A 57,671-nucleotide genomic window follows, 5' to 3' on the forward strand; every position below is an offset into this window, starting at 1 on the left:
TTTTACGCATATGTGGCTCATTCACTATGCAATATTCAAGCAATTTTGTATAGGTTGTTAATGTTGTTTCGGAATGCCTGAAAGTTGATGGTATTGTTTGTCCAGGAATTGATCGCAAAAGAAGCCGTAACCGGAAAACCCTAAAGGTTTTCCGGTTACGGCTTCTTAATATTTAAGTAGACAATAGTTAGGCTCTATATCCCTTATCATACTTTTGTGCAAAATCGTCATCAGACAAAACCAAATATCGGATTCCTTCGATAATTCCAAGTAAAGCTGGGATGTATGTCCAGAAGAAAACTAAATACAGAATCCCCTGAATCCATTTGCCAAAATAAAACTTGTGGACTCCGAATGTTCCCAGAAGAATAGCAAGTAAGCCCGCAACTACTTTACTTTTTGTATAAACAGGATCTCGTGCTAAGTCTCCACCACCGCTTGCCGAGGAGCTTGCCGCACCACCGCCACCTCCAGCATTCATAAACACCATAGGTTGTTGGGCTTTACTTGTATCTTCCAGTTTGTCCATTTTTCTTAGATTTTCTACAAATAGTTCATCTACACATTTTTTACAGGTGTTTTTCCCTTTTAACTCGGTATTACAATTTTCACAAATAAATTTACCGCAAGATACACAAGTACCGACAGAAAGGGCTTCTTTATGAACGTAACAATTAGTCAATATCTTCATCTCCTAAAATTAATTAATTTAACTTATTTTTTGGTATAAAAATAAACATAATATACTGTTTTTAAAAAATTTAGTAATTCAAATTACTTATATTATAACCTCGTAAATAGTTAATGTATATTACTATTTTTAAAATATTACCATATTGATAACTTTTATTAATTTGTACAACTCTGTTGGAATCTGTTTGAGAACCTCTTCAGATATTAGAGTGCTGCTCTTAAGAATAATAATGGCATGTTATTATTCTTAAAAGTGAATCCCAATTATTTGTCGTCAAAAGGATACGATGTAAAGTGTAAAAGCTCATCATGAAATACCCAATCTGATTAAAAGCTGAAGATGTCACAACCGCTAGAAAAAATCTGATATTTTCTACTAAACGCAAAACGTGATTTTTATTGACTAATGTGCACAAGTTGAAATCGAGCAAAGCAGACTATTGCAGTGATATCAAAACCAGACATTAGGCTAGGCGAAAGGTTATATTTCGGATCTTTACGAAAATGGCGTCACCACCGGATATCCAGACAAGACTTTCCGCCCTAGCGGATCAACGACGAGAGCAGAGTATTCTGTATTCCTGGCACGCGCGATGAATGAAGATTTTCGTTAAGCAGATTCCAAAGAAAATAGTAAAAAGCTCATTCCAGAAATGGAATGGGCTTTCTTTCGGTTTGTGGAGGCAATACGTATTTGGTTCTTCTAAAAAGTTAGTTCCATATATAACGATGTGCTTATTTTGAAGAAAAATTCCTTCAACATTTAATAAATAATCAGAATATTTTGATAAAATCTATTGATTTATTCTGAAAAAGTGTTAACTTTATATTTAATAACACTATTCGAATCAGTGGTTCGATTATAGAACCAAGGAGATGAGGACAAATGAGTTCGAAAACCGTTGATAAGGCATTAAGTATATTGGATGCCTTCACAGTTGAAACGCCAACATGGGGGCTAAGAGAGTTATCCCGTCAGATAGACATGAACCACACTATCGTTCACCGTATTCTGACGACCTTTGAGGATAAAGGCTACTTGTACTGCAACCCGGAAACAAAAAAATATGAGTTGGGCATTAAATTCATCGAGTTGAATAATGTGGTGGAAGAGCATCTGAATATATCGAGTATCATTCAGCCGATCATGAAGGAAATTGCCTTGAAGACCGGCGAAAGTGTTGTTCTGACTATCCTGAATGAAGAGGAAGGGGTGTTTGTCAAAATTGTTGAAAGTGAACAAAAAGTGCGCTTTGCGGAATCGGTGGGGAAAAGAAGCTCTTTGTATATCGGGGCTTCTCATAAAGTGATATTGGCGTACCTTCCTCTTGAAATTCAACATAGCATTGTAGATGAAGGGGTTGCCCATAGCGCAAAACACATCAAATCCAAAGAAACGTTTCTTCGGCACTTGGAACGAGTGAGAGAACAAGGCTGGTGCTATAGCGAAGGAGAAACTTTCGACGATGTGGCTGCCTGCTCAGTCCCGCTGTTTGACAACAAGTATCAAATATTAGGGTCGTTAAGCATCGCGGGACCTAAATATCGCTTATCTCAGGAACAAAGCGAAGAAAAGCTGCCAATCCTGCAGGAGCATGTGAAAAAACTGAACGCCATCTTAGGCAAAGTGAACTTTCCGTCCAGAAGAAACTTCCTGACTAAAAAATTCATTTAAAGGCGAGGTGACTGCAAGTGGATAAAATTTTGGAAATTGACAATTTGGTAACTGCTTATCAAGGAAAAGAAGGATTTGTAAAAGCTGTAGATGGCGTTTCCTTTGACTTGAACAGGGGGGATACGATTTGCATCGTAGGAGAATCCGGGAGCGGCAAAAGTGTCACAGCCATGAGCATCATGCGCCTCGTCGAATTTGAAAACGGAAAAATCCGTGAAGGAACGATTAAGTTCAACGGCGAAGATCTGGCAAAGAAAAGCAATGAGGAGATGCGGAAAATTCGCGGCTCGAGGATTTCGATGATCTTTCAGGAGCCGCTCACGGCATTAAATCCGGTTTTCACCGTAGGCAAACAAATCACTGAAGCAATTCTGTTCCACTATCCGATCGGCAAAAAAGAGGCCTGGAGACGAGCGGAAGAAATGGTCCGGCTGGTCGGGCTTTCAGACCCGAAAGCCCGCTTAAAGCAATACCCTCATGAACTGTCCGGCGGGATGAGGCAAAGGATTATGATTGCCATCGCGCTGGCATCCGAACCGGAACTCCTGATTGCTGACGAACCGACAACGGCACTCGATGTCACGATCGAAGCACAGATTTTGGAGCTGTTGCGCTCATTGCGCAGGGAGCGCAATATGTCGATCATGCTGATCACGCACGATATCGGTGTCGCAGCTGAGATGGCAGACCGCATCATCATTATGTACGCCGGTAAAATTATGGAAATATCGGATACTCAGGACCTTTTTGACAAACCTCTGCACCCATACTCAAAAGGTTTGCTCGATTCAGTGCCTCGAATGGACGGCGAGCGGGGTGTTCCGCTGAATTCGATTGAAGGGTCGATTCCACGTCTGAATGAAGTACCGGACGGCTGCCGCTTTTCTCCCCGCTGTCCATTTGCTACCGAGAAATGCCATGAAGAAATGCCGCCTTTGGAATTCAGGGGAACCCGGCAAGTCGCTTGCTGGCATGTTGACCAGCTGCTTGAAAACGACTCATTGAGCAACGACAGAAAAGGGGGTGAATTTATTGAACCCGGAATCAAAGAGCCATCCTACTGAACAAGCAGAACCTTTAGTGAAGATCGAAAACTTGAAGAAATATTTTCCGATTAAAGGAGGTGGTTATTTTACCGGTTCCAAGAAAATAGTCAAAGCGGTTGATAATGTAACGTTTGAAATTTACAGAGGCGAAACCTTAGGTCTTGTTGGAGAATCAGGATGTGGAAAATCGACCCTGGGCCGGAATATCCTTAGGCTGCAAGAACCAACAGATGGCCGGGTGTTCTTTAAAGAAGAAAACATTTTAGCGTATAAAGGCCATGAAATGCGAAAACTTCGCAAACAGATGCAAATCATTTATCAGGATCCCTTTAGTTCACTAAACCCGCGATTTACAGTGGGCGAAATCATAGGTGAAATGTATGACATTCATGGAATTGCGAAAGGAGCTGAGAAAGAAAAGAAGATTAAAGAAATGATTGAACTGGTTGGTTTGGATCCAAGCCGTTACCACAATTACCCTCATGAATTTTCTGGAGGTCAGCGCCAACGAATCGGCATCGCCCGGGCACTGGCGTTGAATCCTGAATTCGTCGTAGCGGACGAACCCGTATCCGCTTTGGATGTATCGGTACAATCGCAAATTCTCAATTTGCTGATGAAACTCAAAGAAGAATTAGGATTGACCATGCTATTTATCGCACATGGCTTAAATGTAGTTCGCCATATATCGGATCGGGTCGGAGTCATGTATCTCGGGAAAATCGTAGAGCTTTCCGAAACGGATAATATCTTCGACAACCCTGCACATCCGTATACGGCTGCATTGCTTTCTACAGTACCAGAAGCCGATCCCCGCCTTAAGAAAGAACGAATTGTTTTAAAAGGAGAAGTTCCTTCTCCTGCAAACCCACCCTCAGGATGCCATTTCAGAACAAGATGTCCACTCGCCACGGAACGTTGTGCAATTGAAGAGCCGCCGTTACTGGAAGTTCGTGATAAACATTTTGCCGCATGCCACTACCCACTTGAAAAAGGCCAAACACTCAAACAAGCAATTTCATCCAAAGAACAAAGCCAAGAGTCTGTAACGATATAGTCCAGCTTTATTTAACTATGGTTTCACAAAAAAACATAGAAAACAAAAGGAGTGTAAGTATGACACAGCGAATCGAAAAACAGGGAAACAAGAAAAATTATGACGGCTACAAATCTTTTCAGTATTTAGAAGCAGGCACCGATTATAAAGAGTACAAGCTTTCTAAGGAAAACGATCGTGTGGCGCCTTATGACTACCCGGTTTCAGCGGCTGAAGAAGAACAAGTGCAAACCATTATGGAAGAAGATTATATGGTTTCCATGCATGAACACACATTTATCATGCCGGATAATTTACAGGAGTTCTATGAATTTAGGCGTCAAGGCCGTGATTGGACAGCGTTTGAAGCATTAAGCCAATCTGGATTGGATGTAATATTTGAAAACTTTATGGATGGAACAGCAATGGTCACTTCGCAGGCCGGTTGGAAATGGTCAGATGTAATCCACGATATCGGAATTCGGTTCAGTGATATCGCGCACCAGGACATGGTCATTAAAGCGGAACGCATGGCAGATTTATATCGTGCCAAAAAAGAAAAGAAAATCGCGTTTGTCGGAGCATTGGAATCTTCCACGATGATCGAAAATGAACTTGACCGCCTTGATGTTTTGTATGGCTTTGGCATACGCACCATGGGAATCGTCTACTCTGAAGCCAATTCCTTGGGAGCGGGTTTAAGGGAGCCGAATGACGGTGGACTCACAGTTTTTGGAAAACAAGCAGTTCAACGAATGAACAAGTTGGGAATTACCATCGATGTTTCCCACGCGGGCGACCAAACGTCTTTGGACACCATTGAAACGAGTGAAAAACCTGTCACCATCAATCATGCTGGCGCACGTGGGCTATGGGATACGAAACGCATGAAGCCTGATGATGTAATCGTGGCGTGTGCGGCAAAAGGCGGCGTCATCGCAATTGAAGCGGCTCCGCATTCGACGATTACCCACAATCATCCAAAGCACAACATTGAATCCTTTATGGAGCATTTCGAATATACGGCAAATCTGGTCGGGATTGATCACGTGGCATTTGGGCCGGATACACTTTTTGGTGATCATGTGGGAACGCACGAGCTGCTGTCCGGAAAGCTTTCCATTAAAAGTGCACAAATGGATGGAATGCAAAGAGTGGAATATGTGGAAGGATTGGAAAATCCGGCTGAATGTTTCCCGAATATTATCCGCTGGTTAGTGAAAAAGGGATACAGCAGAGAAGATATCCGAAAAGTAGCTGGAGGCAATATTTTCAGAGTGCTGGAAGAAACGTGGGCAAAATAATTTAAGGGGGAATTTGAAGATGAAAAACAATAAATGGATTGTTTTATTCACCTTATTGATGTCCATTGTGCTTCTTGCTGCCTGTTCATATGGGGGCGGTGACGAGACTTCGACTCAAAGTGCAGAAGGCGAAGGTGAACAAGCGGCAGAAGGCGAACCACAATCAGGCGGCAGCGTTTCAATCCCGATTGTAGCCGATCCCACATTTAATCCGTGGCATCCTAATGCATATGCGGAATCGAATGTTGTAAACAGAGTCCTTTTTTCCGGGTTGACCCAAACCGGTGAAGATTTAGAGCCGATTCCTGATTTGGCGACCGAATGGGAAACATCGGAAGACGAACTGGAATGGACCTTCCATCTGAGAGACGATGTTCTTTGGCATGACGGGGAACAGTTCACAGCCGAAGATGTAGCTTTCACATTCAATGAAATTGTATTGAATGAAGCCTTAGGTGCAAATAACACTTCTTATTTCCAGATGCTGCAGGAGGTTCAAGTAGTGGATGATTACACGGTCAAGTTCATTATGGATAGCCCCGTGGCTGCGTTACCCGCCTATTTGAGCTTTAATACAGAAATTATTCCCCAGCACATTTTTGAAGGGCAAGACCCGTGGGATTTAACTTCGTTCAACAAAGAAAATCCGGTCGGTACGGGAGCGTTTAAATTGAAGAGCTATACTTCCGGACAAAGTGTTGTGTTAGAGCGAAATGACGACTTTTATGGCGATATCGCGCTTTTGGATGAAGTGGAATACAAAGTATTGGCCGATGCCAATACACACGTCGCACAGCTGCTTAGCGGAGAATTATCCATCTTTGCTTTGGATGACCTATCAGCGATTGATCGAATTGAAAGTGCAGAAAACGTAACGGTGGAAGCCCGTGAAACTCCTCGATTCTTCTGGATCATTGCAAACCAGGAAGTGGAGAAGTATCAGGATGTACGGGTGAGGCAGGCGATTCTTCACTCAATAGATCGCCAAAATATTATTGACACGGTTCTGAAAGGATATGGAACCATTGCAGATGCAGGAATCGCTCCTGCATTAGCCGATTATTATACGGATGATGTAACCCGATACGAATATGATCCTGAACGTGCGAAAGAACTTCTTGCAGAAGCAGGTTGGGAAGATACGGACGGCGACGGGATTGTTGATAAAGACGGAGAACCTTTTACAATCGATTTTGAAATTGGAATTCAAGGCGATTTAGAAGCAGTGTCGCAAATGGTTCAGCAATACTTGCTATCGACAGGGTTCGACGTCAACTTGAATGCAATGGAATGGAATTCCATGATCCAGGATGTGGTCGTAAACCGCGATTATGAAATGAGCTTAAACTGGTGGAGATATCCTGCGGATCCGGATCTATCTGCCTACATGCACTCAAATAGTGTAGCTGGAAATAACATACCGGCTTATCAAAATCCTGAATTGGATGCTTTATTAGAGGCGGGTGCACAAACAAGCGATATTGAAGAACGAAAAGAAATTTATATTGAAGCACAACAATTCATGTCAGAAGAGCTTCCGTATATCTTCCTGTGGTATCCACAAGAAGCACAAGTGCGTGTCAATAGCTTGCAAGGTGTTCCAGATCTGGCCTTTGGCGACGCTCTTCACCATATTCATAAGTGGTACATCGAAGAATAAATAAAAAATGGAAGTGTGCTCTTGAGTGCACTTCCATTCCTACTATCTAGAGGGAGGAGGACATGAAATGTTAAGGTTTTTAGTTAATCGATTAGGGCAGAGTATGATTTTATTGCTGATTGTCACCATCATTACTTTTTTTCTGATCAATCTCGCTCCTGGCGGGCCATCCAGTACCATGCGGATGGATGCAACTGCGGAAGAGCGCCAAGCCATGGTTGAAAACTTAGGATTGGATCAACCGGTGTTGGTTCGTTATGTCGACTGGATCACAAATGCTGTACAAGGTGACCTGGGAGTTTCTTTTAATACGAGCGAACCCGTTACTCAGCGTATTTTAGAACGGCTTCCCTATACGATTGAACTGACCGTCTTCACCATCATCATTTCTGTCTTGCTTGGAATATTCTTAGGGGTACTATCCGCGATCAAGCGTGGAAAAGCCCAAGACCATGTCATCAATTTTTTCAGTGTAATCGGTTTATCAGTACCGGCATTTTGGCTGGGCCTTATGCTGATTTTGCTGTTTTCGATAAATTTGGGATGGCTTCCTTCTTCTGGAGTAGGTTCCAGAGGGGGAGAATTTAATCTATGGGGATATGTATCCCATTTAATCTTGCCTGTCCTGATCTTAACGACAACCGTGCTGCCAAATATCGTCCGCTTCACGCGTTCGTCGATGCTTGAAGTCATCTCTCAAAACTATATTCGCACTGCTCGGGCAAAAGGGGCAAAAGAATCTATCGTTTTATACGTCCATGCCCTTCGGAATTCGTTGATTCCCATCATTACCATCATTGGTATGCTGATTCCGAGGCTATTGAGCGGAGCAGTAATTACTGAAGCCATTTTCGGCTGGACCGGAATCGGCACATTGATCATCGAAGCAGCAAGAGGCCGGGATTATCCGCTGGTAATGGGCGTTACGGTGGTTATTACAGTGGTAGTTGTTGTTTGTAATTTGCTTGTCGATATCCTATATTCTCGAGTGGATCCTAGGGTTAAAAATGTTTGAACAGGGGGTGAGAAGTGATGGTATCAGCAAAACCGACATTGACGGGAGAAATTGATGCAAAGCCGAGCCAAGGGAAAACAAGTGTATTGAAAGCTTTGCGCAACAACAAAGTCGCGTATGTTTCATTTTGGTTTTTGGTGTTGATTCATATAGCCGTATTTCTGGGGCCGGTAGTTTGGAGAGTAAATCCTGAAGAATTGCAGGCAGCGGGGTCATTGGCAGGATGGTCACTCCAACATCCTTTCGGAACTGATGATTTAAGCCGTGATGTGTTTGCCCGGATGCTTCATGGCGGCAGGGTTACATTGATCGTCGGCTTGGCTGCTATGCTGTTTTCTTTATTGATCGGAACAGTTGTCGGAGCGTGTGCGGGATTTTTCGGAAAAGTGGTTGAATCGATCCTGATGAGAATCACCGAAGCCATGATGGCTATTCCAACTTTCTTCTTTATCCTTGTTGCACTGACCGTGCTTGGCACAAGCCCAACTATGGTTATTGTGGTCATCGCTTTAGCCGGTTGGATGGAAATTGCGCGTGTTGTATACGGTGAAACGTTGAAATGGAAAGAATACGAGTTTGTCGAAGCCGCCAATGCTTCCGGGGCTACGCCATTTCGTATTTTAACCAAGTATATTATTCCTCAAATTGTTCCTTCCATCATTGTGGCCGGGACATTGACCATTGCTGCAGCTATTTTGACGGAAAGTGCCATTAGTTATCTAGGGTTAGGAATTCAGGCGCCGACTGCGACATGGGGGAATATGCTGCAGAATTCTCAGCAATATATATGGACTGCGCCGGTTCTTGGAATCTTGCCGGGAGTTGCCATTACGATTGTCGTTCTTGCTTATAATTTCTTGGGAGACGGACTAAGAGATGCTTTAGACCCTAAATTCGTCAAAAAATAATCTAAGAATGGAGAGATGCAATTTGTTCGCAACGATTAATGACAATGAACTCTATTATGAAGTCCATGGCAATCCACAAGGAGAGACAATCTTCTTTATTCATGGAGCGCCTGGATTAGGCGATTGCCGCGGCGATATTAAGGCTTTTTCAGCTTTAGGGGATGAGTATCGCCTGGTCTTTATGGACATGCGGGGTTCAGGCCGCTCGCAAGGAAACCCGCCGTTCACACATGAGCAATGGACTGCCGATATTGAAGAAATGCGAAAAAAACTGGTGGATGGTCCGATAAAAATTCTGGGCGGATCCTATGGCGGCTTTCTGACTTTGGAATATGTCTTAAGATATCCTGATAATGTCACCCATGTGCTTCTAAGGGACACTGGTTCGAACAACGGCTTTGATCATTTATCGATCGATCGTGCATTAGACAGCAACTTGCCAGGCATTGAAGAAGACGGCATCCGCCGTTTGTTCGCTGGCAAAACAGAATCCAATGAAGAACTGAAGGAAATGTTCACCGCAATCCAACCGCTGTATACTGTAGAGTTTGACGAAGAGGCGGTAAAGAAGCGGCTTGACTCCATCTATTACCGCTATGAAACACATAACTATGCCTTCCGCTATAATAAGCCGAACTTTAACTTAGACAATGATCTCTATAAAATTTCGGTACCTACACTTGTGACTGTGGGGAGACATGACTGGATCACTCCGGTCGAATGCTCCGAACTGATAGCAGAGAAAGTCCCGAATTCGCAACTGGTCATTTTTGAAAACAGCGGACATTCCCCGCAGCATGAAGAAAACGAAGATTATTTGGTGCTTGTTCGAGAGTTCCTGAACAAGGTTTCTTCGCCGATTGGAAAATAGAAAAGCAATAATTGGCATTAAGTGAAGAAACTGCGCCACTAGGCAAAACAACTTAGTGTGGGGAATCTCGGCAGTATCCTAAATGCGAAAAACCAGCAAAGTCAGTATTTTTACTGACATTGCTGGTTTTATTTTTTCTTACATAGTATTTATTATTAGGTATAAAGTATAATAATATAGGTAATATAAAACATCTTAGCAATAGTAGGATAAATTGAGGGAGACATGAGAATGAGAAGAGGCATGAAGATTTCAGCTGCACTATTGAGTGTGGTTTTATTAGGCAATACTTTGAATACTAGTGTATATGCTGAAGGCGAAGAACCGATTGTCACGCAAGCAAAAGAGACGGACCAAGTCATCGTCACATTTAAAGAAAGTGTGAAAAGTGAACAGAAGGATTTGGATGCTGTGACTGTAAACACTGTAGATACTGATGAAATCGCGACATTAAAAGTTCCGGAAGGGGAAACGGTTGATGCTTTTATTGAGGAATTAGAAGCAAGACAAGACATTGAAAGTGTAGAGCCTGATCACTTGGTTCAGCTGACCTACACACCGAACGATCCTTATTTCAATTACTACCAATACCATCACACGAATATAGAGACAGAAAGAGCCTGGGATAAAACCATGGGGTCTTCTGATGTTGTTGTGGCGGTTTTAGATCAAGGGTTCGATATCAATCATCAAGATTTAGCAAATCAGATTGTTTCGCCACACTTTACTTCAGACGCAGGATTTAGTGTCGATGATCATGGAACTCATGTTGCTGGTATCATTGGTAGTTCAATTGATAACTATGCATTTGGTGCTGGAGTAGCTCCTAAAACAAGCATTATGCCGATTGATGTTTTTGAAGGAGAGACGGCATATACGTCCGATGTAATTGAAGGCATTTACCAGGCTGTATGGTCCGGCGCTGATATTATCAATATGAGTCTTGGCAGCTACACTTACAATACGTCCTATAATAATGCGATTCAATACGCTTACCAAAGTGGCTTGGTTATCGTGGCTTCTGCAGGAAATGATTCAAGTTCCCAAACACGTTATCCAGCTGCCTATGACAACGTTATTTCGGTGGGTTCAACAGATTCTTCAAACTATCAGTCGTATTTTTCAAACTATGGATATGATATCGATATTGTTGCACCCGGCAGTTCCATCTATTCGACCCTTCCGTACAATTCAGGCGGTTGGATGAGTGGCACCTCTATGGCTGCGCCAGTGGTATCAGGTGTTGCGGCATTGGTTTTAGCAAATGAACCAGATCTGACGAATGATGAGGTCGTGACTCGGTTACTGACCACCACAAAAGATTTGGGCGCTTATGGCAAAGATTATTACTATGGAAACGGATTGGTTAACGCTAGACAGGCATTGAAGATTGTAGATATTCCTTCACCTGCAGTTGATGAAATCCAGGATAATTCAACCCGCATTTCGGGTTATCTTTCATTTGAAATAGAAAATGGAACAGTTATTGTTCGCGATCAAGCTGGTACTATAATTTCTTCGCAGGAAGGATATTCTAGTTATTCTTACTTTGAAATGGAGATTCCTAAGCAAATCGCCGGAACTAGATTGTACGTGTCTGTCATGGATGCGAATGGAAATGAAAGTGAAGCTACAGAACGAGTAGTAGTGGATGCCACGTCTCCAGATAAACCAATAGTTCAAAAAGTGACAGATCAATCGACATCCATTACAGGAACAGCAGAAGCGAATACAGAATTAACCATCTTAGCCAATGATGCCACCATCACTACCATACAGGTGAACGGCAATGGTCATTTCGAAAGCTCAATTGAACGGTTGGCTGCGGGTACGGAACTGGTGCTTTATGTTATGGATGATGCAGGGAACATCAGTGAATCCACATATACTACAGTGACAGACGCCACACCCCCGGCAAAACCAGTAGTCGACAAAGTAGTTGCAGGCGCTGTTAAAGTAACGGGAACGGCAGAGGCCGGATCAACTGTAAAAGTTACATCAAAAGGTGTTTTATTAGGCGAAGCTGTAGCGGCAAGCAACGGAGCATACTCTATTGCGGTTGCTAAGCAACAAGCAGGCACGGCTTTATCGGTAACTGCAACAGACTCGGCTGGAAACGTCAGCTCAGCAAAGGAAACCGGGGTCGTAGACGGCACACCTCCAGCCCTTTCATTCGATAACAAGGTGACACATCACTCCACACGCATCATCGGAACAGCGGAAGCGGCGTCTAAAGTGAGTGTGAAAAACGGCTCGACTACTATCGGCAGGGCAACAGCCGATTCCAATGGCAGCTACGAAGTGAACATCGAGAAACAAAAAATCGGAACGAAACTGTCCATTACCGCAATGGATGCTGATGGCAACAGCAGTGCGGCCATTAGCGTCACAGTCGTCGACGGCAACTTCCCTGACTTGAAAGTGGTTCATTGGGCATTGGATGAAATCATGTACTTAGGGGATGACCAAATTATTGGCGGCTACCCGAATGGCGGTTTCCAACCCGATAAAGATACGACACGTGCAGAGGCAGCGAAGATGTTGGCGTTGGCATTGGATTTGCCGATTGAAGACGTTTCTTCTGGCTACAAAGACGTTCCAGCCAAGCATTGGGGAAAAAATTACATTGCGGCTGTATCAAAAGCCGGTCTGTTCACGGGCAATCCAGACGGCACCTTTGCGCCAAATGATGTTTTGAAGCGTTCTGAGATGGCCAAAGTGATTAGCATCGCTTACGAATTGAAATCGAGTAAGGCGAATCATTTTAGTGATGTAAAATCGGGGCATTGGGCGAAGGGCTATATTTCGGATCTCTACGAGAATGGCATCACGACAGGATATCCGGATAAGACTTTCCATCCTGGTGAACCTACAACTCGTGCGGAGTATTCGGTGTTCTTAGCGAGAGCGATGAATCCTGAGTTTCGTTAATAGTTTAAATGTTAATAGCAAAATCCCATTCCGTACTGCTGGAATGGGATTTTTGATATATTTATTTTTCGTTAATGCTTTATCGAAGAAATCATCCTTCTCCTGAATGTTTACAATGCGATATGAACAAGTAGAATTAATTTAACAAGACTATGAATTATGATGGTTATTCTTATTAGGTTTAGGAACATAAAATAACAAAACATTATAGTGTTATGTTTGCATGGAAAAGAAACAGGAGCGTTAGCGGGTAAGTACAATTGATCCATTAACAGGTATTGAAAAATAAGTGAGATAATCTATGTATGGATGGAAGAGGAGAAGGTTTTGAGTGCTCCTCTTTTCCATATATAATAGGAGTTGGCTATATAAGTTGAACTAATGATCTTTCAAAGCGGATATTTTGCAAAAATAACTGCGTCTGCCGTAAGAATGTTAGTAAAGAAATAGAAGCTTGTATTTTGCTTAATATACATCAGCGTTGGCGCGTCCATGGGATAGGCGAAGCATGAAGACGGAGGCTTTCCCGGCTTCTTGCGGGAGCCATGCCCTAAGCGGTTAAAGAACGATGATTGTTAAATATAACCGAAATGTTTGGAAAGGATCAGGTGATTTGATGGATAGCATTATTTTTGATTTGGATGGAACGCTTTGGGATTCTACGGCTGTCGTCGGAGAGGCGTGGAATAGTGTATTAAAGGCGGAGAAAGTTCAGGTCGAATTATCGCAAGAAGATGTGAAAGGGGTCATGGGGCTCCAGCAAAAAGAAATCGGGCAAAAACTGCTCCCGGACTTGTCTGGAGAAGAACAGCAAGCCTTATTAAAGCAATTCTCAAAAGTCGAATGCCAGTACTTAAGCACCCGGGGCGGTCAACTATTTGACGGAGTGGAAGAAGTATTAAAAGAATTGAGTAAGAAATACAAATTGTACATCGTCAGCAATTGCCAGGAAGGCTACATCGAAAGCTTTTATGCCTACCATGAATTGGATAAGCATTTCCTCGATTTCGAAAACCCCGGAAGAACCGGACTGACCAAAGGCGAAAACATAAAACTGATCATGGAGAGAAATAAGTTGGTCAGCCCTGTATATATCGGAGATACGGAAGGCGACCACCAAGCCGCAAAATTTGCAGGGGTTCCTTTTGTTTATGCAGCGTATGGCTTCGGGGAAGTTAGTGGGTTTGATCATTCGATAGATAAGTTTGAGGATCTTTTGGGGATGTTTTGATCAAAAGAAGTATTTATTGATAGTAGTAAGGTAGCTTTTTTTGAATTTATTGCTACCAGTAAATAGATCTGTCGCATAAAAGACCAATTTGTGCAAAATAAGCACTGTGTTAAACATGAGTCCGGTATTTTACCGGTTTCGTGTTTTTTATTTTCATTCCATTAATATTCTAACTATTTTGAATGTATTTAGGTATACTAACAATTATAAGTTTTTCTCAATAAAGGGAAAGAGCTAGAATTCTATTCCTTTAGCGATTGTGGTCCTCATTGTGATGACAATGGCAACAGCTCACCAACAAAAAGAAAAGGCGGTTTTGGAATGAATACGATAAAACGAATTCAAGCGTTGCGGGAAAGGATGGAAAATCAAAAAATTGAGGTTTCCATTGTCATGAATTTTGAGAATCAATATTATTTCAGCGGATTAAAAGCACTTACTTATTCCCGGCCGATTGTCCTGGTGGTTGACCAACAGGAAACAGCGTTGATTATTCCGTCTTTGGAAGAAGATCACAGCAAAGAAAAAGCCCATGTCGACCGGCTGTATGTCTATCATGAAACGAAACTGCGTGCAGGGGAAGGGCGCTCGCATCTTGAGCACTTGGCTCGGATCATGCGCAAGTATCCAACTGGAACAAAGGTTGGGGTTGAGTTTTCATCATTTCCTGTTAAACTCGAGCGGCTGGTGGAAGAGCAAGATTTTCAGTGGGTCAACTTGGATCAGCCCATTGCCGAAATGCGCTACATAAAGGATCAGGAAGAAATTGATTTGATTACCGAATCCGGCCGTTTGGTCAGTTTGGCAGTGGAAAGTTCCATCGGAAACGTCAAAGCAGGAATGACAGAAATGGAATTTGATCAATTTGGCACCAATGCGTTGTTTACAGAGGTAGCGAGAAAACACCCCAATGCGACATTGGATTATTTCGCGATGTCTCCTTCAGGTCTGTCGCGTACCAATATGCCACATGTCTTTTCCAATACCCGCGTATTGGAGGAGCAAGACATCCTGATTCACAGCCGTCAAGTTGGATTGAACGGGTACCGTGCAGAATGCGAAAGGACCTTTTTTATCGGCCAGCCGACGGAACGGCAAAAGGAACTCTTCAACTTGGTGCTTGAAGCGCAGCTGGCCGCTTTGGATTTCATCAAAGTAGGCGTTGCAGCAAAACAAGTGAATGAAGTGGCCCGCAAGATTTTTGCGAAAGGGGGCGTAGAAGAATATATGAATCATCGAACCGGACATGGAATTGGCATCGGCTTGCACGAAGAGCCTTCTTTGCGCTATGACAACGATCTCGTCTTGCAGGAAGGAATGGTTTTTTGTGTAGAGCCCGGGCTTTACATTCCGGATGTCGGAGGCTTCAGGCATTCCGATACCGTCGTTCTGACGGAGAAGGGAACCAACTTGATCACTCATTACCCGAACGATTTGGAGAGCTTGATCATTGAGGATCGAGTGGGGAAGTCTAGTAAATAAAGTAGGGCAATTGAAAATAGCTGGAATTTCAAAATCTCATTCCTTTACGGAGTGAGATTTTTTAATGCGATTTATTGTGCGTTCATCTTATTGGAACAAAATCATTATTTCGTACAGAGGGACTATTTTGAAGAATCTTCTGTAACAATATTTAAATACTTCATTCCTGCGGGTATTCCTGATAATTTTATGCCATATCGTTATCTCATCCCTTATCAGCCATTTAACAAATGATTATTATCATCTGCTTTCGAGATTCCATATTTCATTATTTTTCAATGTGAATTAATTTTATATTCCTATAATATTGGATAAAATTTCTAATTAATTATAATATAGGGTATAATAAAATTCATTGAACAAACCAATAGTGAGATGGGAGAGAGAATATGTCTGATAGAGTGAAAACACTGGCTAAAAAGCTTAATTTTATAGCGGTGGCCGCATTGCTGTTCTTTATTTTCACGGCATCGCCGTCCTTGGCCGCTTTGTCGTTCTCGGATGTTTCGAAAAATTATTGGGCGCATGCTGAGATTACGGAATTGGCGGATAAAGGCATCATCAAAGGGCATATGGACGGGACTTTCCGTCCGCATGATTCTGTGACGCGTGCACAGAGTGCCATGATGATTGTCCGGGCTTTGAACATTCCAACTGAAAATCGGCCAGATCCGAATTTCCAGGATGTATCACCTGCTACTCCGGGCTATGCGGAAATTGCTGCACTTGTTGATCTTGGCGTGTTCGCGAAAGATGAGAACTTCAATCCGACACAGCCGGCGACCCGTGCGCAAGTTGCGAAGATTCTGGTAGAGGCATTTGATTTGAAAGGATCGGGTTCAGGTATCAAGGCGTTTACAGATGTATCGGCATCTCAGTGGTATTATTCTTATGTCGATACGTTGGTTCATAACGGCATTACCACCGGTACGACGAAAACAACCTTCAGTCCGAATCAACATGTTAACCGGGTTCAGATGGCGGTATTCATCTACCGTATTCAGAATGCAGAAGGGCCGACATCGCCAGGAGTTCCAGCCGGAGAGGCGGCAATGATGACGGAAGTGCTGAACTTGGTCAATCAGGAACGAGCTAAAGCCGGCGTGCCAGCAGTTAAACTGCATAAAGGTCTGCAGGACGCGGCATTGATCAAATCGAAAGACATGGCAGACAATAATTACTTCAGCCATCAATCACCGACATACGGCAGTCCATTTGATCTGCTTAAAGCCAGAGGCATTTCTTATACTGCAGCGGGAGAGAATATCGCTGCCGGTCAACGAAGCGCTGCAAGCGTTATGGTGTCATGGATGAACAGTCCAGGGCATAAAGCGAATGTATTGAACAAGAATTATACGCATTTAGGTGTTGGAATCTATAAAGGCGGGTCGTACGGGATTTATCATACCCAGCTATTTATCCGGCAGTAGAAAGAGGGAACCCACTTCAGGGATGGAGTGGGTTTTTTCATTTAGTTAAGGTAGAAACCATCTGTTTCACATCACTGGCGGTTGGACTACGAGTGAGGCAGAAAAAATAAAGATAGCGAAATGAAACCCGAATATGCAATCAGTTCCAAGACGGGTGTCCTTATGCCGGATTTGATGAAAACAGGTATATTAAGTGATATCATATTTTTCATGGATTTTAAACTGTTTTTTTAAGGCTATAGTCATGGATATAAATAACTGATATACTAAATTTGCTAACAATATTTGGATGATGATAGTTCGTTGTTGTTGAATTCATAAACGAAAATTCCAGAGTGAATAGTTGAGAAAAGGGAGGGATTTATTGTGAAAAAAATTGGTTTTGCAATCATGTCTTTAATGGTGGCAATTAGTTTTACGGTCACCGCAGCGCCTCTGCCAGCAGATGCTGCAGGAGCAAAAGCGAAGACATATGCCAACTGTACAGAAATCAATAAAAAGTATAAAGGCGGTATTGCCCGCACCTCTAAAGTGAAGAACAAAGGCGGTACAACGAAATACAAACCGTTTGTTTCCCAAGCTCTGTATGATGCGAATAAAAAGAGCGATCGTGATAAAGATTTGATTGCTTGCGAGCGATGAGAATATAAGACTAGCCGGTGCCAGGAATCTTTGTGATTCCTGGCACCGGCTTTTGTGTGGGAGTGAGGTATCATGCTTGAGTACGCCACAGGGGTTGTCTTACCTTAATCTGTATAAAGAAATTGAGTGGAAGCCAAATTCCAAGTGATTTTATAACTCTGCAAATGGAAAAGACAGTTTATACATAAAAATTAAATTGAGGGGGTCCCTGGCATCCGCTCAATTTCCATATGATACAGATAGAAACCTCAGCTTTTCAAAAATTAATTATCTTACCATTTCTAAAAAGTTCGCAATGCGTGAAAACTGAGAAGCTGTCTTACGTGGCAATACTCCTATTTCATTAAAAAAATCATCTAATTTCCGTTTAAAAGATTTCAGACTAGGGAAATATTTGATATCTTGATATAACATAGGAGGAACACAGTTGGAACGTTTTTTACAGGGGATTGCTGATTTTTCAGCCTGGTTATGGGGAATACCGCTCATCACCATGCTGCTGATATCAGGTCTTTATATGACAGTTAAACTTGGATTTTTTCAATTCCGTTATTTTGGCTATATTGTGGGACAGACGTTTGGCAGCGTCTTTAAAAAACCTAAAGGGGAAGGGACCGTTACTCCGTTCCAGGCGCTGACGTCGGCTCTTTCTTCGACCATCGGAGCAGCCAATATTGTCGGGGTGCCGGCGGCGATCATGTTCGGTGGACCAGGAGCGGTTTTTTGGATGTGGGTCATTGCACTGATCGGCATGGCGCTCAAATTTGCTGAAAGCGTACTCGCAGTTGAATACCGCGAGAAAAACGGCAAAGGGGAGTTTGTCGGCGGACCGATGTATTACATGACGAAAGGCTTGAACATGAAGTGGCTGGGCATATGGTTTTCGTTTGCCTTGATGATCGAGTTGATCCCGAGCATCATGGTTCAGGGGAATTCCATCGCCACTACGGTGGAAGCGACATTTGATATTCCAGCGTTGTGGTCGGGAATTGCCACCGCCGTTCTTGTATCAATCGTTGTATTCGGCGGCATCAAGCGCATCGGCAAGGTCACGGAAATTTTCGTTCCCTTTATGGCATTCATCTATGTCGGCGGTGCTTTGGTGATCTTGTTGATGAACATCAGCGCAGTTCCGGAATTCTTCATGCTGATTTTCAGCAACGCCTTTTCGCCGGCACCAGTGATGGGCGGCTTTGCCGGGGCAGCCATCGTGGAAGTGATCCGGTGGGGATTTGCCCGCGGCCTTTATTCGAATGAAGCTGGACTCGGGACGGCACCGATTGCCCATGCAGCCGCCATGACAGACCATCCCGTGCGTCAAGGGTTCTGGGCAGTCATTGGAGTGGTTGTCGATACACTGATTGTCTGCACGGCAACGGCTTTTGTTGTTTTGTCTTCGGGTGTTTGGACAGAGGAAGGGGCAATGGACAATTCCTCTGCTTTGACGAGTCTGGCATTTGAATCTTATTTCGGCCAATTCGGTGCGGTTCTTGTGACTATCTCATTGATTTTCTTTGTACTATCAACGATACTTGTCGTTGTTTTCTACGGTGCCAAGCAGGCTGAGTTCCTGTTCGGCATGAAAGCGTCTTATGGCATGCAGGTGGTGTATATCCTTGCCGTCGTTTTCGGCGCGGTCGGTGCAGCAGAAGTGATCTGGGGATTCCTCGACATCATGCTGGCAGCCATCCTCATTCCGAACGTCATCGCCATCTTGCTGTTGAGCAAGAAAGTGAAGGCGTTGACCACCGAGTTTTTCACATCGGATCAGTACTACATAAAAGACCAAAAAGAAAAGAAAAGAAACAAAGAGAAAAAAGCAGCGAGAGCGGGTTATGATTCTTAACATAAGCTCCGCCGGCAAAAGCCTTGAACTCCCAGATTGGGGCTTCAAGGTTTTTGTGCGGTTTGGAGAGTTTCGGAATTCTCATTCGGCAACTCTGCCGGAAGTTCATATCTTAGGTGCTTCTAGTATTTAGTGGGAAAAAATAATGATAAAGGAAAGCATGATACAATGTTCATAATTGCTTTACCTATTGGTTAAGATTTGATAGTTGCAGTAGGGTCATTCAATATTTATTAGTTAGATATATGGATTTCGTTTATTTGAAAACCGTTAAGACTATTAAACAAAATCTTACATTGTGAGGCGATCTGGTCGTGGTAAAAACCAAGGGGAAAGAAGAAATCTTCAATATTCCCGCCAACTTATTTAAAGGTTGGGAAGGTGTAGGGGGAAGGCTGATTATCACGGAAGAGAAGGTGGTATTTACCCCTCATAAAGTAAACTTTCAAACTGAACAAGTTGAAGTTGAATTGTCATCTATCATTGAAGTGGGGAGAAGAAATACGTTAAAGCTTGTCCCAAATGGGTTTTATATCAAAGACCTTAAAGGGATAGAGTATAAATTTGTTGTGCATGGCAGAAATGAGATTATTGGATACTTAAGCAACATAATAGGGAAGTCTTAAGCTCCCACGTTTAATCATTCGCGCCGAGGTGAGCGGAAAGATTCATTTTTATGAACGAAATTTGTAAAAAAAAAAAAACGCCGTCTTCAATGAAATCTGAACTGATTCCATTGAAGACGGCGTTTTATATTTAATGAGGTGGATAGTAAGTATTCAATAGTAAAAATCAATCCTTGCCATGGCTTCTTCCTCCTTGAATTTTTAAATGAGGAATCACGGGTTAGAAAAGGAAACACCCGGGTTAGGAAAGCGAACACCTGGGTTGGAAAAACGAACACCCGGGTTAGAGACTTAAAATTGAGCGGGTGCCAGGCACCCGCTCAATTCACTGCTACGAACTCTTCACCTGATCCGCCTTCACAACTTTTCGCACCGTATGCTTCGCTCCCCAGTCATGCATGGCATCCAATACTGGCTCGAGGCTCCGGCCGTACTCGGTCATGGAATACTCGACTTTCGGCGGGACTTGGGCATAGACGACGCGCTGGATGATGTCTTCGTCTTCAAGTTCGCGCAATTGTTTCGTCAGCATTTTTTGGGTGATGCCGGGCATTTTGCGTTTCAGTTCGCTAAAGCGTTTCGTGCCTTCCTGCAGCAGGTACAGCAGAATGACGGGCTTCCATTTGCCGACGAGGATGCCGAGAGCATCTTCGACTTGGCAGTTTTCGGGTGTCTTTTCCATAAGTGTTCCCCCTAAGTATCTTTTTGTATACTATACCACTTTAAAGTGCGTACTTATAAAGAATGAGGTTGATGGGTATACTAGGGGGTAGAGGCATTTATTTGAAAGGTGGATTTACCTATGGAGAAATATCGCATCAATCCGGACAACGGAATGGAATTTGGCATTTACACGCTGGGGGATCATCTTCCGAACCCTGCGACAGGGGAACGAATCTCGGTACAGGAACGGCTTCATGACATTATCGACTATGCAGTGCTTGCCGAACAAGCGGGTATTGACTTTTTTAGTGTAGGCGAAAGCCACCAGGAGTATTTCGCGACACAAGCGCACGCCGTGGTGCTTTCGGCAATCGCTCAAGCGACTTCAAAAATAAAGATTGCCAGCTCTTCGACGATCATCAGCACGTCCGATCCGGTTCGGGTATACGAGAACTTTGCGACGCTTGACTTGATTTCAAATGGGCGGGCAGAGATTGTCGCAGGACGCGCTTCCCGTGTCGGACTGTTTGATTTGCTTGGCTACGATCTCCATAACTACGAAGACTTGTTTGAGGAGAAGTTTGATTTACTTCGTTTGATCAATGAAAACGAAATCGTTAACTGGAGCGGCGAGTTTCGCAAGCCGCTGCGTGATGCACAAGTGCTTCCGCGTCCAGTTAATGGCTCGCTGCCGATTTGGCGGGCAGTGGGAGGGACACCGGCCAGTGCGATGAAAGCCGGGTTTGCTGGTGTGCCAATGTTCATGGCGCATTTAGGCGGAGCCGCATCGCAATTTAAACGCACCGTAGACAGCTACCGCGAAGCCGCAAGAGCAGGCGGGCACGACCCTGCCCAACTGCCGATCGCGACAGCCGGCTTTTTCTACGCGGCTGAAACGTCCCAAGAGGCACTCAAAGAGCTGTACCCGCACATTAACGAAGGCATGAAAAAGACCAATGGCGGAGGTTTTCCAAAACAGCTTTTTGCACAAGGCGTGGATCCGCATAACATCATGAACATCGGCAGCCCGCAGCAGATTATCGAGAAAATCCTGTATCAGCACGAAGTGTTTGGGCACCAGCGCTATATTGCCCAAATCGACTTTGGCGGCATGCCGATGGACAACATCAAAAAGAATCTGGAATTGATCGGCACCGAAATCCTGCCGGCAATCAAGAAATACACAGCGAAAAAGTAAGGAGGGAATAGAATGAAAGTTGTTGGATTATCCGGTTCGCAGATCGGTTCAAAAACAAGAGTGGCTGTTACGGCAACGCTCAAAGCAATTTCAGAAAAGTATCCGGATGTGGAAACGACCTTGATTGATCTCGCAGACTACAAGATGGAATTCAGTGACGGCCGCAACTACTTGGATTACGAGGGCGATACGGGCTTCGTGACAAAAACTATCATGGAAGCGGATGCCATTGTCATCGGTACGCCGATTTTCCAGGCGTCAATCCCGGCTGCACTGAAGAACATCTTTGACCTGCTGCCAGTCAATGCCTTCCGCGACAAAGTCGTCAGCATGCTGGTGACGGCAGGATCCGCCAAGCATTACATGGTGGCCGATACGCAGCTGAAGCCGATTCTTGCTTACATGAAAGCACAGATGGTTCAAACTTTCGTGTTCATTTTAGAAGAAGATTTCTACCAAAAAGAAATCATCAACCACGATGTGATTTTCCGCCTGGAACGTCTGGCTGAAGACACGGTGGTGTTGACGGAAACTTTCACGAAGATCCGCGAGGAGAAGGAAGCGGCGTATGATTTTTAATTGAAAAGGAGAAGGCGCTGTGAGTTGGCGTCTTCTCCTTTTTTGTGTTGATTGTCAATTCGCTTGCGTACTCAAAGTCTCTTTTCCGTATTTCTTCACCAAATAGTTCGCCAACAGCCATGCACCGACCGCTACCGCAATCGGAGTCAGCATCGGCACCGGCGAGGCAGCGAGCAAATAAGCGGATACCGTGTTGGCCCAAGCATGCAAAACGACGCACAGCCAGACTTTCTGGGTGCTGTTGTAAAGCCAGCCGATGACATAGGCCTGCGGAATGGTCAGCATCGTAAATCCGGCGAGCGTGAGCAGGATTACTAACGTTCCTTGCGGATAGTTCATGTACACGATCACCGGGTAATGCCAAATGCTCCACAAGACTCCGACGCGGAAGCAGGCTTTTTCAGCGGTCATTCGGGTTTGCAGCAGTGGCTGCAAATATCCCCGCCAGCCAAATTCTTCGACTCCGCTCGTCAAACACTGGAACAGGAAGAAGACGGGGAAGAACCACAAAGGCAGTACCGGCCTGTTGAAATTCATGGTGAATCCCATGGCGATCCATGTCACCAGCAGCGCGGCTGAGAACAGGATGATGGGGTATAAGAAGATGAACAGCAACCACCGGCCGATGTTTGGCTGTTGTGTATCCTGCACGTTCTGCTGCTTCAGAAGGCCAGCTGCCAAAAACATTCCGAACAGCGGACCATATGCTGCAGCAGTAAAAAGCAGGAACACCAAAAATTGCTGGAAGGTTTCCACGCCTCCTGTCAACACTTCGTAAAAGCCTTCATTGTACAGAATGTCCACGCCCGTCAGTTGGGAATATGCCATGGTCCCGATCCAGAAACTCCAGGAAAACAAAATCGCGCCACTGTAATAAACCATCGTTTTTTTGGCCACGCTGTCCATCTTGATCCCTTCATTTCATAAGTTGTTTTCCTTCTAGCAGCAATCCTCACAATCGCAGTTGCTTTGCTTTTTCACCAGTATGGCCATGCCGGCAACCGCTGCCACGCCGATCGCCGCACCATAAATAGCTCCCCACCGAAGCGGAATCTCTTTCGATCCGAAAGGCAAAGGTTGTTTGCGGCCGTAGGTATAGGACGTCAGCTGGTCGACAGTTGGCGTCGGTAAATTACCTTTTCGAATCAATGCATAAAATTCATCGGTCAAATACTCCACTTCGTCTTCCGCATTTCTCAAATGGCCCAGCACGTTTTCAAAAGTCGGGCTTTTGGCCATTTTGCCGAGAATGGAGACAAAAATCGGTTCGGGTATGCGATCAATCATTCGGATAGCCGGCGGAGTTAAAACAACGCCTGCATCTTCGGTTGCCAGCAGCGCTTCATGAAGTGCGCGCTTTAACAGCACGTGCGCGTCCCGGGTTGCTGCGAAATGCTCCAGGTCTGTGTTGCAGGCGTACACTGCCGGAGCCAGTGTCGGGATGAGCAGCGCGACATGGGTCTTCAGCCAGTCGTCGATGTCTTTTCGGACCTCTACCCGATAGCCGCGCATCGACCCGAGAATTTTCATCACTTCCAAAGTTCTGCGTGTGATGTGGCCGTCCACTTCGCCAATTGGCAGCACCATCGGTTTTTTCGCTTCCACCGGCATCATGTGCATGACGTGTCCTTTTTTAAAACCGCCGGGCTGCGGAAAGCCGGCCATCACCCGTTCTTTGCCGACGGCGTCGATAAACGGCTGCTGACCTGCTGCATTGTTCATCATGAACAGGAAAGTCGGCACGTTTTTATTGGCGGCGAGTGCAGGCAGAATGTCAGATACCTGATTTTTGCGCATTGGCACAATGACCAAGTCGTAGAAGTCCTCAGGGTCCAGGCTGTCGACAACGGGAAGGTGGGTCACCGTTTGTTTGCCGGTTTCCGTATTTTCTGTGACCACGCCGTATTTTTTGAGTTCCTGCTGCCGCTCGCCGTGGTCGAGCAGGAAAACCGAGTGGCCGGCTTCTGCAAGGCGTTCGGCGAACAAACTGCCGAATGGCCCCACGCCATAGATTAAGATTTTCTTTTTCATCATTCTCGCTCCTCTTTTCTCGTAGAATGGACGTTCTAAAGATATGTAAGGATCGAATAATCTTATACGTAGTATTTATTTGATATATTATAGCATTTTTTAGTGGTTTAAAGAGTTGGTGAGTCTTGAATAACGTAAAATAAATTTGAATATTTAGATAACTTAATTTAAAATAAAAGTAGTTCTTTTAATCTAATTATTTTGGATTTTATTCACTATAATCCAACTTATATGAGTTAATTGAACTATTTATAAGGGATTTCATTCAAATAATGGCTCTCTTTCTTGAAAGTGGGGCAAAAGGGGAAATGGAGGGATGAAAAACATAAAGCTATTATTTGTGCTGCTGGTTGTCATTGCCATTGGTCTTTTGATTTTCTGGCTGCTTGTTGGCGAAAGCGGCTTGTGATGATCCATGGGTGAGTGTAGTGCGCAAGGCGAAGATAATAAGGGAGGGAAAGGGATGCTGAAAAGAGTTAGTGCCTTATGCACCGCAGCAGCGTTTTTCGCAATGCTGCTTCCGGCACCGCAGCCGGTTTCCGCTGCGACGTTCGGGGACGTGAAGAATTTTGAGGAAGAGATTCAGTATTTGACGGATTTGAAAATCATCAACGGCTATCCGGGCGGGACGTACAGGCCAGATCAGCCGATTTTGCGTGTGCAGGCGGTCATGATGATTATGCGCGAAAAGGGGCTGAAGACTGAGAATATTCCGGATCCCGGCTTTAGCGACATCAAAAAAGGCGACCCTGGCTATGAAGATGTAGCCGCTGCGACGTATTACGGGTTGATCGAAGGGAAAGGGAACAACCGGTTTGATCCGAAGGGCGAGATGACGCGCGGTGAAATGTCAAAAGTGCTGGCGCTGGCCTATGAACTTGGCGGCATGTATCCGACCGGGTTTAGCGATGTCACGGAGCGGCAATGGTCGTATCCGTTTGTCTCTTCACTGGCAGCCCATAACGTCACCAATGGCTACCCGGATGGCACATTCCGTTCGCAAGTGATTATCAACCGGGAACAGTTTGCCGCGTTTATGGCGCGGATCCTCAAACCTGCCTTTAAGCCCGTTTATCCGGACATGCCCGATTCACTTCTGGAAGACGTCATTGATGTGGAAGTAATGGATGTCGTCAAACATCCGGAACAGCCGGTTTTCTACATACTGGATGGATTGACCAACAGCCTGATGTCCTTTAATTACGAGACTTCTGAAATGAATAGCACGGGTCTGCCTTACAGGGCGGAAAGCCTGACTTATGCCAAAGGCAAAGTCTATGTGACGCAGCACAAGATGAACCATGAATACTGGACGGGCGACCGGAAAGAAGAAGGTGCTTATGCCATTTTTGATGCCGATTCGTTGGAGATGGTCAAACTGTGGCATTTGGCAATGGATCCGTACGATATCGAAGCAAACAATGAAGGACAGGTGTTTATTTCCGGAGGGTCCAATCAGCATACCGACTTATTGAGCCTCGATTCGAAAACAGGAGCGATCTTGTCGAAGCAAATGCTCTACATGCAAGCGAAGATTTCTTTGACACCGAACCAGAAAAACTTGCTGGTCATTTCAACGGGACTTTCTCCGCGTAACATCTCGGCGTTTCCAATTGTGGACGGCTTGCTGCAGCTGGAAATCCGATCACCTTATCACGGGGATTACGACTTGACGCCCGACATCGGATTGACGCCGGACGGCAAATATATTTTGAACGGATTCGGAAACATGTTCAGCGCCAATACGATGAAGTACCTCGGAACGCTGGACCGGCCATTTTCTGCATTTGCGGTGGATGTGGCTTCGGGTGAACTGCATACAGCACTCGAAACCAACGTGATCCAGAGCTACCATTATCCGGATCTCATCAGCAAGGACCAGCTCGTCACCTACGGCAATATCCACAAGCTGTTTTACGATGAGCATGCAGACAAGTTAATCGCCTTGACGACGGTCCGATTCGGACAGACAACGTATCCGTATTTGGGGATTGAAACGATTGATATGGTGGATTGAATAGGAGATCGGCAGAAGAGTGGGTTCTTCTGCTGGTTTTTTTTTTTGAGAAAATGGTGTCGTGAAAGACGGACTGCGATAGAAAGGGGAAGCTTTGATGTAGGAATGGAATGTTCACGTAGAAGAGGAGAACTATTATGTAGAAAAGAAAAACCTTCATGGAGAAGAGAGAAGTTTTGATGTAGAAGCGAGAAACTTTCATGTAGGAATGGAATCTTCATGTAGAAGAGGAGAACTATTATGTAGAAAAGAAAAACCTTCATGTAGAAGAGGGAAGCTTTGATGTAGGAATGGAAAGTTCACGTAGAAGAGGAGAACTATCATGTAGAGAAGGAAAACCTTCATGTAGAAGAGAGAAGTTTTGATGGAGGAGTGGAACGTTCACGTAGAAGAGGAGAACTATTATGTAGAAAAGAAAAACCTTCATATAGAAGAGAGAAGCTTTGATGTAGGAATGGAACGTTCACGTAGAAGAGGAGAACTATTATGTAGAAAAGGAAAACCTTCATGTAGAAGAGAGAAGTTTTGATGTAGGAGTGGAATCTTCACGGAGAAGAGGGAAAGCTTCATGTAAAAAAGGATCCAGCTTTAATCACACGCCTTTCGTAGGAACCGTTTGATTAATGGATAATTCAATAAAAAAACGTCTCCGGGAATCAATAAGATTCCCAGAGACGTTTCTTCAATGCCTTCTATTTCTTCTCCATCGCAATCGCAAACCCCAAATACATCATCGCGTTGCGCGCTTTGAAGATATTGGACATGGCCATGCGTTCGAGTTCAATCTGCGTCATCTGGTGCTTGCGAAGGTCGCCGGTTTTGGCGATTTCGTCTTGCTTGGTGATGACTTGGACAAAGCTGCGTTCCATCTGGTCGCGCAGGAGCAGCGAGCGGACGGTGGCAAGGTTCTGTGTTTTGGATTGCTCATAGCCGAAGAGTTCTTTGGAATGCCAGAACAAGGCTTTCAGCGCGCCATTTTTGGTGTCGCGGATAAATGGCTTGAGCGGGTTTTTCGGCTGCTCGTCTTCAAACCAGATGCGCTGCATGCCGGCTCGCGGATCTTTCATGTCGAGCTGGTAGTAATGCCCGACAAATTGGGCAGTTTTCGTAAACAGCGAGAATGACTGGCGGTAGACGGTTTTCAAGCGCTCGTTGCGTTCCGGGCTCGGCTCCTGCTCCAGTGCTTCAAAGAGATTCCAGCGCAGCGCGGTGAATTCAGTGATCATCGAGTCCATGAAGGTTTCGAGGAAGACGCCGCGTTCTTTGTCATTAGCGTCTTTATGGCGATAGCTCAGCGTATCGGTTTTCATCGTGCCAACCGGATCGATTTCGTTGTCATCGTTCAGCAGAAGGTGATGCTTGGCGCACCAGTCGCGGTACTCGCGCTCGCGGCCATCGAAAAAGTTCGGTTTGTAGCTGCCGGTGACGTCGACCGGTCCGATATCCTCCAGCATTTTCACCGCAAGCTTCAGGCGGTCTTCATATAAGGCGCGGCCGTTCGTGTTGCTGATTTTATCCACGCCTTGTCGAATCAAATCCCGTGACAAGTGGAGCGCTTCGGCTTTTTGTTCTTTGTCGAGCAGGAAAGTGGAGTAGAACAACAATCCCCAGCCACGTTCGGCATCTTTGCGCTCGTAGGATGGATCGTTTTCCGCTTCGGTCATTTGTTCCAATACATCCAGCCCATCAAGCGAGCGGCCAACGTAAATCAATGCTTCTGCGTAGTTCAGGCAGATTTGATTCCAGATAGTTGCCGGAACTTTCGTGCGGAACTGAGCATATAAGCTTTCAAACAAGAACAGCTGGCGCTGCTTCATCGGGCTGTTCCATTCTTTTTGGAGCTGGTGCATGATGCCCATTTGGCTCGTTTCCAATAAAATAGCCAGTGGATAAGACGTTTGGCCTTCCAGGCGTTTTTTCAAATGGTCGATTATGTCATTGAGCTTTTCGGGTGCCGTGCGGGTTTTCTGAAACTGCTGCAGCAAGTGCTGTGCAGCCTGGTATACTTCCTTCAAATCAAATTGCCCGTAATCGTCTGATTGGGCAATATCTTGTAATGTCGACATCGGGTTTCCTCCTTGTGTGGGTGCTTCTCTTCTTATTGTAACGAACTGTCCGGAAGGGGTCACCCTTTTTAATGTGTGCGTGCCAGGCACGCACACAATTCACTTTTTTATTTTCTGAATATTTAATAAAAATATGATGTAACCATAACTTTCAGTGTTAAAATAGAGGCAAGAAGCAAGATAACGGAGGAGTGACGATCGTGAAAAAACTGATGGGTGTGCTTGTCGTGCTGCTGTCATTGTTTTTGGTCTTGCCTGTTGCCGCTGCCGCGCCGGATTTACCGGAAAACCATCCGTTTTATGAAGAAATCACGTATTTAATGGAGAAAGGAGTCATTACAGGCTACCCCGATGGCACCGTCCGTCCGGATCAGGAAGTGACGCGGGCCGAGGCGGCCGTGATGATCGGGCGATTAAAAGGTTTGGATGGCACAAAACGAGCCACGCCGTTTCGTGATGTGCCGGCTGGGCATTATGCCAGCGGCTATGTTGCAGAAGCAGCTGAAGCAGGTTTTCTCAAGGGCTACGGGGACGGCACCTACCGTCCAAACGCACCGATTATCCGCGGAGACATGGCGCTGATTGTGGAGCGGGTTTTTGATCTCGCCTTTACGTTCAATGTGTCTTTCACAGATGTGCCGCAAAACGCTTATTACACCGGCGCCATCAGCAAAATCCTGGCGGCGAACATCACCATCGGCTACCCGGACAACACGTTCCGGCCGCGCCAGGCTGTGACGCGCGGACAGTTCTCGGCTTTCCTGGCACGAGCACTGGAACCGGAATTCAAAAATGATGCAGTCATTGCACGCTCTTACCAGAAAGACAAAACCAAAGCCTATACGTACAGCATGTCTGATGGAACAACAGCTGTTCACCGGTTTGAGGATGTACCGGACCGTGGCGGGCTGACTTACGGATTCATGTGGACGGTCGAAGTGGACGGCGACACTTATGAATATCTGGAGCTTGAAAATCACCAGTTTTTTGCATTCGGCTACCCGTATTCGGAGTATGACGTGGCGCTCGTTTATCCGGTTCGCCTCGGCAAGACTTTTAATACAGGACTGGGCGATGAAGTGATTATCCACACCATCACCGGCGTCAATAAAACAGTCGAAACGCCCTACAAAACATTCACGAATGCAACCGAAGTGACGACACAAGACGGCTTTAAGTATTACATGGTGGAAGGTTTTTCAACGGTCAAATCAGTTAATTTGCAAGGAGTCGTGGAAAGCGAATTGATTAGAGTTGACTAAAAAAGCGTGAACTTCCGCTGCCGGCTGGTGAAGGCTTGTCAAAGCTTTTCAGGCGAAGGGGTGTTGGATGTGAAGAAGACAATGCAGTTTATTGCCATTGTACTGTCACTGTTCCTGTTTTTACCTGCTGCTTCAGCTGTTACGGACTTGTCAGAGAATCACATGTTTTACGAAGAAATCAATTACTTAATAGACAAAGGGGTGGTGAAAGGCTACTCGGATGGCACTATTCGTCCTGATCGTTCTTTGAACCGTGCCGAGGCAGCTGTGATGATTGGACGGTTAAAAGGATTAGATGGCACACCGCAAAAGACGCCATTCCGTGATGTACCTGCTGGCCATTATGCCAGTGGCTATATTGCTAATGCGGCAGAAGCTGGCTATGTTCTGGGGCATTCGGATGGCACTTACCGGCCGGATGTGGCTATTACTCGCAACGATATGGCTCTGGTTGCCGAGCGTGTATTCGACTTGAATTACTTTTACTTTTATGGCATTAAAGATAGTCCAGACGATCTTCCTGACTTTCAAGCTGTCAGCAAGGTCTTTGCGGCGAGTATTGCCATTGGCTATCCTGATGGTACATTCCGTCCACTGCAGGAAGGAACGCGAGGCCAGTTCTCTGCTTTTTTGGCACGTGCACTGGAACCGAAATTTAAGAACAAAGCATCCATCGCCCACTCCTACCAGCGGGATAAAACCAAAACCTACACGTACCGGATGGAAAATGACAATGTAGGGGTAGCCCGTTTTGTGAAAGTCCCTGCTTTAGAAGGGCAAGAAGATGAATTTGTCTGGGAAACCAGGGTCGGTGAAGAGCGGTATCATGAGTTGGAGTATGAAAATACTGAGGGATTTGCGGTTGGCAGTACGTATTCGGAATATAGTAGCTATTTAACTTATCCCGTTCAAGACGACAAATTATTTCTAGCTGGCTATAATCCAGCAGTAGTCCTCTACACCATAACGGGTGTCGATAAATCGGTGAAAACCGAATATCAGACTTTTATTGATGCGGTAGAAGTGACTACGGATGACGGAGGAGTGTATTACATGGTGGAAGGCTTTTCAGTGGTGAAATGGATCAAAAGTGATGGAACTGTTTCTAAAGAACTGATGGATGTCGAATAAAATGGCGCACCGCTTTCCTCTTTGCAGGACCGCGATAGCGATGAATACCTGGAACTTGAAAATCGCCAACTCTTTGCATTTCCGTATTTCGGGTAAGATGTCGCGCTTGTTTGACCGGTACGAGTCGGCCAAACATCCGATCACGGATCAGGGGATGAAACCATCATACACAATCACTTGCATCAATAAACTTGTTAACGCTTCCTCCTTTACATTCGCCAATGCGATAGAAGGGAAGACCCAGGACAGCTTCTCAATTAATGAGAAAAAAGTAGTAGAAATCAAGTTAATAAGGGTTGGATTATGGGTATTGATTGAGAGTGAAGGAGTGTTAACATGAAGAAAACATTTAAATTTTTGATGATTGTATTATCCATATTCCTGATTTTCCCTAGCGTGAACACAGCACAAGCTGACTCGGATTTGCAGGAAAGCCATCCGTTTTATGAAGAGATCATGTACTTGATGGACAAAGGTGTCGTGACCGGCTATCCGGATGGCAGCATCCGTCCAGATCGTGTGGTGACGCGTGCCGAGGCTGCAGTGATGATCGGACGGGTGAAAGATTTGAATGAAACGAAAAGAGAGACGCCATTCAGTGACGTGCCGGCTGGGCATTACGCCAGCGGTTCGATCGCAGAAGCGGCTCAAGCCGGTTATATTATCGGCTACAAAGACGGCACCTACCGTCCGAATCAACCTGTTTCGCGCGGCGACATGGCGTTGATTATCCAGCGTGTCTTTGATTTGAATTTCATCTATTTCCATGACATCAAAGACGTACCGGACGAGGCTTATTATTACGACGCCATTACCCGATTAATTGCGGCGAACATCGCCATCGGCTATCCCGACAGCACGTTCCGTCCGAAAGTTGAAGTGACGCGTGCCCAGTTCTCTGCATTCCTGGCCCGTGCACTGGAGCCTGAATTCAAGAACGATGCGTCCATTGCCGACTCGTACAAGCGGGATAAAACGAAAACTTACACGTACCTCCGAAATGGCAGAGGGGAAAGTGTGGACCGCTTTGTAAAAGTGCCGGGAACTGACGGCGGAGAAGAGCAGTTTGTTTGGGAAACCCAAATCGGGGAAGAACGCTACCCGGAACTCGAATACGAAACGTATGAGGAATTTGCCATCGGCTATCCGTATTCAGATCACAATGCACATTTGGTTTATCCGATAGAAGTAGGCAAAACCTTTATTGCAGGCTATAATCCGGATGCAATCTACTACACGATCACCGGCGTCAACAAAACCGTTGAAACCGAGTACCAAACATTCACCAACGCTGTCGAAATTAGCACTCCTGATGGCGGAAAGTATTATATGGTCGAAGGCTACGCGGTCGTGAAGTGGATCGAAGCGGATGGCACGGTTTATTCGGAGTTGAAGAGTGTGGAGTAAGTTTTTGAAGAAGCTCAGTTTCAGGTGGAAACCTGGAATTGGGCTTTTTTGTCGAGCGGTGGGGATTATGCACGGTAGAAGCAGAATATGCACGTTCATTGGAACTTATGCACGTTCAGCAGAAGTTATGAACGATCAAGAAGAAATATGCACGCTTGGGGGGCAAAAGCTAGGTATTCTTCGGCTCCATCGTTTCCGCACCGATCAGAAGCAAGCGGTTCAAAACAGTTGCATATTCTTTTTCACGGGTTTATATTAAATGAGGCATCAATCATTGAGAGGTCAATTAATAGCTTCTCATAATAAATGAACAAAAAAAGGAGCACTTATACCATGCAAACCCTACAAAAAACTAATAATTTCAATGAAATCGTAAACGGACGCCGTTCGATCAAGCAGTATGACCCAAGCGTGAAAATTAGTCGGGAGGAAATGAGTGAAATTCTGGAGCAAGCTTCAAAAGCTCCGTCTTCCATCAACATGCAGCCATGGCGCTTTCTTGTCATCGACAGCGACGAAGCGAAAGAAAAGCTGGCACCTCTTGCTTCATTCAACCTCGACAAAGTCATGAGTTCTTCCGCAGTCATCGCTATTTTTGGCGACCGCCAAAACTTCGACTATGCTGAGGAAATCTACGGCAAAGCAGTGGAACACGGCTTTATGCCGGAGGAAGTGAAAGAATTCCAACTGAACTATTTTAAGCCCTTGTATGAAGGGATTTCTGATGAACAAATGAAGGATATTGTCATGCTGGATTCCGGGCTTGTGGCCATGCAGCTGATGCTGGTCGCCCGAGCTTACGGATACGATACTAATCCAATCGGCGGCTACGAGAAAGACAAGATTGCCGAAGCTTTCGGCATGGAAAAAGACCGCTACATTCCAGTGATGCTTCTCACAATCGGCAAAGCGCTGAACGAAGGCTTCCAATCATACCGTTTGCCTGTGGACACCATCACGACTTGGAGATAAACGAACGGCGGCTTCGCTCTCTTGAGTATTCGTCTGTTGTGTATTATATTTGACTGGTCAATGGATAGTGAACATCGCTATGAATTGGCTAGCAGGCAGGAGGTCAATTTATGTCGTGTTCATTTTCAAAGCAGGAACAAATTCTGCAGCAGTTTAAAGGGCTGACAAATCAAATCAGCCCGAAGTTTGAACGCTGTACCGGCATTAGTGCATCGCGCTATGAACTGTTGTCGCAGCTCTACAACACAGAAGAAATCAACCAGTCGACGCTTCAAAAAGCGGTCAATATCGATGGGGCTGCGATTACCCGCCATCTCAAACAGCTTGAAACGAGCGGCATGGTGGCGAGACGCAGAAACCCGGACGACAACCGGGTGATCTTTGTCAGCCTGACCGAAGAAGGACGGCAACGGATCGTCGAATACCGGAAAGAAAACATGGGCTTTGTGAAACAAATGCTCCATGACTTTACGCCCGAAGAAGTCGATGCGCTTTCTGACATGATGGAGCGCATGCAAACGAATATTAGTGAATACTGAAACACAAAATACGATTAGAGGATGATGGATTTTATGACAATGATTATTCACGCGCACTTGCAGGTAAAACCCGATCAAGAACAAGCATTCTTAGACGCATGCAAAACATTGGTCGAAGCGTCACGCTTAGAAGTCGGCAACCTTAGCTACGATTTGATGAAGTCTGTAGAAAAAGCAGGCCACTTCACCATGGTCGAAACGTGGAAAGATGCAGAAGCCATTGCAGCCCATAACACAAGCGAACATTTCACTGCGTTTGGCCAAAAAGCGCCAGCGTTCATGGCTGCACCGATGGAACTGAAGGTGTTCAGCGGAGAGCCTGTAAAATTATAAACACACTGATCGTTTTCACCGCCCTGCTTTTAGCAGGGCGGTGATTTTTTTTATGGTTAATTGTGTGGGTGCCTGGCACCTCTTTTTATGAAAGTTTATAATCAAAATATAAAATTAAGTTGAAAGTTAGTTGTCAAAATGGTATAGTTCGATTAATAAAATATTTCGACAAAAGACTTGGAGGCGGATAACTGCATCACAGAACGCAATAGAAATAACTATTGAAGATACTAGATAGGGAGTTTTCAAATGACGATTTTAGAACAGATGCACAATAAACTAATCGTTTCCTGTCAGGCGTTGGAGAATGAGCCGCTTCATGATCCATACATCATGGGGAAGATGGCTTTAGCAGCAAAGATGGGCGGCGCTGAAGGAATTCGTGCCAATACGGTGAAAGACATTCAGGCGATCAAGAAAGAAGTTGACTTGCCCATTATCGGCATCATTAAACAGGATTATCCAGGAAGCAATGTGTACATCACGTCGACGATAAAGGAAATTGATGCACTTTATCAGGAAGGCGTCGACATCATCGCAATGGATGCGACCAAGCAGAGGAGGCCGGATGGGCGGAGTTTCGAAGAGTTCTTTTCCGAAGTGAAGTCAAAATATCCGAGTCAGCTCTTTATGGCTGATGTCTCAACAATCGAGGAAGCAATGATCGCTGAACAGGCTGGTGTGGATATTGCAGCACCGACTTTAGCGGGCTATACACCGTATTCGATCGGCACGGTTCCTTTAGAACTGGTGAAGAAGATGGCCGATCAGCTGACAATTCCTGTAATTGCTGAAGGGAATTTTGACACACCTGAGAAAGCGCAATTAGCACTTGGGGCAGGCGCATATTGTGTCGTTGTTGGAAGCGCTATCACGCGTCCGCAGTTGATTACTGAGAAATTTGCAAAAGCGATAGAAGAAAAAACAGAAAAGGGACAGGTGATGAAATGAAGGGCTTATATACAGCATTAATGTGCTCATTTGACGAAAAGGGAAATGTGAACGAAAAAGGATTAAGAGAAATTGTCCGTTATAATATCGAGGTTTCAGAAGTGGACGGCTTATACGTCAACGGCAGCACCGGAGAAAACTTCCTCATTTCGACTGAACAGAAAAAGCAGATTTTTGAAATCGTCAAAGACGAAGTCGGCGACCAAGTGAAACTGATTGCGCAAGTCGGTTCGTTGAACATCGAAGAAGCGTCCCAGTTGGCTCATTTTGTCACCGATCTTGGGTATGACGCAATTTCAGCCGTAACGCCGTTCTACTATAAATTCGACTTTGAAGAAATCAAAGACTATTACAATACGATTCTGGAAGGCGTCGATACACAGCTCATTATTTATTCGATCCCGGCTTTAACGGGCGTTAACATGAATTTGGAGCAGTTTGGCGAGCTTTTTGAAAACAAAAAGATTATCGGAGTGAAGTTCACTGCGCCTGATTTCTTCCTGCTCGAGCGTTTGCGTCATGCGTTCCCGGACAAGCTGATTTATTCCGGGTTTGACGAAATGCTTCTGTCTGCAAGTGTTTTAAATGTAGACGGGGCAATCGGCAGCACATTCAATGTTAACGGCAAAAGAGCCAAGCAGATTTTCACATTGGCACAGAGCGGGCAGATCGATGAAGCGCGCGAAATCCAAAAAGTGACGAATGATCTGATCGATGAAATTTTGAAGAACGGACTTTACCAGACGATTAAGGAAATGCTTGAAACGCAAGGGGTTCACGCTGGATTTGTCAGAAAGCCGATGAAACAGCTGACAGAGGAAAAAGCGGTAAAAGCACGCGAACTCGCTAAAAAATATCTGTAAGAACTAACGGGGGGAATGGGATAGATGGATGGAACATTTGCGGTTATCGATTATGTGATTTTGTTTGCGTATTTATTGTTTATCTTGTACGTCGGAATTGCCTTTGCCAAAAAGGAAATGAAAGGCAAAGAGTTTTTTAAAGGGGACGGCTCGATTCCGTGGTGGGTGACGTCGGTCAGTTTGTTCGCGACTTTGCTCAGCCCGATATCGTTTTTATCGCTTGCCGGAAACTCGTATTCCGGAACATGGCAATTGTGGTTTGCGCAACTGGGGCTGCTGATCGCAGTGCCTGTGGCAATCTATTTTTTCCTTCCGGTGTACCGGAAACTGGATTTGGATACAGCTTATGAATACTTGGAACGAAGATTTGATAAGCGGATGCGGATTTTGGGGAGTCTGCTTTTCATCGTCTACCAGATCGGGCGCATGTCGATCATCATGTACTTGCCTGCGATTGCATTAGCTACCGTAACCGACATCAATGTGATTGTCATCATTCTCTTTATGGGTGTTATTGCTACCATCTATTCTGCTTTTGGTGGACTGAAATCCGTACTTTGGACAGATTTTATCCAGGGCATTGTCTTGATTGGCGGCGGTATATTCGCTTTGATCATTCTTTTGTTCTCTATTAACGGAGGACTTGGGGAAGTCATCAGTGTAGGAACAAGCAACGAGAAATTCTTTGGAGATATCGCGTTATTTGATCCGAACCTGATTAATAACAGCATTTTAATCATCATTCTGGGAGCAGGATTGTCGACAACGTTTTCGTATATTTCCAGCCAGGATATGGTGCAGCGTTATTTGACGACGAAAGACTTGAAGGAAATGAACAAGATGACGTATTTGAACGGCGCTTTGTCGCTCGGTACGGCCACTTTGTTCTTCCTGATCGGTACATCGCTGTACGTTTTCTATACACAGCAAACGGCTGCGATGCCGACTGGGAAATCGGATTTGATCTTTGCTAATTTCATTGTCAGCGAATTGCCAGTAGGAGTATCGGGGTTATTGATTGCCGGATTATTCGCAGCTGGCCAATCAACTCTTTCTACTGGACTCAATTCAGTAGCGACAAGCTGGACGCTTGATATCCAGCAGGTGTTGAGAAAAGATATGAGTGATGAGAAGAGCACACGGATGGCCCGAATCGTATCGACAGTCGTCGGCATCTTTTCAATTGCCTTTGCCATCATTCTTGCTTACTCCAATGTGGGTTCTGCCTATTCCTGGTTTAACGGATTGATGGGCTTGGCACTTGGAATCATTGGCGGTACCTTTACACTGGGTGTGTTGACCAAACGCGCAAACGCGAATGGGGCATTATTCGGCTTTATCGCCACAACCATTATGGCTGTCTACATCTCATACTTTACGGATATTACATTGTGGGCGTATTCAATCATCAACCTGGTCGCTTCGATTGTCTTTGGTTATGGCTTCAGCTTGCTGTTTGCCCAAAAAGAAGATAAAGACGATGAGGAAGGTGTCACCTTCTTCGATTACAATAAAGTGGTGAAAGAAAAATAAGCATTGAATTCAGGTGAAGCATGATGGAAATCTCAAAGAAAATCATAACAGACGTATTGGTGGTCGGGAGCGGCTTGGCAGGCATCAAAGTCTCAAAAGAGTTAGCCGACCTTGGACACGATGTTTTGATGGCAACGAAAATGAAGTTGGCTTCAGGTTCAAGTTTTTATCCATTGAAAGCATCACTTGGGACACAAGTAACGAGCAATGAGGCTGATAAGAAAGTCTTTCTTGCGGACATCGCCAGTTCCAGCAGGGGCATGCACCGACAGGATCTGGCAGAAGTATATGTGGATGAAATTCGGGACCGCGTAGTCGAATACAGCGATATCGGTGTGGTTTCTAAAAAGCTGGAAGGCGAACGGAAAGCCTGTTTTGCGGAACATCCAAGAGATATTTACTTGCTGAGTGATTGGGATCAGATCAAGGAAAACGTTGCTGGTATTTTTGGACGCTATGACAACTTAACGGTTATGGAGCGGACGGTGGTCATTTCACTGATAAAAAAAGAACAGCGAATTGCAGGTGCGCTGATGCTGGATCAGCACAATCAGGTGGTGCTTGTGGAATGCAAAGCAGCAGTGCTCGCGACCGGTGGCTTCGGCAGCATCTATAAGCACAATTTGAATCCGAACGATGTTGATGGGTCAGGCCATATATTGGCTCTCGAAGCGGGGGCCAACCTGGTCAACATGGAGTTTGTCCAATTCATTCCCGGTATTACTGCACCTCGCTATAAAACCTTATTCGGTGAACACACTTTAGCCTATTGCGAAGATATCGTGAAAGATGATGGCAAAAGCTTGTTAGATGCAGTGCTTCCAGAAGGGCTGTCGAAAAAACAATGTCTGGATATCCGCAGTACACATGGGCCGTTTACAGACTCGCTGGAATCCAAGTACATGGATATTGCCATGATGAAGGAAATCATCGCGACCAAAAATGAAAAGGGCTTTAAATTAGTTTTCCACAAAGAACTATACAAAAACAAAGAAGAATTCTATACCGTATACTTAGACTGGCTGAAACAAAAAGGAATCGATATGCTGGAGGACGAAGTTCGGATTGCTCCTTTTGCCCATGCCAGCAATGGCGGTGTCTTTATTGATCCATACGGGCGTTCCGGCGTTCCAGGATTGTACGTTATCGGTGAGTTGTCCTGCAATATTGAAGGAGCCAACAGACTTGGAGGCAACTCGACCGGTGCCTGTATGGTGTTCGGCAAGCGGGCGGCTGCAGACTGCGGCGACTATTTAAATGGGACCAAGGTATCCCCCATCAGTAAGAGGGATGCCGAACTTCATTTGAAATCCGTATTCGGCAGCGCAAGTGCCAGCCGCAATGGACCGGACAAGTCGGCTGAATCTGATAAAGAGCAGCTCTATCAGACAATAGAGAACATCAGAGAGATTATGTGGTATGCCGGCAATGTCGTCCGCTCAGAAGAACAATTGTCCGAGGCGTTAAAGCAGCTTGAAGCGCTTCAGTCCGAACTGGAGATCAACCGTTTATTCGAGCGGCAGAAAAATCGGAAAACGGTCATCAAAGCGAAGAACTTCATGAAGCTTTCTCAATTGCTGCTGCAAGCGATGCTGGAACGGAAAGAAAGCAGGGGGGCGCATTATCGCGAGGATTATCCTTTTGAAAGTCCGGCATTCTCCAAACGCCTGTTTATTTCAGAGACTCCTGAAGGAAGGCTGTCGCTGGAATTTACGAATGATTGAATAATGATTACCTGCAACGAAAAGAGAAAAGCCTGATTGCGGTTTTTCTCTTTTTGTTCATTCAGAAAAGAGGAAATCAAGATGCGGCTAGCTGTAATTGACATTGGTGGTACATTTATCAAATATGCGATTATTAACCAGGAAGGTCTATTTCTTTTTCATGGTTCGGTTCCGACAGAGGCGCTCAATGGCAGCAGAAACCTAGTAGCCAAAGTGCTGGGTCTCTGTGACCAAATGATGGAGGGTTTTGAAATTGAAGGAATTGCCATTAGCTCTGCAGGCCAGATTGATGCCATGCGGGGAGTAGTGGTCTTTGCGACAGATAATTTGCCGGGCTATACTGGAACAAGACTGGCTGAACTAGTATCCGACCACACCGGCCTGCCGGTAAGGATTGAAAATGATGTCAATTGTACTGCCCTGGGTGAATCCTGGAAAGGCGCAGCCCGTGGAGTAAGGAACTTCCTTTGTGTGACGATTGGAACCGGAGTGGGCGGAGCACTGTTCTTGAATGGGCGCCTCTATACTGGAGCAGGATTTTCGGCGGGGGAAATCGGTCATATGATTCTTTATCCCAATGGTCGGAATTGTACGTGCGGAAGTCGCGGCTGCTATGAACAATATGCGTCCAGTTCTGCTCTTCAGCGGCTGATATCAGAGGAATTCAGAGAGCAAATGAGCATAAGAGAGTTTTTCGAACTTGTAAAATCGAAGGATTCAAAAGCCCTTTTCCTGTTTGAAGGTTGGATCGATGACCTGACAACCGGACTGCAATCGCTCGTTCATCTATTCAATCCGGAAATGATTGTCATTGGCGGCGGCATATCTGCGCAAGGCAATGTTTTACAGGAGGCGATTGAATCGTCACTGAAAAAGAAGATTATGCCGAACCATCAAAAACATTTGCAGATCAAGATGGCCGAGCATGACAATAAATCGAATTTATTGGGAGCGGCAAAGAATTTTTTGGAGAATTGAAAGGGAGGCAGACATGGTGGAAGCAAAGACGATTTCAGGCCCGAAACCTTCCATATTAATGGAGCAGCACAAACATACTTTTACAAAATCCGAAAACAAAATATATGACTATATCCTGACGCATCCAAATAAGGTTCTCTATCATTCATTGACGGAGCTTTCCGAATTCAGTGGTGTGGCAGAAGCTACGGTATTGCGTTTTTTCCGAAAGCTCGGTTTCAAAGGATTTCAGGATTTTAAGTTCCTGTTTGCACAGGAAGTACCGCCGACGAACAATTCCTTGCAGGACGAGTCATTTGTTCACCGGATTCGCAACAGCATCGTGCAGGCAATTGAAGATTCTTCTGAAGTCGTGGATATGGACACTTTGGAGGAGTGCATCAAAGCAATAGATGGCTCACAAGATGTTGTGATCTTCGGCATCGGCTCTTCCGGTATTGCCGGACTGGATATGCAAAACCGTCTGATGAGAATCGGTAAGCATGTCAATGCCATTACCGATTCCCATTTTCAAATTATGAGAGCTTCTTCCTTGAATGAAAAATCAGTGGTAATTGCCATCAGTTTGACAGGGAGCACGAAAGATATCGTCGATGCGGTCAAACTGGCTAAGGAAAAAAATGCCACGGTCATTGCCCTGACCAACTATGTCAAATCGCCATTAACCAAATACGCTGATTTTGTTCTTTTGTCATCTGCGAAAGAAAGTCCATTAGACAGTGGATCGCTTGTCTCAAAAATTGCGCAGCTGTATTTGATTGATTTGATTTGTACGGGATTGACCATGAATAATGTTCAGGATGCAGAAAGTGTAAAAAGGGAAATTACAGAACATATTGCCGGCAAGCTGTATTAAAGCAAAAATGTACTTTAGCGATGGCTGCCGTTATGAGGTGAAGAAATGCAAATTCTAAAAGCGAAAGATTACGAAGAAATGAGTAAAATTGCTTGTTCTCTACTAGTGGAACATATTCAAAAGAACGACTTTCCGGTATTAGGTTTGGCAACCGGATCCACACCTGAAAAACTATATAGCTGCCTGATTGAAGAATACCAAAAGGGCAAGGTTTCATTCCGCAATACATCGACTTTTAATCTGGATGAATATGTCGGATTGGATAGCCGGGAAGCCAACAGCTATCAATTTTATATGAAAGAAAAGTTGTTTGATCATATTGATTTGCCGTCAAACCAAATTCATTTGCCTAACGGGATGTCACCGGATTTGGAGCAGGACTGCCTGGATTACGAGAATCAGATTCAGGAAGTCGGCCCTATTGGTATTCAAGTATTAGGGCTTGGGCTAAATGGCCACATTGGATTCAATGAACCGGGAACACCGTTTACGAGCAGGACTCATATTGTCGACTTAGCACAGTCCACACGCCGCGCCAATGCTCGATTCTTTTCCGGCATCGAGGAAGTGCCGACACAAGCCATCAGCATGGGAATAGCCTCCATCATGGAGAGCCGAAAAATTCTGCTGCTGGTGTCTGGCGAAGAAAAAGCGGAAGCCCTATACCAAATGATGAACAGCGAGGTGTCGGAATCATTTCCTGCATCAATCCTCCAAACACATCCGAATGTGACGGTCATCGCAGATGAACCGGCGTTGTCAAAAGTGCCGGTGTCATACGGAGAAAAATCAGTTAGATAAATTGTAGACAGATCCTCAGAATTTATGCCACAAACGAGAGACACATTACGGTGTCGTTGTTTGAGGCTTTTTTTTGTTTGAGTTTTTGAGGCAGATTAACATCAAATTTGTATATAAAGATGGATTTTCAGAACCAATAGGAAAAATATACTAGTCATAACTAACAGGTACACTTATAATAAACAGAAGGAAATTAGGCAGTGATTTAAAGTGATTATTATAAAATCCCATCTTTAGATGTTGAGCAGCTCGGTTATTGATTTAAAATACGCCATAAGCGCGGGCGCGTCCACGGGCTGGGCGGAGCAATAAGACATGTGCTTTTCCTAGCTTTTTGTGTGAGCCGCGCCCGAAGCGATTTGAAAAAACGAAGGGAAGAGTCTTTTGAAAGCCAAGTACATACCGGTTATCCTGTGGGCTCTTTGCATCTTGCTGGCCACCAACAACTATAATTTTCAGTCCCTGTTATTCGCCCAGGAAATCGGCTTCAATATTCGCCTGCTTCCGAATTTATCGGATCTGCTCATCACCAGCGACATTCATTTGGACAGCGGAACATATGTGTTCCAAAAAATCGGCCATGCTTTGTCTTTTGGCGTCCTGTTCCTGATACTGGCTAAAACCATTAACAACAACGCATTGGCCATCATCCTATGCAGCCTGTTTGCTTTTTTTACGGAATTTTTGCAGCTGTTTTTTGAGCGCAGCGGGAGATTAAGTGATGTTTTGATCGATATCGGGGGCATTTACTTGGCTTATCGCTTGAGTGTTTATGTGAAGGCGCAGGGTGGTGTTAGTCCGGCCTTTTGGAACACGGTGCAGAAAATCGCTGGTGTATTTGCGGACGAAAAGCAGCGCTGACCGCTTGAAATAAAATCGTTGTTTCTTCGATGTCTGAAGAAATAGCGATTTTTTTGATGGCTTTAATTGTGTGGGAATTGTTTGGGTGCCAGGCACCAAAAAGAGTATTGCATCCTATAATTTTCCACTATATAATAAATCAACCACATTTACATGGGGCAATGGGAGAGGCGGGAATGGGGATAATGAAAGCGACAGAGATCAAAACAGCGCAGCAGGCAGTCGAGGCGATCCGCAGGTTATGGGAAATGCGTTCGCTTCGGGAATTGCGGAGTTTTTTGGGGGAACTGCAGACAGAAGAGGATTTTTACCGCTTGATCCGGTTGACGGATCAGGCGGATTTATATACGTACAGCCACTTGCTGGCAACGCAGGCGCATAAGCGCTTCGGGACATTGCGGACGTTTACGTGGCAATGCGCGCGGCTGTTGGAAACGGGGCGCAGCCTGGAAGCGGAAGAGCGCATGGTGGGCAGATTGCAGGGCATTTCGTCCGGCAACGACTCAGCTGAAGAATTGGCGTCGGCGCATCAATTGCTGCTGCGGGTATACGCGCAGCTGAACCGGCTGCCGGAAGCGAAAGCGCAGCTGGGCCGATACGCAGAACTGAAAGGCTTTGTCTGGCCGGATCTTCACGGCTATTATTTTATTCACAGCGGGGAATGGCTGGAAGCGGAGCGGGTGCTGGAAAGGGAACTGACTGATACCGTCACCGAACGCAGCGATTATGTACGGCTGTTGTATGCCGATGTACTGGCAATGACCGGACGGCAAAAGGAGTCGCTCGCTGTTCTTGAAAAGGGACAGGAGCTCGAACCTGACAATTGGACTTTCCGCGCAGACATTATCCGGACTTCGTTTTTCTTAGGGCATTACGAAAAGACACTCGAAAAAATCGCATATTATAATGAAGAAAATCCGTACCATGTTTTTCATCCGGCGTGGATCCACATAACGGCTGAATGTTTGTACAAGCTGGAGCGCTGGGAAGAGCTGGGGGCATGGGTCAGTAAGCATCCGAAGCAGGTTGGGAAAACGGTTTACGGCAAAGGAGAAATCCAGCAGGACGCCACGCGCCGCGAGCTGCGTTTGACGCCGAACATCCAGAAGCTGAATTACTGCGTCCCCGCGTCGCTCGCGTTGATGCTGGAAGCGTACAACATTAAAAAAGGGCAGGATGAAATCGCGGAACATGTTTTTGATGTGACGGGTTCGGACTTGCAGAAAACCATGGAATACATGGAGTCACTCGGTTTCACGGCGCGTTACTTTAAAGGGACGATTGACCTCTACAAGCAGCTGATTGACGCTGGTGTCCCGGTACTGCTCAGCATGATGATCGAAAACAGCGCGCATGTCCAAGTGGTAATCGGCTATGACGACCGGCTGCAGGCGTTGATCATCCAGGATCCGAATGACCTCGGACCGTTTTTATTGTCGTACAAAGATGTTGCGGACACCTATAAATTAAGTGATTCGCTCAGCATGCTGTTTGTGACAGACGAACAAAAAGAACTTTTATCGTTGCTGGACCGCAGCGAGCACGACTTTTTCAGCGAGCTGTTTACGATTTGTAGTTTGGACGACAAGACCAAAGAGAAAACCCAGGCAGTGGATTTCCTGAAAGCGCATCCGGACGAACGCTACGGCGCGGTGGTCGGGCTGGTTACCCAATTTTCAGAAGAGGGAAAGGCGCTTCATTCGGCATGGTTGGATAAGCTCCATCAGGATTTGGGCGCAGAAGATGGCGAAGTAGCCCTGCTTGCAGCCCATATGCATTACCAGAAAGAAGAGTCGGAACAGGCGCTTGAAAACCTGGCGCGCGTGAAGGAAAAGAGCTCTCCGTATGCGCTGTTTCTGAAGGCAGCAATTTTGATGAGCCGCAATGAACACCCAAAAGCCGTCCCGCTGTTAAAGCGGTCGATCGAGCTGGACCATTACCAGCCGATGGCGTACAGCCACCTGGCGCGCTGTTATTTGGAAACCGGCAAAATCTATCAAGCGTTCAAATGGTCGAGCATTGCGCTCGAGCAGGAGCCATCTGACGTTTATGCCCGCATCACACACAGCTTGATTCAATTTGAGTCGGGTGCTTATGAAAAAGCGCTGGCGCGTTTTCGTGAGCTGTCAGCGGAACAACCGGAAGACGGCTATTTTATTTACGAAGTGGGCCGCTGTTTGCTGGCGCTCGGTGAAGAAACAGAAGCCATCGCGGCATTGGAGCGGGCACAGGAGATCGATTCGACAGAGCCGTATGCGTATTTGCGGATTGCGGAAATCCACCTGGAGGCGAAAGCATGGCCGCAGGCAGAAGAGGTCATCCGTGCTGGCATCAACAATTGCGCGGCGACCGATGTGCTGCATCAATATTTGGGGCATATCGCCATGGAGCAGGAGCAGTATGGGCAGGCGGAAGCCGAATACCGCAAGTCGCTCGTACTGGACCCGGCAGATTTGTTTACGGTGACGCATATCGCCCATGCATTGCTGAAGCAGAAACGGGTTGAAGAAACAGGTCAGTTGCTTGAACAGTACGCAGAATCCGGCGATGCCGATTTTTTTGTCCGGACTGCGGCGTTATTGTGGCAGGAATCGCTGGACGATGCCGGCAAAGCGCTGGCACTCGATCTGCTCGAAAACGGCATGAGCCGGGCAGCGCTGGATCTTCACGAAATGGCTGAACAGTACGCAGAGTTCGCCGAAGCACCTCAGTTCCGCGCTCGGCTGTTGGATTTCTTTAAGGAGTTGCGTGAAAAAGCTGCTGACCCGTTATTGCTTTGCTATGAAGCAGGTGTTTATGAGCTGGAGGACCATCACCGATTTGCTCGGATTTTGTACAGCCAGGCGGCGGAAATGAATGGCCTGTATTTGGCTCATTACCATTTGGGATTGCTTGCCGAACAAACCGGGAAATGGGACAAAGCGCTCGTTCATTATACGAAAAGTGCGGAACAGGACGCTGGATTTACAGCGGCCCACGAAGGGCTGATGCGGACTTATTTGGCGCTGGAAGACAAGCCCAAAGCCTTTACCGCAGCGCTGCATGTACTGGAAAATGAACCGCTGCCACTGGATTTGGTGGAGCTGTTCGAGCTGGTTGATACTAGAACGCAGATGGACGCGGTCGCGGGTGTGCTGCAAAGGGTGTCGCTGCAAGTGCCGGAAGAGTGGCTGTTGTCAGCCGAGGCGCATATGGCGGAGAAAAAGGGCGAAGCGGCGGAAGCTGAGTCTTTATTCCTCCGGGCACAAACGGTTAATGGGGCATTGCCTTCGCGTTATCAGCATATGCAGTTTTGTGTGCGGCAAGGCGATAGGAAACGTGCTATCGGAATGCTGGAGGATTTGATCGCCGAGCATCCGGACGAGGAAGGATTCTACGGAGAATATGTCCGCCTGTTGGCAGAGATGCGCAAAACCAACGATCTTCACAAACGCCTGAAAAAACGGCTGAAGGGCGAGGAGCTGGCAATGGCGGAAACGTACAGTGCGGATCAACTGGTGGAGTTGGCGGACGCGGAAGATGGAGAACAAAAGGGCTTTTTCCGCAGGCTGCGCGACAAATCGCGGAGCATCGTCATGTTTTCCAATACCATCGCACTTTACAGAGATGCAGCCAAGAACTTTAAAGACAGTGAAGTGCCGGTGCTGCATCTTGCGGAATTTTACATGAATCGCGGCATGGCAGAGGAAGCCGTACGGGCATTGGCGCCATTCGTCAAACAGACAGGTCATTTTGGCGCGGCTAAAATGCTGCTTCAAGCCACGTTTCAAAGCGCCAATAACAAACAGTCGGAGAAGCTGCTCAAAGAGGCCATATCGATGGCTGAAAATCTCCAAAAGGAGCAGCCCGCCGATTTTGAAATCCAGTTGTGGCAAGGCAATATGGCTGCCATCCAGGAAGAGGTTGAGCAGGCCGAGGCGTATTACGAGCAGGCGATTGCGTCCAATCCGTACCACAGCGAAAGCTATGTTCATTTGGTGAATTTGCTGGCGGAGCACCGGCCGGACAAGGCCAAGCGCTTTGAAAGCCGCCTGCCGGAAGAACTGCTGGTCAACGAATGGATCCGGCTGTCGTTCGCCATGATGGACATTACGCTAGGGGACAGTGATGCAGCAACTGCCCGTTTGCTTGCGCTGCAGGCTGACGAACCGGATTACTTGCCGGCAGATTACGAACTTGCCCGCGCTGCCATGAAAGCAGGACAGGTGCCGCGTGCCAAAGAACTTCTCAGCAAGCTGTTCAATAGGGACGGCGGCGAGTTGTTTATTGAGTCGGCCGTGGAAGAAGAACTGTTTGAAGAGATTTTGGAAGAGGTTTTAGCTGTAGGTGTTTAGGCAGTCTGGAACGGAAATAGATAATGAAAGAACGCCATCTTTGGATTTCAAAGATGGCGTTCTTTCGATTTGAGGGCGATTTCCATTAAAAGGGTTGAAACCTGTTTAAAGTTTCTTCATACTAAAATGGGTATAAATTCATATTAAGACAAAAATGAAGTATGTCAGGAGTTGCAGGAAAATGAACTTACTTATAAAAACGATTGCGATTACCTTTGGCATACTGGCCTTGCTGGCAGCAGCCGGTTATTATTTTATCACGCAGTCCGCTTTCTCAGATGGCGAAATAACCGAGGTGGCAGAAGAAATAGAAGGGCGAGACGAACAGGAGGCGGTTGCAGAAGAAAATGAGGAAAAAAATGTCGATGCCGATATGGAAGAAATTCAGCTGCAAATCTACCTCCATCAAATGACCCACCAAAAAGTCGCTGCGGCTAAAAAAATAGGCGCGGTCGAGATGACGCCTGACAACATCGACAATTTACTGACGATCGTCAGTGCCAACAAAGCGCACTACGAACACGGCGAATTTTATGAAACAGCGTTAACTGCCTGGAAACAAGGCGATTTCTCCAATGCGGTCGATGTCCACAACACGATCTGGGATTGGCAGGATGGCACGGTCGGCCGGGCAACCGGATTGATGAGTGCTGAGCAGGAGCGGGTTTTCGTGCAGGAGCATTTTAGATGAAGTTGTTTTTATAAGAAAGAGGCAGTCCCCGATTTGTGATGGGAACTGCCTCTTTCTTTGGTTTGCAATCATCTTTTAACAGCCTTGTAGTTATTGTACTCAGGAACGACAGAACGGTCGACATACAGGTGGAAAAACCATTCGCCGCCGGAAATGACAAGTGCAGAAAGCAAAGCCGGTGTGACCATTTCGAAGTTCTGGCCCGTCAACAGCCAGCCGATGAGCCAAATTGTCAGGAACGCCATAACAAAATCCACAAAAGTTGCAACCGTATTGCGCGTCGACTGGTTCTCAGGGCTGCCGGCGTTCAGGAAGATCATAATGTCGCCCATTGCATAGGATAAGGCTGTCAGTGCCAGGCTGATCAGCAAAGTATTGACGAACGACACGTCAAAACCTACAGTCATTACGAGTAAAAGGACAGCGGTCACCATGACAAATTTAATAGCAAGTGCAAGCAAGTGTCTCAACGGCTTCTCCTCCTTGAATTGGGTTCTGTTATGTGGAATTTACCCGTTTATCGGCAGGAGTATGCCAATAATTGAAAATAACAGGAAAAGCCGCCACTCCAGTAATAGAAGTGGCGGCTCCAAATTCATTAACGTACATTCATTTCGTTCGGGTGAGCGCCTTTGCGGCGGTCTTTGTTCAAACCATCGATTTCATTGATCTCAGCTTCCGTCAATTCAAAGTCGAAAACATCAAAGTTTTCTTCAATGCGCGACGGCGTAACAGATTTTGGAATGACAATCGTATCATTCTGTAAATGCCAGCGCAGGACAACTTGAGCCGGTGACTTGCCTTTGGATTCAGCGATCTTTTGGATCGTTTCATCCTTCAGCACTTCGCCTCCTTGGTCAAGCGGGCTCCAGGCTTCGACAAAAATATCGTGCTTGGCACAGAATTCTTTCAATTCATTTTGTGCCAGGTAGGGATGGCATTCAACCTGGTTCAAGACCGGAGGAACGTCGCATTCAGCAAGCAAGCGCTCAAGATGCTCAACTTCAAAGTTGCAGACGCCGATCGACTTGACGCGTCCGTCTTTGTACAGCTTTTCCAATGCTTTATACGTATCGATGTAACTATCAAATTCAGGAGTTGGCCAATGGATCAAGTACAGGTCAACATAATCGAGGCCAAGGCGCTCGAGGCTTTCGTCAAATGCACGCAAGGTATTTTCATAGCCCTGGTCGCTGTTCCATACTTTAGTTGTGATGAACAGATCTTCGCGCGGCACAGAGGTTTCCTTCAGCGCTTTGCCGACACCTTTTTCATTTTTATAGATCATCGCAGTATCAATCGATGTATAGCCCGTTTCCAGCGCTTTCGCTACCGACGCAGTCGCCTGATCGTCTTCAACCTGCCAGACACCAAAGCCCAGCTGCGGCATTTTTTTCCCGTTGTTCAATGTAATAAAGTCCATTTAGCATTTCTCCTTTTGTGTTGATTTGCTTAGATTAGATGTTTACCCAATAGTTCGGAACTCTAAGCATTAGTTGGTGAAATGGATTTTTTCCCACTGCAGAATGGATTTTGGCGCAAATGGAAAGAATGGTCCACATGTCTGCTCTGATTGGCGAGATATTGTCTAGAATTCGTCAAATACGATCCACTACTACAGAAATACGTTCCGCTACGCCCGAAATACGATTCACAACGGCAAAAATACGTTCCATAGCCTCAAAAACATGTTTCTCAAGTGGAAAGCGCGGACTTGCGCTTTCCTGGGTTTGGGCAGCTAAGGGCTCTCTAACCTTATCGAAGTGAACTAATAGATATATTCAGAACGTGCGTTCTTATATTGGGTGTGTTAAAATTTTCTTGAAGAAAATTAATAGAATATTATAATTTTTATTGAAAAATATAGTTTATTCGCCGGAAGGGGATGGAGAAAGATGTTTAAGAATATGAAACAAATTGAGCAGCAGGCTATGCAGCGTTATTTGCAATTCGAGAAAGAGGAACGAGCGGAGGCAACGAATGAAAAGATGATGACGCGGTCGAGCATCATCAATCACCACGACAACCTGGCAATGGAGCGAATCATCAACAAAAGTGATTTGTTTCCGATTGCGCATTTGCAGGCAGGGCTGAACGTCAGCAAAGCCGTTTGCCGCATAGCAATACGCAGCCGGTCGGGCCAGTTAGAGAGCTACGGCACCGGATTTCTTGTGGCGCCGAATTTGCTGCTGACGAACAATCATGTGCTGGAGACAAAAGAAGCCGCGATGTATGCCGTGGCGGAATTTAATTACGAGGACGATGTCCAGTTCATGCCGCTTGAAATTATCAGCTTCCGGCTGGATCCCGAATCGCTTTTCATTACCGATGAAGCGCTGGACTTTACATTGGTGGCGGTGGAAGAAAGCAATCTGCACGCCATACCGCTTGCCGGCTTCGGCTATTTGCCGCTGCTGCCAAAGCCGGGGAAAATTCTTGAAGGCGAATACGTGACCATCATCCAGCATCCGAACGGCGGTCCAAAGGCCATCACCATTCGGGAAAATGAAGTCAAATTCATTTCGTCCGATTTTGTCCAATACGTTAGCGATACGGAACCGGGTTCTTCAGGCTCACCCGTGTTCAATGACCAATGGGTGGTCGTCGCGCTGCATCATGCCGGCGTACCTGACCCCGAGGACAATACCCGCTGGATTGCCAATCAAGGCATCCGCATCAGTTCGATCATCCATCACCTCGGCCAAAAACGCAGCGGCTTGGAAGATGTCCGTTCGCGCAGGCTGCTGGACCAGCTGCTGGATGTCGCCATGCCGGGTTCTGCCGCAGAGCCGATGGAAGTGGGGACGTTGGAAGTTGATTGGTACGCGGGAGTTGCCGGCTACGATCCGGCATTTCTGGGTGCCGGATACCGGGTGGAGCTGCCCGCCTTAAGTGAAGCACTGGCGGAGGATCTGGCACTGACAAGCGAAGGGGAATCGGTCCTGGACTATACCCATTTCTCGATTGCCATGAGCAAGTCGCGCCGCCTGGCGTTCTATACTGCAGTGAACATCGATGGCAACCAATTGGTCGACGTCAAGCGCGGCAGTGACCGCTGGTATTTTGATCCGCGCATTGATGAGGCGCACCAAATCGGTCCCGAATTTTATCAATCAAACGACATCGACCGCGGACATCTCGTCCGCCGGCGTGATCCCAACTGGGGGATTGATGCCGTCAAAGCGAATGAGCATACATTCCATTTCACCAATTGTTCGCCGCAGCATAAAAATTTCAACCAGAAAGCATGGCTGGATCTGGAAGATTACCTGCTCGACAATGCCCGCGATTCCAACTTGAAAGTGTCGGTGTTTACCGGTCCCGTATTCCGGGATGATGATGTCCGCTACCGCAACGCGCAGATTCCGGACCAGTTCTGGAAAGTGGCGGTGATGATCAAAGACGGCACATCGTTGTCAGCCACTGCTTATTTGCAAACGCAGGAAGATTTGATTGGCGGCAATCTGGAATTTGTCTACGGGAAGTTCGAGACGTATCAGGTGCCGGTCGCACGGATCGAGGAGCTGACCGGGCTTGATTTCGGCGGACTTCGGGAAGCAGACCCGCTGGCAGCGGGACAAGCCGCCCGTGTTCTAAGCAGGGAGGATATCCGTTTATGAAGATGATTGTGGAACTTGAAGGCGTATCGCGGCGGAGAGATGACAAACTGTTGCTGGATGGCGTCGATTGGCAAGTCCAAAAAGGCGAGCATTGGGTGCTGTACGGCTTGAACGGCGCCGGGAAAACTTCACTGCTGGATTTGATCAATGCCTATTTTTTCCCGACAGAAGGAAAAGCCACCGTGCTCGGCTTGGAGTTCGGCAAAACGTATCTGGCGGAAAAGCTGCGCAGCCAGATCGGCTTTGTGTCGGCGTCGGTTCAGCAAAAGCTGCCTGCTCATGACAATGCCTACGAAGTCGTGCTAAGCGGGGCGTTTGCGTCTCTCGGCCTCTATCAGGAAACAAGCGAGAAAATCGACCAGAAAGGCATCGACATTCTTCGAGAGCTTGGGTGCCTCGGTTACGCCAACCGGAATTACCACACGCTGTCGCAAGGAGAACAGCAGCGTGTGCTGATTGGCCGCGCGTTGATGGCAGACCCGGAGCTGCTCATCCTCGACGAGCCGACAGCAGGACTCGATTTTATTGCCCGGGAAGAGCTGCTCGAGTCGATCGCCGCCATCGCAAAAAAACCGAATGGCCCGACAATCATTTACGTCACACACCATATCGAAGAAATCATGCCGGAGTTCAATAAAATCTTGCTGTTGAAAGCCGGCAAAGTCTTTGCTTCCGGCAACACGGCTGAGCTGCTCACAAGCGGGCGCCTTTCGGACTTTTTCGATGTTCCGGTAAACCTCGTCTGGAGCAACGAACGTCCGCTGCTGTCAAAAGTCCAAACATGAGATGGATAAGGGCGGGGTCCCAAGCGAAAACCGCTTGGAACCGGTACTACCTGGCGGAAAGCGCAGGCATGCGCTTTCCAGGGGTTGGGCATCTATGCGGTCTTGAAGAAGGAGAAGCGGCAATACGATTCATAAAGGCCAAAATACGTTCCATTGCTTACAGAATATGACTCACAAAGCTCGAAATACGATCCACAATGACAAAACTGCGATTCTACCCTAACCCCTGGTCACCAAGGTAAAATCTTGCTGCTCAGGGGTTTATTCTGCTAAAAAATCCCCTCTAAATAGTCTGAACTATCTGCAAACTATGCTAAACTGGCGATAGACAGCCCAGATTCTCAGATGCTTTAAAATCATCCAAATGGGAGGACTTGCTTATGGCACAAGGCATTCACAGGATTTTAGAGGAACGAGGGATTCAGGTACCGGAGGCGCATCAGGAAATGCTGGCGCAGCAGATGCAGGCGGTGCAGCAATTGCGCAATACGGTGGACAATTCGCAGCTGAAGGATTTCGATATGGCGCTGACGCATGTGCCGGGAGGTGAACGGCCATGAATAGAGAATTGGCAGCCCAATCCATCGGGGAGTTGGCACCCAAGCTGCGCGACAAGCAGGTGTCGCCCGTTGAACTGGCCCAAGCAGTATTGGCCAATGTCGATGCTTACAACGGCGAAATCAATGCTTTTATTCGCGTGCAAAAGGAACAGGCGCTGGAATCGGCGAGGCAGGCAGAGCAGGAGATCCAAAGCGGCAATTACCGCGGCTTCCTGCACGGCATCCCGATGGCGCTGAAAGATATTTTGTATTTTAAGGACGAACCGGCAACGATGGGCTCAAAAATCCATGAAGGTTTTATAGCCGACTTTGACGCAACGGTAGTGTCGAAGCTCAAGTTATCTGGCGTGACGTTTCACGGCAAACTCAATATGCACGAATATGCCTGGGGCGCGACAACAACCAATCCTCACTACGGTGCATGCAAAAATCCGTGGGACTTAAGCAAAATTCCAGGAGGCTCAAGTGGCGGTTCGGGTGCAGCGGTCGCAGCGAACATGACGATTGCCTCGCTCGGGACGGATACCGGTGGTTCAATTCGAATCCCGGCGTCGAGCTGCGGCATTATCGGTTTAAAGCCGACGCATGGCCGCATCAGCAAGTACGGCTGTTTTCCGCTATCGTGGAGCCTCGATCATATCGGGCCGATGACAAAAACCGTCTTTGATGCCGCGCTTCTTCTGGAAGTGCTCGGCGGCTACGACCCGAAAGACCCGACCTCGGTCGACCGGCCGACACAAAACTATTCCGGAGGGTTGAACGAAGATGTCAAAGGGATGGTCATCGGCATCGAAGAAAGCTATTTTTTCAAAAATGTCGACAACCGAGTCAATGAGGCGGTGCAAAATGCGCTGCAGCAGTTGGAGAAGCTGGGTGCCCGGATCGAACCGGTACGGATTCCGTCACTTGCGCAAGCTGAATTTGCGGAACTGGTCACCATCACTACTGAAGCGAGCGCTATCCATCACGACAACCTCGTCAAACAGCCGGAGAAATTCGGTGAAGATGTCCGCTTCCTGCTCGAGGTAGGCGAGCTGATGTCCGGTGTCGATTATGTACAGTCCCAGCAGATCCGCCGCAAGCTGGATCTCGAATTTGCGGCAGCTTTTGAAAAAGTGGACGTGCTCATTTCGCCGACCCTGCCATTCCTGTCGCCGCCGATCGGCGACAGCACCGTCGATATCAATGGCCAGGCGCTGAGTTTTTTAGATGAAGTTATCCGTTTTACGGGTCCCGGAAATCTTACCGGCTTGCCCGCGCTCAGCATCCCGTGCGGCGTCCGCGACGGAATGCCAGTCGGCCTGCAAATCATGGGTCCCGCTTTCCAGGAGGAAAAAGTCCTCAACGTCGCCTATGCGCTCGAAAAGCTCGAATTGATGCAAGGGCAGAAGGCGGACTTAAAGGTTATCCGATAACTCGTTTCGGCTGGCATACGATTCGCTGAATGCGAAATGCGATCCATTGCGGATAAAATACGATCCATAGCGAATAAAATACGATCCATAGCGAATAAAATATGTTCCACAACACGAAAATTACGATTCTGAAGCGGAAAGCGCAGACTTGCGCTTTCCTGGGGTTGGGTATACAAGCGGTTTTCGGGCTTTGTCTCGTATTGGGCCCCATTTGTACTGCCTATTGCCCACTCTGGACGGTATGTCCATTTTGCTGGAAGAAACCACTGGTTTTATTCCATAATCCGACTTTCCAACCAAGAAAGGATGAACTTAATTGGCCAACACGCATAAATTTCCGGAAGACCGCGTGCATTACACGTGGGATAAAGATCCGCAGCCGGTCCTAACGATCGACAGCGGGGATCAGGTGGATTTCTCCACGCGGGAAGTGGCGGACAATCAATTCAATAAAGATTCCAAAACCGAAGACATCGCTACGCTCGACTGGGCGAAAGTCTATCCGCTTGCGGGACCAGTCGGGATTCGTGGAGCGGAACCGGGCGACACATTGGAAGTGGAAATCCTTGCTCTGACACCGGGAAGCTGGGGGTGGATGGCTATTTTGCCGGGGCTGGGCCTCTTGCCAGAAGAGTTTCCGGATGCCTATTTGCGGACCTTTGATTTGAGCGATGGGGAGTTTATCCAGTTCAGCGACAACATCAAAGTGCCGATCACCCCGTTTCTCGGCACGATGGGTGTTGGTCCGGCAAACGCCGAGGGCCAGACGATCATGCCGCCCGGAACATTTGGCGGCAATATGGACACCCGGCAATTGACCGTCGGCACGAAACTGTATCTGCCGGTGCAGGTTGCAGGCGCGATGTTCAGCTGCGGTGACGCCCATGCGGCGCAAGGCGACGGTGAAGTTTGTGTGACGGCACTCGAATGTCCGATGCAGGCGTCGCTGAAATTCCGCCTCATCAAAGGCAAGACGATTCCGGCGCCGCAGTTCCATACGGCTAGCGCACTGACGCCAAAAGTCGACCATAAAGGGTTTTACGGCACGACTGGCGTAGGACCTGATTTAATGGAAGCTGCGCGCGATTCCGTCCGCGCCATGGTCGACCACATCTCTGAAAACTACGGCCTTGAACCCAAAGATGCGTACTTGCTGTGCAGTTTATGCGTTGACCTTAAAATTTCCGAAATCGTCGATGCCGGGCAGTATATTGTCAGTGCTGTACTGCCGCTCGCGGTGATTCAGAAAAATGAATAAAAGAGGGAAGCGCTGCCAAATCCGGCGCGCTTTTTCTTTCTTTGAAAAATTTACATAGAGTTATCTTAATTGTCTGTATTATTTGTAAATATAATGATAAAATAACATCAAGTTTGCAAGTATCGGTCATAAAGCGACAATGCTCAAAATAACTTTAGTATGAAGGGGATCCTCTGGATGAAAGATATTTACTTTGAGAAAGATTATGGGCGTTTGTACGAAAAGATTGAGAATGGTGAGTGTGAGGAATTTATTTTTCGGCATGAATTAGGCGTGGTTCAGCATTTATTTATCAAACGCAACATTCCGATTGAGCTGGAGGGAGAAGTATTCTACGATCTGGTGACGCCGTACGGATATGGGGGCCCGCGTATTGTCAGCGGCAGGGACGAGAACCGCGCAGCTCTCGCGGCTGCTTTCGAGCAGGCTTTCCGGGAGCACTGCCTCGAAGAAGGCATTGTGGCCGAGTCTGTCCGTTTTCACCCGATCATCAAAAATCATCTGGATTTCGGTTCCTGCTATGAGCTGAGTTTCAAACGCAATACGATTCAAACTCGCCTCGCCGGCATTGATGATCCCATTCTCACGGAATACTCGGCTTCGTGCAGACGGGACATCCGCCACGGGCTGAAAGCTGGCGTGGAATATCGTGTCATCGACCATCCAGAGAACTTGAAAGATTTCAAGGAGTTGTATACTTCCACTCTTCAGCGCAACGATGCGGATTCGGTTTATTATTTTGACGATGAGTATTTTCAAAACTGCATCGATTGGCTCGGAGACTATTTGGTTGTTGTGGAAGTGAAATACGAAGACAAGATCATCGGCATGAGCCTGAACTTTGTTTGCGGCGACTCTATTCATGTCCATCTGACGGGAACGCGCCAGGAGTTCCATCAACTGGCTCCGGCTTACATTCTGCAATACGCCCTTGTGTTATGGGGAAAAGAGCAGGGCAAGCAATTGATTCATCATGGAGGCGGGCGGACCGGAGAAGCGAACGACAAGCTTTATCTATTTAAGAAAAAATTTGGCCGCAATGAGGAGTTCGAGTATTTTATCGGACAAAAAATATGGAATCAAACAGTGTATGAACGGCTTTGCGAAAGAGTGGATGCGCCTGCCGATGCAAGGCGCTTTCCAGCATACCGCCTTGATGATTCCCTTGTACCGATAAGCTGAAGCACAAATAGGAGGAAGTCTCACATGAAAGAAATAGGCGGATATTTTGGGTTGGATGATTTGGTCAGAAATGAATTTTACGAGGAGTTGCTTGCGCTCAATAGCGGGCGGAATTCTTTGCTGTATTTAATGAAGGCACGGAATATCACGAAACTGCACATCCCATATTATTTATGCGACTCCGTCAGTAACCTGCTGAAGGAGTATGGCTACAATTTCGAGTATTATCACATTGACCAGGAGTTTCAGCCGATTTTTGACAAGGAGCTGGAACAGGGAGAATTCCTGTACATTGTCAATTTGTATGGACAAACTGCGAACAGACAGACGCTGGCGCTAAAGCAGCGTTTCGGACAAGTGATTCTTGACCATAGCCATGCCTTTTTCCAGGAGCCTGTGGAAGGTGTTGACACAATTTACTCGTGCCGCAAATTTTTCGGCGTGCCGGACGGCGCTTATTTGGCGACCGATGCTGTTCTGCATGAAACGCTTGAGCAAGATGTATCTCTTGATCGCATGAGCCATATCATGGGGCGTTATGAAGGAACGGCCAGCGGCTATTATGCTGACTTTCGGCGAAATGGAGATGCCTTGGATGCAACACCGCTCCGGACGATGTCAAAACTGACGCGTAATCTGATGGGTGCAATCGACTACGGACAGGC

50 protein-coding genes (1 of these 50 running past the window's edge) are annotated in these 57,671 nt (G+C 46.4%); 43 read left to right on the forward strand and 7 right to left on the reverse strand.

The features are described 5' to 3' along the window. Window positions 1–187: 187 nt before the first annotated feature. A complete protein-coding gene (locus GJB59_RS19390) occupies window positions 188–682 on the reverse strand; it encodes a TM2 domain-containing protein (RefSeq protein ID WP_425325243.1) in 495 nt (164 codons plus the stop codon). A gap of 496 nt (window positions 683–1,178) precedes the next feature. Between GJB59_RS19390 and GJB59_RS14905 the strand changes: the two genes are divergently transcribed. The 16 genes from GJB59_RS14905 (at window position 1,179) to GJB59_RS14980 (ending at window position 20,396) form a co-directional block, all read left to right on the forward strand. After that, the gene (locus GJB59_RS14905; RefSeq protein WP_142826223.1) at window positions 1,179–1,307 is read left to right on the forward strand and encodes an S-layer homology domain-containing protein; all 129 of its coding nucleotides are present in this window, start codon (window positions 1,179–1,181) and stop codon (window positions 1,305–1,307) included. Window positions 1,308–1,579: 272 nt separating this feature from the next. Further along, window positions 1,580–2,368, forward strand: a complete 789-nt coding sequence (locus tag GJB59_RS14910; protein WP_142825873.1) for an IclR family transcriptional regulator — start codon at window positions 1,580–1,582, stop codon at window positions 2,366–2,368. Window positions 2,369–2,385: 17 nt separating this feature from the next. Further along, window positions 2,386–3,432: an ABC transporter ATP-binding protein gene (locus GJB59_RS14915; RefSeq protein WP_142825874.1), complete on the forward strand. Its 1,047-nt coding sequence runs from the start codon at window positions 2,386–2,388 to the stop codon at window positions 3,430–3,432. Then, complete coding sequence (locus GJB59_RS14920) at window positions 3,401–4,471, forward strand: ABC transporter ATP-binding protein (RefSeq protein WP_142825875.1); 1,071 nt, start codon at window positions 3,401–3,403, stop codon at window positions 4,469–4,471. Before GJB59_RS14915 ends, GJB59_RS14920 begins: the two co-directional genes overlap by 32 nt. 59 nt (window positions 4,472–4,530) lie before the next feature. Beyond that, window positions 4,531–5,754, forward strand: coding sequence for a dipeptidase (locus GJB59_RS14925; protein WP_142825876.1), 1,224 nt, complete (start codon window positions 4,531–4,533; stop codon window positions 5,752–5,754). 19 nt (window positions 5,755–5,773) lie between these two features. Further along, window positions 5,774–7,414, forward strand: a complete 1,641-nt coding sequence (locus tag GJB59_RS14930; RefSeq protein ID WP_142825877.1) for an ABC transporter substrate-binding protein — start codon at window positions 5,774–5,776, stop codon at window positions 7,412–7,414. Window positions 7,415–7,481: 67 nt separating this feature from the next. Then, a complete protein-coding gene (locus GJB59_RS14935) occupies window positions 7,482–8,429 on the forward strand; it encodes an ABC transporter permease (protein ID WP_142825878.1) in 948 nt (315 codons plus the stop codon). A 17-nt stretch (window positions 8,430–8,446) separates the two neighbouring features. Beyond that, entirely contained in the window at window positions 8,447–9,337 is an 891-nt protein-coding gene (locus GJB59_RS14940; RefSeq protein WP_142825879.1) for an ABC transporter permease, read from the forward strand. A gap of 22 nt (window positions 9,338–9,359) precedes the next feature. Next, a complete protein-coding gene (locus tag GJB59_RS14945; RefSeq protein ID WP_142825880.1) occupies window positions 9,360–10,208 on the forward strand; it encodes an alpha/beta fold hydrolase in 849 nt (282 codons plus the stop codon). A gap of 231 nt (window positions 10,209–10,439) precedes the next feature. After that, the gene (locus tag GJB59_RS14950) at window positions 10,440–13,139 is read left to right on the forward strand and encodes a S8 family serine peptidase (protein ID WP_185959963.1); all 2,700 of its coding nucleotides are present in this window, start codon (window positions 10,440–10,442) and stop codon (window positions 13,137–13,139) included. A gap of 568 nt (window positions 13,140–13,707) precedes the next feature. Continuing rightward, window positions 13,708–14,370 (forward strand): HAD family hydrolase, encoded by a 663-nt coding sequence (locus GJB59_RS14955; RefSeq protein WP_328822972.1) that lies wholly within the window; start codon window positions 13,708–13,710, stop codon window positions 14,368–14,370. Between the two features lie 321 nt (window positions 14,371–14,691). Continuing rightward, a complete protein-coding gene (locus GJB59_RS14960; protein WP_142825883.1) occupies window positions 14,692–15,852 on the forward strand; it encodes a M24 family metallopeptidase in 1,161 nt (386 codons plus the stop codon). 389 nt (window positions 15,853–16,241) lie between these two features. Further along, a complete protein-coding gene (locus tag GJB59_RS14965; RefSeq protein ID WP_142825884.1) occupies window positions 16,242–17,282 on the forward strand; it encodes an S-layer homology domain-containing protein in 1,041 nt (346 codons plus the stop codon). 399 nt (window positions 17,283–17,681) lie between these two features. Beyond that, window positions 17,682–17,924 carry an excalibur calcium-binding domain-containing protein gene (locus GJB59_RS14970; protein WP_236015742.1) on the forward strand — a complete coding sequence of 81 codons (243 nt, stop codon included), beginning with the start codon at window positions 17,682–17,684 and terminating at the stop codon, window positions 17,922–17,924. Between the two features lie 427 nt (window positions 17,925–18,351). Next, window positions 18,352–19,770, forward strand: a complete 1,419-nt coding sequence (locus GJB59_RS14975) for an alanine/glycine:cation symporter family protein (RefSeq protein WP_142825885.1) — start codon at window positions 18,352–18,354, stop codon at window positions 19,768–19,770. A 314-nt stretch (window positions 19,771–20,084) separates the two neighbouring features. Then, on the forward strand, window positions 20,085–20,396 hold the full coding sequence (locus GJB59_RS14980) for a hypothetical protein (protein WP_142825886.1): 312 nt from the start codon (window positions 20,085–20,087) through the stop codon (window positions 20,394–20,396). Between the two features lie 331 nt (window positions 20,397–20,727). On the opposite strand, the gene GJB59_RS14985 is transcribed toward GJB59_RS14980, so the two are convergent. Further along, window positions 20,728–21,078: a winged helix-turn-helix transcriptional regulator gene (locus GJB59_RS14985; protein ID WP_142825887.1), complete on the reverse strand. Its 351-nt coding sequence runs from the start codon at window positions 21,076–21,078 to the stop codon at window positions 20,728–20,730. Between the two features lie 120 nt (window positions 21,079–21,198). Between GJB59_RS14985 and GJB59_RS14990 the strand changes: the two genes are divergently transcribed. Together GJB59_RS14990 and GJB59_RS14995 are read left to right on the forward strand one after the other, a co-directional pair. Next, complete coding sequence (locus GJB59_RS14990) at window positions 21,199–22,257, forward strand: LLM class flavin-dependent oxidoreductase (protein ID WP_142825888.1); 1,059 nt, start codon at window positions 21,199–21,201, stop codon at window positions 22,255–22,257. Between the two features lie 12 nt (window positions 22,258–22,269). Then, window positions 22,270–22,836, forward strand: a complete 567-nt coding sequence (locus GJB59_RS14995) for an NADPH-dependent FMN reductase (protein WP_142825889.1) — start codon at window positions 22,270–22,272, stop codon at window positions 22,834–22,836. Window positions 22,837–22,890: 54 nt separating this feature from the next. Here GJB59_RS14995 and GJB59_RS15000 read toward each other — a convergent pair whose 3' ends face one another. Beyond that, a complete protein-coding gene (locus tag GJB59_RS15000) occupies window positions 22,891–23,742 on the reverse strand; it encodes a CPBP family intramembrane glutamic endopeptidase (protein ID WP_142825890.1) in 852 nt (283 codons plus the stop codon). A 33-nt stretch (window positions 23,743–23,775) separates the two neighbouring features. Next, complete coding sequence (locus tag GJB59_RS15005) at window positions 23,776–24,867, reverse strand: ketopantoate reductase family protein (RefSeq protein ID WP_185959964.1); 1,092 nt, start codon at window positions 24,865–24,867, stop codon at window positions 23,776–23,778. 463 nt (window positions 24,868–25,330) lie between these two features. On the opposite strand from GJB59_RS15005, the gene GJB59_RS15010 reads away from it, so the two are divergent. After that, complete coding sequence (locus GJB59_RS15010) at window positions 25,331–26,884, forward strand: S-layer homology domain-containing protein (RefSeq protein WP_185959965.1); 1,554 nt, start codon at window positions 25,331–25,333, stop codon at window positions 26,882–26,884. A gap of 692 nt (window positions 26,885–27,576) precedes the next feature. Here GJB59_RS15010 and GJB59_RS15015 read toward each other — a convergent pair. Then, window positions 27,577–28,950, reverse strand: coding sequence for an LA2681 family HEPN domain-containing protein (locus GJB59_RS15015; protein ID WP_142825893.1), 1,374 nt, complete (start codon window positions 28,948–28,950; stop codon window positions 27,577–27,579). A 200-nt stretch (window positions 28,951–29,150) separates the two neighbouring features. On the opposite strand from GJB59_RS15015, the gene GJB59_RS15020 reads away from it, so the two are divergent. From GJB59_RS15020 to GJB59_RS15100, 17 genes are all read left to right on the forward strand, one after another. Next, window positions 29,151–30,212 carry an S-layer homology domain-containing protein gene (locus GJB59_RS15020; RefSeq protein ID WP_142825894.1) on the forward strand — a complete coding sequence of 354 codons (1,062 nt, stop codon included), beginning with the start codon at window positions 29,151–29,153 and terminating at the stop codon, window positions 30,210–30,212. 69 nt (window positions 30,213–30,281) lie between these two features. Continuing rightward, window positions 30,282–31,343: an S-layer homology domain-containing protein gene (locus GJB59_RS15025; RefSeq protein WP_142825895.1), complete on the forward strand. Its 1,062-nt coding sequence runs from the start codon at window positions 30,282–30,284 to the stop codon at window positions 31,341–31,343. Window positions 31,344–31,383: 40 nt separating this feature from the next. After that, window positions 31,384–31,683, forward strand: a complete 300-nt coding sequence (locus GJB59_RS15030; RefSeq protein ID WP_142825896.1) for a hypothetical protein — start codon at window positions 31,384–31,386, stop codon at window positions 31,681–31,683. Then, window positions 31,680–32,750, forward strand: coding sequence for an S-layer homology domain-containing protein (locus tag GJB59_RS15035; protein ID WP_142825897.1), 1,071 nt, complete (start codon window positions 31,680–31,682; stop codon window positions 32,748–32,750). The genes GJB59_RS15030 and GJB59_RS15035 overlap by 4 nt, the downstream gene beginning before the upstream one ends. A 333-nt stretch (window positions 32,751–33,083) precedes the next feature. Further along, window positions 33,084–33,722, forward strand: coding sequence for a nitroreductase family protein (locus GJB59_RS15040; protein WP_142825898.1), 639 nt, complete (start codon window positions 33,084–33,086; stop codon window positions 33,720–33,722). Window positions 33,723–33,832: 110 nt separating this feature from the next. Next, entirely contained in the window at window positions 33,833–34,261 is a 429-nt protein-coding gene (locus GJB59_RS15045; RefSeq protein ID WP_142825899.1) for a MarR family winged helix-turn-helix transcriptional regulator, read from the forward strand. Window positions 34,262–34,300: 39 nt separating this feature from the next. Further along, on the forward strand, window positions 34,301–34,594 hold the full coding sequence (locus GJB59_RS15050) for a putative quinol monooxygenase (protein ID WP_142826225.1): 294 nt from the start codon (window positions 34,301–34,303) through the stop codon (window positions 34,592–34,594). 249 nt (window positions 34,595–34,843) lie between these two features. Next, complete coding sequence (locus GJB59_RS15055) at window positions 34,844–35,545, forward strand: N-acetylmannosamine-6-phosphate 2-epimerase (RefSeq protein WP_142825900.1); 702 nt, start codon at window positions 34,844–34,846, stop codon at window positions 35,543–35,545. Continuing rightward, the gene (locus GJB59_RS15060) at window positions 35,542–36,408 is read left to right on the forward strand and encodes an N-acetylneuraminate lyase (protein WP_142825901.1); all 867 of its coding nucleotides are present in this window, start codon (window positions 35,542–35,544) and stop codon (window positions 36,406–36,408) included. The genes GJB59_RS15055 and GJB59_RS15060 overlap by 4 nt, the downstream gene beginning before the upstream one ends. Before the next feature lie 24 nt (window positions 36,409–36,432). Beyond that, window positions 36,433–37,941, forward strand: coding sequence for a sodium:solute symporter family protein (locus GJB59_RS15065; protein ID WP_142825902.1), 1,509 nt, complete (start codon window positions 36,433–36,435; stop codon window positions 37,939–37,941). A gap of 23 nt (window positions 37,942–37,964) precedes the next feature. Then, the gene (locus GJB59_RS15070; RefSeq protein ID WP_236015714.1) at window positions 37,965–39,665 is read left to right on the forward strand and encodes an FAD-binding protein; all 1,701 of its coding nucleotides are present in this window, start codon (window positions 37,965–37,967) and stop codon (window positions 39,663–39,665) included. A gap of 81 nt (window positions 39,666–39,746) precedes the next feature. Next, window positions 39,747–40,643, forward strand: a complete 897-nt coding sequence (locus GJB59_RS15075) for an ROK family protein (RefSeq protein WP_142825904.1) — start codon at window positions 39,747–39,749, stop codon at window positions 40,641–40,643. 13 nt (window positions 40,644–40,656) lie between these two features. Next, window positions 40,657–41,499 (forward strand): MurR/RpiR family transcriptional regulator, encoded by an 843-nt coding sequence (locus GJB59_RS15080; protein WP_142825905.1) that lies wholly within the window; start codon window positions 40,657–40,659, stop codon window positions 41,497–41,499. 45 nt (window positions 41,500–41,544) lie between these two features. Further along, entirely contained in the window at window positions 41,545–42,300 is a 756-nt protein-coding gene (nagB, locus tag GJB59_RS15085) for a glucosamine-6-phosphate deaminase (protein ID WP_142825906.1), read from the forward strand. Between the two features lie 384 nt (window positions 42,301–42,684). After that, window positions 42,685–43,161: a VanZ family protein gene (locus tag GJB59_RS15090; RefSeq protein ID WP_142825907.1), complete on the forward strand. Its 477-nt coding sequence runs from the start codon at window positions 42,685–42,687 to the stop codon at window positions 43,159–43,161. A gap of 176 nt (window positions 43,162–43,337) precedes the next feature. After that, window positions 43,338–47,495 (forward strand): tetratricopeptide repeat protein, encoded by a 4,158-nt coding sequence (locus GJB59_RS15095; protein WP_236015715.1) that lies wholly within the window; start codon window positions 43,338–43,340, stop codon window positions 47,493–47,495. A gap of 181 nt (window positions 47,496–47,676) precedes the next feature. Continuing rightward, window positions 47,677–48,186, forward strand: coding sequence for a DUF6241 domain-containing protein (locus GJB59_RS15100; RefSeq protein WP_142825908.1), 510 nt, complete (start codon window positions 47,677–47,679; stop codon window positions 48,184–48,186). A gap of 68 nt (window positions 48,187–48,254) precedes the next feature. On the opposite strand, the gene GJB59_RS15105 is transcribed toward GJB59_RS15100, so the two are convergent. Both GJB59_RS15105 and GJB59_RS15110 read right to left on the reverse strand, forming a co-directional pair. Next, on the reverse strand, window positions 48,255–48,656 hold the full coding sequence (locus GJB59_RS15105) for a DUF2512 family protein (protein ID WP_142825909.1): 402 nt from the start codon (window positions 48,654–48,656) through the stop codon (window positions 48,255–48,257). 128 nt (window positions 48,657–48,784) lie between these two features. Beyond that, window positions 48,785–49,609 (reverse strand): aldo/keto reductase, encoded by an 825-nt coding sequence (locus GJB59_RS15110; RefSeq protein ID WP_142825910.1) that lies wholly within the window; start codon window positions 49,607–49,609, stop codon window positions 48,785–48,787. 472 nt (window positions 49,610–50,081) lie between these two features. On the opposite strand from GJB59_RS15110, the gene GJB59_RS15115 reads away from it, so the two are divergent. The 7 genes from GJB59_RS15115 to GJB59_RS15145 form a co-directional block, all read left to right on the forward strand. Beyond that, the gene (locus GJB59_RS15115) at window positions 50,082–51,806 is read left to right on the forward strand and encodes a DNA/RNA non-specific endonuclease (protein WP_142825911.1); all 1,725 of its coding nucleotides are present in this window, start codon (window positions 50,082–50,084) and stop codon (window positions 51,804–51,806) included. A gap of 2 nt (window positions 51,807–51,808) precedes the next feature. After that, on the forward strand, window positions 51,809–52,591 hold the full coding sequence (locus GJB59_RS15120) for an ABC transporter ATP-binding protein (protein ID WP_142826227.1): 783 nt from the start codon (window positions 51,809–51,811) through the stop codon (window positions 52,589–52,591). Window positions 52,592–52,971: 380 nt separating this feature from the next. Further along, on the forward strand, window positions 52,972–53,151 hold the full coding sequence (locus tag GJB59_RS15125) for a hypothetical protein (protein WP_142825912.1): 180 nt from the start codon (window positions 52,972–52,974) through the stop codon (window positions 53,149–53,151). Next, window positions 53,148–54,566 carry an amidase gene (locus GJB59_RS15130; protein WP_142825913.1) on the forward strand — a complete coding sequence of 473 codons (1,419 nt, stop codon included), beginning with the start codon at window positions 53,148–53,150 and terminating at the stop codon, window positions 54,564–54,566. Before GJB59_RS15125 ends, GJB59_RS15130 begins: the two co-directional genes overlap by 4 nt. A 316-nt stretch (window positions 54,567–54,882) precedes the next feature. Further along, window positions 54,883–55,824 carry an acetamidase/formamidase family protein gene (locus GJB59_RS15135; RefSeq protein ID WP_142825914.1) on the forward strand — a complete coding sequence of 314 codons (942 nt, stop codon included), beginning with the start codon at window positions 54,883–54,885 and terminating at the stop codon, window positions 55,822–55,824. 177 nt (window positions 55,825–56,001) lie between these two features. Beyond that, entirely contained in the window at window positions 56,002–57,006 is a 1,005-nt protein-coding gene (locus GJB59_RS15140; RefSeq protein ID WP_142825915.1) for a GNAT family N-acetyltransferase, read from the forward strand. A 24-nt stretch (window positions 57,007–57,030) separates the two neighbouring features. Continuing rightward, window positions 57,031–57,671, forward strand: partial view of a hypothetical protein gene (locus GJB59_RS15145; protein ID WP_142825916.1) — the 5' portion only. It continues 313 nt past the right edge of the window; only the first 641 of its 954 coding nucleotides appear in the window; it begins with the start codon at window positions 57,031–57,033; its stop codon lies beyond the right edge, outside the window.

The sequence above is a fragment of the Planococcus soli genome, assembly GCF_016881065.1.
Classification (GTDB): Bacteria; Bacillota; Bacilli; order Bacillales_A; family Planococcaceae; genus Planococcus; species Planococcus soli.

What these genes read in the sequence shown, in the direction of transcription:
- GJB59_RS14950 (WP_185959963.1), top strand. Translation starts at nt 10,440, where the DNA reads ATGAGAAGAGGCATGAAGATTTCAGCTGCACTATTGAGTGTGGTTTTA.
- GJB59_RS14990 (WP_142825888.1), top strand. Translation starts at nt 21,199, where the DNA reads ATGGAGAAATATCGCATCAATCCGGACAACGGAATGGAATTTGGCATT.
- GJB59_RS14930 (WP_142825877.1), top strand. Translation starts at nt 5,774, where the DNA reads ATGAAAAACAATAAATGGATTGTTTTATTCACCTTATTGATGTCCATT.
- GJB59_RS15000 (WP_142825890.1), bottom strand. Translation starts at nt 23,742, where the DNA reads ATGGACAGCGTGGCCAAAAAAACGATGGTTTATTACAGTGGCGCGATT.
- GJB59_RS15035 (WP_142825897.1), top strand. Translation starts at nt 31,680, where the DNA reads ATGAAGAAAACATTTAAATTTTTGATGATTGTATTATCCATATTCCTG.
- GJB59_RS14955 (WP_328822972.1), top strand. Translation starts at nt 13,708, where the DNA reads ATGATTGTTAAATATAACCGAAATGTTTGGAAAGGATCAGGTGATTTG.
- GJB59_RS15050 (WP_142826225.1), top strand. Translation starts at nt 34,301, where the DNA reads ATGATTATTCACGCGCACTTGCAGGTAAAACCCGATCAAGAACAAGCA.
- GJB59_RS15120 (WP_142826227.1), top strand. Translation starts at nt 51,809, where the DNA reads ATGATTGTGGAACTTGAAGGCGTATCGCGGCGGAGAGATGACAAACTG.
- GJB59_RS15060 (WP_142825901.1), top strand. Translation starts at nt 35,542, where the DNA reads ATGAAGGGCTTATATACAGCATTAATGTGCTCATTTGACGAAAAGGGA.
- GJB59_RS15065 (WP_142825902.1), top strand. Translation starts at nt 36,433, where the DNA reads ATGGATGGAACATTTGCGGTTATCGATTATGTGATTTTGTTTGCGTAT.
- GJB59_RS15080 (WP_142825905.1), top strand. Translation starts at nt 40,657, where the DNA reads ATGGTGGAAGCAAAGACGATTTCAGGCCCGAAACCTTCCATATTAATG.
- GJB59_RS14935 (WP_142825878.1), top strand. Translation starts at nt 7,482, where the DNA reads ATGTTAAGGTTTTTAGTTAATCGATTAGGGCAGAGTATGATTTTATTG.
- GJB59_RS15140 (WP_142825915.1), top strand. Translation starts at nt 56,002, where the DNA reads ATGAAAGATATTTACTTTGAGAAAGATTATGGGCGTTTGTACGAAAAG.
- GJB59_RS14940 (WP_142825879.1), top strand. Translation starts at nt 8,447, where the DNA reads ATGGTATCAGCAAAACCGACATTGACGGGAGAAATTGATGCAAAGCCG.
- GJB59_RS15045 (WP_142825899.1), top strand. Translation starts at nt 33,833, where the DNA reads ATGTCGTGTTCATTTTCAAAGCAGGAACAAATTCTGCAGCAGTTTAAA.
- GJB59_RS15010 (WP_185959965.1), top strand. Translation starts at nt 25,331, where the DNA reads ATGCTGAAAAGAGTTAGTGCCTTATGCACCGCAGCAGCGTTTTTCGCA.
- GJB59_RS14960 (WP_142825883.1), top strand. Translation starts at nt 14,692, where the DNA reads ATGAATACGATAAAACGAATTCAAGCGTTGCGGGAAAGGATGGAAAAT.
- GJB59_RS14965 (WP_142825884.1), top strand. Translation starts at nt 16,242, where the DNA reads ATGTCTGATAGAGTGAAAACACTGGCTAAAAAGCTTAATTTTATAGCG.
- GJB59_RS14970 (WP_236015742.1), top strand. Translation starts at nt 17,682, where the DNA reads ATGGTGGCAATTAGTTTTACGGTCACCGCAGCGCCTCTGCCAGCAGAT.
- GJB59_RS15015 (WP_142825893.1), bottom strand. Translation starts at nt 28,950, where the DNA reads ATGTCGACATTACAAGATATTGCCCAATCAGACGATTACGGGCAATTT.
- GJB59_RS15095 (WP_236015715.1), top strand. Translation starts at nt 43,338, where the DNA reads ATGGGGATAATGAAAGCGACAGAGATCAAAACAGCGCAGCAGGCAGTC.
- GJB59_RS15115 (WP_142825911.1), top strand. Translation starts at nt 50,082, where the DNA reads ATGTTTAAGAATATGAAACAAATTGAGCAGCAGGCTATGCAGCGTTAT.
- GJB59_RS15030 (WP_142825896.1), top strand. Translation starts at nt 31,384, where the DNA reads ATGAATACCTGGAACTTGAAAATCGCCAACTCTTTGCATTTCCGTATT.
- nagB (WP_142825906.1), top strand. Translation starts at nt 41,545, where the DNA reads ATGCAAATTCTAAAAGCGAAAGATTACGAAGAAATGAGTAAAATTGCT.
- GJB59_RS15055 (WP_142825900.1), top strand. Translation starts at nt 34,844, where the DNA reads ATGACGATTTTAGAACAGATGCACAATAAACTAATCGTTTCCTGTCAG.
- GJB59_RS15075 (WP_142825904.1), top strand. Translation starts at nt 39,747, where the DNA reads ATGCGGCTAGCTGTAATTGACATTGGTGGTACATTTATCAAATATGCG.
- GJB59_RS15005 (WP_185959964.1), bottom strand. Translation starts at nt 24,867, where the DNA reads ATGAAAAAGAAAATCTTAATCTATGGCGTGGGGCCATTCGGCAGTTTG.
- GJB59_RS15070 (WP_236015714.1), top strand. Translation starts at nt 37,965, where the DNA reads ATGGAAATCTCAAAGAAAATCATAACAGACGTATTGGTGGTCGGGAGC.
- GJB59_RS14985 (WP_142825887.1), bottom strand. Translation starts at nt 21,078, where the DNA reads ATGGAAAAGACACCCGAAAACTGCCAAGTCGAAGATGCTCTCGGCATC.
- GJB59_RS14910 (WP_142825873.1), top strand. Translation starts at nt 1,580, where the DNA reads ATGAGTTCGAAAACCGTTGATAAGGCATTAAGTATATTGGATGCCTTC.
- GJB59_RS15125 (WP_142825912.1), top strand. Translation starts at nt 52,972, where the DNA reads ATGGCACAAGGCATTCACAGGATTTTAGAGGAACGAGGGATTCAGGTA.
- GJB59_RS15130 (WP_142825913.1), top strand. Translation starts at nt 53,148, where the DNA reads ATGAATAGAGAATTGGCAGCCCAATCCATCGGGGAGTTGGCACCCAAG.
- GJB59_RS15040 (WP_142825898.1), top strand. Translation starts at nt 33,084, where the DNA reads ATGCAAACCCTACAAAAAACTAATAATTTCAATGAAATCGTAAACGGA.
- GJB59_RS14925 (WP_142825876.1), top strand. Translation starts at nt 4,531, where the DNA reads ATGACACAGCGAATCGAAAAACAGGGAAACAAGAAAAATTATGACGGC.
- GJB59_RS15110 (WP_142825910.1), bottom strand. Translation starts at nt 49,609, where the DNA reads ATGGACTTTATTACATTGAACAACGGGAAAAAAATGCCGCAGCTGGGC.
- GJB59_RS15100 (WP_142825908.1), top strand. Translation starts at nt 47,677, where the DNA reads ATGAACTTACTTATAAAAACGATTGCGATTACCTTTGGCATACTGGCC.
- GJB59_RS14995 (WP_142825889.1), top strand. Translation starts at nt 22,270, where the DNA reads ATGAAAGTTGTTGGATTATCCGGTTCGCAGATCGGTTCAAAAACAAGA.